This window comes from Amycolatopsis jejuensis (assembly GCF_000717335.1).
Taxonomy (GTDB): domain Bacteria; phylum Actinomycetota; class Actinomycetes; order Mycobacteriales; family Pseudonocardiaceae; genus Amycolatopsis; species Amycolatopsis jejuensis.
The window spans coordinates 113,951-162,488 of the sequence record NZ_JNYZ01000029.1; the positions used below are offsets into that span (position 1 = coordinate 113,951).

43 protein-coding genes, 1 tRNA gene and 2 pseudogenes are annotated in these 48,538 nt (G+C 66.2%); 25 read left to right on the forward strand and 21 right to left on the reverse strand.

The annotated features are described in order from the left end of the window. The first annotated feature begins 31 nt into the window (after nt 1-31). Both OO71_RS53475 and OO71_RS47865 read left to right on the forward strand, forming a co-directional pair. Entirely contained in the window at nt 32-379 is a 348-nt protein-coding gene (locus OO71_RS53475; protein WP_425388728.1) for a recombinase zinc ribbon domain-containing protein, read from the forward strand. After that, nucleotides 280-756 carry a hypothetical protein gene (locus OO71_RS47865; RefSeq protein WP_162186151.1) on the forward strand — a complete coding sequence of 159 codons (477 nt, stop codon included), beginning with the start codon at nt 280-282 and terminating at the stop codon, nt 754-756. The genes OO71_RS53475 and OO71_RS47865 overlap by 100 nt, the downstream gene beginning before the upstream one ends. A gap of 397 nt (nt 757-1,153) precedes the next feature. Here OO71_RS47865 and OO71_RS49505 read toward each other — a convergent pair whose 3' ends face one another. From OO71_RS49505 to OO71_RS34330, 5 genes are all read right to left on the reverse strand, one after another. Next, nucleotides 1,154-2,209, reverse strand: a complete 1,056-nt coding sequence (locus OO71_RS49505) for a pentapeptide repeat-containing protein (protein ID WP_162186153.1) — start codon at nt 2,207-2,209, stop codon at nt 1,154-1,156. Between the two features lie 609 nt (nt 2,210-2,818). Then, a complete protein-coding gene (locus tag OO71_RS50525) occupies nt 2,819-3,748 on the reverse strand; it encodes a hypothetical protein (RefSeq protein WP_156096696.1) in 930 nt (309 codons plus the stop codon). Continuing rightward, on the reverse strand, nt 3,741-4,547 hold the full coding sequence (locus OO71_RS50530) for a hypothetical protein (protein WP_156096697.1): 807 nt from the start codon (nt 4,545-4,547) through the stop codon (nt 3,741-3,743). The genes OO71_RS50525 and OO71_RS50530 overlap by 8 nt, the downstream gene beginning before the upstream one ends. Before the next feature lie 536 nt (nt 4,548-5,083). Next, nucleotides 5,084-5,821, reverse strand: a complete 738-nt coding sequence (locus OO71_RS49510; RefSeq protein WP_084145476.1) for a Scr1 family TA system antitoxin-like transcriptional regulator — start codon at nt 5,819-5,821, stop codon at nt 5,084-5,086. A gap of 39 nt (nt 5,822-5,860) precedes the next feature. Beyond that, nucleotides 5,861-6,133, reverse strand: coding sequence for a hypothetical protein (locus OO71_RS34330; protein WP_051792587.1), 273 nt, complete (start codon nt 6,131-6,133; stop codon nt 5,861-5,863). Nucleotides 6,134-6,522: 389 nt separating this feature from the next. Between OO71_RS34330 and OO71_RS34335 the strand changes: the two genes are divergently transcribed. Then, nucleotides 6,523-7,950: a helix-turn-helix transcriptional regulator gene (locus OO71_RS34335; protein WP_084145488.1), complete on the forward strand. Its 1,428-nt coding sequence runs from the start codon at nt 6,523-6,525 to the stop codon at nt 7,948-7,950. On the opposite strand, the gene OO71_RS34340 is transcribed toward OO71_RS34335, so the two are convergent. The 3 genes from OO71_RS34340 to OO71_RS34350 all read right to left on the reverse strand — a co-directional run bounded on the left by OO71_RS34340 (nt 7,939) and on the right by OO71_RS34350 (nt 10,343). Continuing rightward, nucleotides 7,939-8,289 (reverse strand): hypothetical protein, encoded by a 351-nt coding sequence (locus tag OO71_RS34340; RefSeq protein WP_033294137.1) that lies wholly within the window; start codon nt 8,287-8,289, stop codon nt 7,939-7,941. The genes OO71_RS34335 and OO71_RS34340 overlap by 12 nt on opposite strands. Next, nucleotides 8,286-9,824: a hypothetical protein gene (locus tag OO71_RS34345; protein WP_033294138.1), complete on the reverse strand. Its 1,539-nt coding sequence runs from the start codon at nt 9,822-9,824 to the stop codon at nt 8,286-8,288. Before OO71_RS34345 ends, OO71_RS34340 begins: the two co-directional genes overlap by 4 nt. Nucleotides 9,825-9,962: 138 nt before the next feature. Beyond that, nucleotides 9,963-10,343, reverse strand: a complete 381-nt coding sequence (locus OO71_RS34350) for a helix-turn-helix domain-containing protein (RefSeq protein ID WP_033294139.1) — start codon at nt 10,341-10,343, stop codon at nt 9,963-9,965. Nucleotides 10,344-10,676: 333 nt separating this feature from the next. Between OO71_RS34350 and OO71_RS34355 the strand changes: the two genes are divergently transcribed. From OO71_RS34355 to OO71_RS49515, 5 genes are all read left to right on the forward strand, one after another. Continuing rightward, on the forward strand, nt 10,677-11,000 hold the full coding sequence (locus OO71_RS34355; protein ID WP_033294190.1) for a WhiB family transcriptional regulator: 324 nt from the start codon (nt 10,677-10,679) through the stop codon (nt 10,998-11,000). Next, on the forward strand, nt 10,997-11,326 hold the full coding sequence (locus OO71_RS34360; RefSeq protein ID WP_033294140.1) for a hypothetical protein: 330 nt from the start codon (nt 10,997-10,999) through the stop codon (nt 11,324-11,326). Before OO71_RS34355 ends, OO71_RS34360 begins: the two co-directional genes overlap by 4 nt. Then, nucleotides 11,323-12,009 (forward strand): hypothetical protein, encoded by a 687-nt coding sequence (locus OO71_RS34365; RefSeq protein WP_033294141.1) that lies wholly within the window; start codon nt 11,323-11,325, stop codon nt 12,007-12,009. Before OO71_RS34360 ends, OO71_RS34365 begins: the two co-directional genes overlap by 4 nt. Then, complete coding sequence (locus OO71_RS34370) at nt 12,002-14,044, forward strand: FtsK/SpoIIIE domain-containing protein (protein WP_033294142.1); 2,043 nt, start codon at nt 12,002-12,004, stop codon at nt 14,042-14,044. The genes OO71_RS34365 and OO71_RS34370 overlap by 8 nt, the downstream gene beginning before the upstream one ends. A gap of 147 nt (nt 14,045-14,191) precedes the next feature. Beyond that, entirely contained in the window at nt 14,192-15,943 is a 1,752-nt protein-coding gene (locus OO71_RS49515) for a recombinase family protein (RefSeq protein ID WP_084145477.1), read from the forward strand. Here OO71_RS49515 and OO71_RS34375 read toward each other — a convergent pair. The 4 genes from OO71_RS34375 to OO71_RS34390 all read right to left on the reverse strand — a co-directional run bounded on the left by OO71_RS34375 (nt 15,925) and on the right by OO71_RS34390 (nt 20,582). Further along, nucleotides 15,925-16,008 (reverse strand) — tRNA-Leu (locus tag OO71_RS34375). The genes OO71_RS49515 and OO71_RS34375 overlap by 19 nt on opposite strands. Nucleotides 16,009-16,441: 433 nt before the next feature. Next, the gene (locus OO71_RS34380) at nt 16,442-17,263 is read right to left on the reverse strand and encodes a DUF72 domain-containing protein (protein ID WP_033294143.1); all 822 of its coding nucleotides are present in this window, start codon (nt 17,261-17,263) and stop codon (nt 16,442-16,444) included. Between the two features lie 643 nt (nt 17,264-17,906). Further along, on the reverse strand, nt 17,907-19,079 hold the full coding sequence (locus OO71_RS34385; protein ID WP_051792588.1) for an SGNH/GDSL hydrolase family protein: 1,173 nt from the start codon (nt 19,077-19,079) through the stop codon (nt 17,907-17,909). A 21-nt stretch (nt 19,080-19,100) separates the two neighbouring features. Further along, nucleotides 19,101-20,582, reverse strand: coding sequence for an FAD-dependent monooxygenase (locus OO71_RS34390; protein WP_033294144.1), 1,482 nt, complete (start codon nt 20,580-20,582; stop codon nt 19,101-19,103). A 117-nt stretch (nt 20,583-20,699) separates the two neighbouring features. On the opposite strand from OO71_RS34390, the gene OO71_RS34395 reads away from it, so the two are divergent. Then, the gene (locus OO71_RS34395; protein ID WP_033294192.1) at nt 20,700-23,885 is read left to right on the forward strand and encodes an AfsR/SARP family transcriptional regulator; all 3,186 of its coding nucleotides are present in this window, start codon (nt 20,700-20,702) and stop codon (nt 23,883-23,885) included. Between the two features lie 264 nt (nt 23,886-24,149). On the opposite strand, the gene OO71_RS53480 is transcribed toward OO71_RS34395, so the two are convergent. Genes OO71_RS53480 through OO71_RS34410 form a run of 3 tightly spaced genes read right to left on the reverse strand, consistent with a single transcriptional unit; the run spans nt 24,150 to nt 25,278 of the window. Beyond that, the gene (locus tag OO71_RS53480) at nt 24,150-24,611 is read right to left on the reverse strand and encodes a transposase (protein WP_425388727.1); all 462 of its coding nucleotides are present in this window, start codon (nt 24,609-24,611) and stop codon (nt 24,150-24,152) included. A 40-nt stretch (nt 24,612-24,651) separates the two neighbouring features. Continuing rightward, nucleotides 24,652-25,047 carry a transposase gene (locus OO71_RS53485; RefSeq protein ID WP_033294193.1) on the reverse strand — a complete coding sequence of 132 codons (396 nt, stop codon included), beginning with the start codon at nt 25,045-25,047 and terminating at the stop codon, nt 24,652-24,654. A gap of 36 nt (nt 25,048-25,083) precedes the next feature. Continuing rightward, nucleotides 25,084-25,278: a hypothetical protein gene (locus OO71_RS34410; RefSeq protein WP_033294146.1), complete on the reverse strand. Its 195-nt coding sequence runs from the start codon at nt 25,276-25,278 to the stop codon at nt 25,084-25,086. 194 nt (nt 25,279-25,472) lie between these two features. Between OO71_RS34410 and OO71_RS34415 the strand changes: the two genes are divergently transcribed. The 8 genes and pseudogenes from OO71_RS34415 (at nt 25,473) to OO71_RS50535 (ending at nt 33,942) form a co-directional block, all read left to right on the forward strand. Continuing rightward, a complete protein-coding gene (locus tag OO71_RS34415) occupies nt 25,473-25,709 on the forward strand; it encodes a helix-turn-helix transcriptional regulator (protein ID WP_033294147.1) in 237 nt (78 codons plus the stop codon). Between the two features lie 118 nt (nt 25,710-25,827). After that, nucleotides 25,828-26,113: pseudogene (locus OO71_RS34420) on the forward strand (Scr1 family TA system antitoxin-like transcriptional regulator). Between the two features lie 592 nt (nt 26,114-26,705). Beyond that, nucleotides 26,706-28,469 (forward strand): alkyl/aryl-sulfatase, encoded by a 1,764-nt coding sequence (locus OO71_RS34425; protein WP_245633874.1) that lies wholly within the window; start codon nt 26,706-26,708, stop codon nt 28,467-28,469. A gap of 142 nt (nt 28,470-28,611) precedes the next feature. Continuing rightward, the gene (locus OO71_RS34430; RefSeq protein WP_033294149.1) at nt 28,612-29,712 is read left to right on the forward strand and encodes an NAD(P)-dependent alcohol dehydrogenase; all 1,101 of its coding nucleotides are present in this window, start codon (nt 28,612-28,614) and stop codon (nt 29,710-29,712) included. 53 nt (nt 29,713-29,765) lie between these two features. After that, complete coding sequence (locus OO71_RS34435; RefSeq protein WP_033294150.1) at nt 29,766-31,274, forward strand: aldehyde dehydrogenase family protein; 1,509 nt, start codon at nt 29,766-29,768, stop codon at nt 31,272-31,274. A gap of 44 nt (nt 31,275-31,318) precedes the next feature. Next, complete coding sequence (locus tag OO71_RS34440) at nt 31,319-32,638, forward strand: MFS transporter (RefSeq protein WP_063740151.1); 1,320 nt, start codon at nt 31,319-31,321, stop codon at nt 32,636-32,638. 164 nt (nt 32,639-32,802) lie between these two features. Continuing rightward, nucleotides 32,803-33,774: a helix-turn-helix transcriptional regulator gene (locus OO71_RS34445; protein WP_051792591.1), complete on the forward strand. Its 972-nt coding sequence runs from the start codon at nt 32,803-32,805 to the stop codon at nt 33,772-33,774. 30 nt (nt 33,775-33,804) lie between these two features. Next, complete coding sequence (locus OO71_RS50535; protein WP_156096698.1) at nt 33,805-33,942, forward strand: hypothetical protein; 138 nt, start codon at nt 33,805-33,807, stop codon at nt 33,940-33,942. Between the two features lie 41 nt (nt 33,943-33,983). Here the strand turns inward: OO71_RS50535 and OO71_RS47870 are convergent, their stop codons facing one another. Further along, complete coding sequence (locus OO71_RS47870; RefSeq protein ID WP_084145480.1) at nt 33,984-34,664, reverse strand: TetR/AcrR family transcriptional regulator; 681 nt, start codon at nt 34,662-34,664, stop codon at nt 33,984-33,986. Nucleotides 34,665-34,738: 74 nt separating this feature from the next. On the opposite strand from OO71_RS47870, the gene OO71_RS34455 reads away from it, so the two are divergent. The 5 genes from OO71_RS34455 (at nt 34,739) to OO71_RS53490 (ending at nt 38,703) form a co-directional block, all read left to right on the forward strand. Next, nucleotides 34,739-35,299 carry a carboxymuconolactone decarboxylase family protein gene (locus OO71_RS34455; protein WP_051792601.1) on the forward strand — a complete coding sequence of 187 codons (561 nt, stop codon included), beginning with the start codon at nt 34,739-34,741 and terminating at the stop codon, nt 35,297-35,299. Then, nucleotides 35,292-36,104, forward strand: coding sequence for an SDR family NAD(P)-dependent oxidoreductase (locus OO71_RS34460; RefSeq protein WP_033294152.1), 813 nt, complete (start codon nt 35,292-35,294; stop codon nt 36,102-36,104). The genes OO71_RS34455 and OO71_RS34460 overlap by 8 nt, the downstream gene beginning before the upstream one ends. Nucleotides 36,105-36,120: 16 nt before the next feature. Next, entirely contained in the window at nt 36,121-37,152 is a 1,032-nt protein-coding gene (locus OO71_RS34465; protein ID WP_033294153.1) for an amidohydrolase family protein, read from the forward strand. Continuing rightward, on the forward strand, nt 37,149-37,535 hold the full coding sequence (locus tag OO71_RS47875) for a metal-sulfur cluster assembly factor (RefSeq protein WP_162186154.1): 387 nt from the start codon (nt 37,149-37,151) through the stop codon (nt 37,533-37,535). The genes OO71_RS34465 and OO71_RS47875 overlap by 4 nt, the downstream gene beginning before the upstream one ends. Nucleotides 37,536-38,058: 523 nt before the next feature. Continuing rightward, nucleotides 38,059-38,703, forward strand: coding sequence for a LysR substrate-binding domain-containing protein (locus OO71_RS53490; RefSeq protein ID WP_162186155.1), 645 nt, complete (start codon nt 38,059-38,061; stop codon nt 38,701-38,703). Here the strand turns inward: OO71_RS53490 and yczR are convergent. Continuing rightward, on the reverse strand, nt 38,591-39,976 hold the full coding sequence (yczR, locus tag OO71_RS34480) for a MocR-like transcription factor YczR (protein ID WP_051792594.1): 1,386 nt from the start codon (nt 39,974-39,976) through the stop codon (nt 38,591-38,593). The genes OO71_RS53490 and yczR overlap by 113 nt on opposite strands. 143 nt (nt 39,977-40,119) lie before the next feature. Here yczR and OO71_RS34485 point away from each other — a divergent pair, with 143 nt between their 5' ends. Further along, nucleotides 40,120-41,304 carry a M20 family metallopeptidase gene (locus tag OO71_RS34485; RefSeq protein ID WP_156096700.1) on the forward strand — a complete coding sequence of 395 codons (1,185 nt, stop codon included), beginning with the start codon at nt 40,120-40,122 and terminating at the stop codon, nt 41,302-41,304. 48 nt (nt 41,305-41,352) lie between these two features. Continuing rightward, nucleotides 41,353-42,270, forward strand: a complete 918-nt coding sequence (locus tag OO71_RS34490) for an LLM class flavin-dependent oxidoreductase (RefSeq protein ID WP_033294156.1) — start codon at nt 41,353-41,355, stop codon at nt 42,268-42,270. 690 nt (nt 42,271-42,960) lie between these two features. On the opposite strand, the pseudogene OO71_RS52585 reads toward OO71_RS34490, so the two are convergent. From OO71_RS52585 to OO71_RS34505, 3 genes and pseudogenes are all read right to left on the reverse strand, one after another. Beyond that, nucleotides 42,961-43,436: pseudogene (locus OO71_RS52585) on the reverse strand (transposase); the annotation flags it as partial. Between the two features lie 69 nt (nt 43,437-43,505). After that, on the reverse strand, nt 43,506-44,822 hold the full coding sequence (locus OO71_RS34500; RefSeq protein WP_033294158.1) for an amidohydrolase family protein: 1,317 nt from the start codon (nt 44,820-44,822) through the stop codon (nt 43,506-43,508). Between the two features lie 234 nt (nt 44,823-45,056). Continuing rightward, a complete protein-coding gene (locus OO71_RS34505; protein ID WP_156096701.1) occupies nt 45,057-46,904 on the reverse strand; it encodes an ABC transporter substrate-binding protein in 1,848 nt (615 codons plus the stop codon). A gap of 169 nt (nt 46,905-47,073) precedes the next feature. On the opposite strand from OO71_RS34505, the gene OO71_RS34510 reads away from it, so the two are divergent. Further along, nucleotides 47,074-47,415, forward strand: coding sequence for an aspartate/glutamate racemase family protein (locus OO71_RS34510; RefSeq protein WP_156096702.1), 342 nt, complete (start codon nt 47,074-47,076; stop codon nt 47,413-47,415). A gap of 875 nt (nt 47,416-48,290) precedes the next feature. Here OO71_RS34510 and OO71_RS34515 read toward each other — a convergent pair. After that, the coding region (locus OO71_RS34515) for an IclR family transcriptional regulator domain-containing protein (RefSeq protein WP_033294159.1) at nt 48,291-48,538 on the reverse strand (248 nt) is incomplete at its 5' end.

The window sequence follows — 48,538 nt, forward strand, 5'->3', positions numbered from 1 at the left end:
GTTGCTGCGGCGCTCGCGTGGCGCGGGCGGGATGCGCGGCATTGCGAAGCTGGAGCGGGACCGTCCGGCGGTGAAGAACGTCTACCTGCTGAAAGGGCTGATTCGCTGCGAGATCTGCGGGAGGAAGATGCAGGGTGCGCCGATTCGGAAGACGGTCTACTACCGGTGCATGGCTCGCACATTGGCGCCCGGATCACCTGCGCTGGAGAGTCATCCGAAGACGGTCAACCTGCGTGAGGACGTCGTGACGCCTGCGCTGAACGGCTGGCTGTGTCAGGTGTGTTCGATCCCGCGAATCGGGATGAGACCGTCGCCGCGCTGGTGGCTTCGCAGGGCGGCGCGCACGCGACCGGCCGGGATGCGGTGGAGACGCGGCTAGCCGACGCGGAGTCGCGGTTGCGTCGGCATCAGGCCGCGGTCGAGGCGGGAGTGGACCCGGCTGCCGTGGTCGAGGCGATCAACGCCGTGCAGGCGGAGCGGGCTGCAGCTCGCGCCGAGCTGCAGCATCTGCCGAAGGCGGCGGTCATCGAGGCGGCGGAGGCCTACGCACGGCTGGATTCGATGGACGACGTTGCCCGGGCGTTGAACTCGCGGACACCGGAGCGCATCACGCAGGTCTACCGCGACCTCGGGGTGCAGCTTCACTACGACAACAAAAAAGAGGCGGTCTTGGTGACCGGCTCTCCCCGTGTGTCTAACGTGTGTGTCCGAGGGGCGAGTTGCACACTAACCACACAGTTGAAGCTGCATAGCTGAGACGTCGACGGCACCATGCTCCGCCGCCGCGGTATGGACGTTCGGCCTGCCAGTCGGCCGGATCGTGACGAGATCAAACGTTACTCGAAGTTGGTAGCCAGCAACCAGTGGACCCAGCCCCTGCGCCCACTCGGCTGGCTTGATCCGCGGCGTCGTAACAAGCCGTGCTACTCGCTGAACTCCGCGTGAGCGGCGATAGCTTTCTGTACGATCAGATGCAGCTCGCTAGCCGCCTTTTGAAGTTCCCAATTCTTTGGCCAGTAAAGCTGCACCTCCCCGCCGTGTTCGTGGTAACGGGAGTCTTCGACATTAGGTCTACTTTGTCCGAAATGGACGGAAGAATTGAAATGACATCGCATGAATCTTCCATTCTTGGAATTGCCCACATTCCTGAATGTCACACTGTCATTGAAGCGAGTGAATCGGAATACTGTGGTCTCACCCAGGGTGGCGTGATCGAAAATTGCGCTACCATCGAAGTGGGACTTGGAAAAAAGGCACGAGTAGAAAAATTCACGCCGGAGAAATTCGCACCATGCCCGAAGGTGGAGTTTTCGACCCATGCAATTCTATCGAAGGTGGAATTAGTGAAATTGACACGACCGAGAAAACGAACACCGGCAAACCAGGATCGCGCTCTAAATGTCGCGCCAACAAATATGGCCTTCCGGTGGAACTTGGATTTTGTAAACCATGCCTTTTGTTCGAATTTTGCCCCGATGAAGGATGCGCGGTAGAAATGTGCTCTGTGAAAATTTGCATCACCTCGGAATTTGGCCCCGTTAAAGGACACACTTTTCTCAAATCTTACACCTTCGAATTTCGCGTCGCCGAGGAATTCGACATCAGTGAAGTCGCCACGGTATATGGAGCGGTTGCGAAAGTTGAAATGTGAAAGAACTGCGCCTCGCAAGTCAACGGTAAGTCCGGGCCAGAAGTTTTCATCCTGCGGAAATAGGTGTGCCGTTAATATACGTTGAGCGGCCATGTGAACTTCGAAATCGTCTTCGATTGGAGCAGTTGGCGTTCGGAGATACGCGCATATTACTGCGGTGACGATTTGCCGCTGGCTCGGAATTTCCTGACCGAGGCGCTCTAGTGCATAAAGTCCTCCAAGCTTGATAAGCGGATTCTTACTCCCAAATTGTTCTAGAGCCTTGCCGTACAGGTCTGTCGCATGTCGATCGCGGGCGTCGTCCCTGCTGTCTGTGGCCACTTTCTCCTTGTGCAGTAAATCAAGTTCAGTTGATTTTTGCCGTCGATAATTCAGCCACAGCGCGGCACATCCGCCGCCGCCAACAAGCAGATTTAAGCCAAATTGAATTAGATCTATTTTTGAATTTATACCAGTTTCAGGATTCGTCGAGAAACGAATTAAGAGGAACACGGCCGTCGTAAGCAAAGTGACAAAAAATACTAGCGTGAATATCCGTAATGAAATGCGCGTTTTCAAACTACTTGATCCTCCCCATGCGGGCCGAACTCGCGAGCCGGTTGCGGAAATCATAGCTTGATGTAGACAAGATGCGCTGGAACTATCGGCCCTTGTCGGACCTCAGGGGTGCGGACTGCGCGTCAAACGCGCACGAAGTGCTTGGAAACCGCTCGAAGCTTTGAAGGCGCGCTTGCGGCGGTGGCTAGGTGCGGCGTTCACATGGACCTGCGCGAGGAGCGCTCGACGCCAAGTGAGGCTCGTACCTGTCCCCGGGTTGGTCCGCGTCGGGGACGGCGAACTGGGACAAATCTCGCCGCCGGGTGGAGGGGTCTGTCAAGCGAGCGGTTGCAACTCGGGTTGAAAGGGAACTATTTGCCGTCCGGCGGCCAGGCGACCGCCGAAGGCGATCTCGAACGTTCAGCGCGGGTTTCCAGCCCTCTAGGGATCCATTCGCTCGGCGACGGTCTGCGGGACACTGGCCGACGCGACGACTGCTGGCATGAACCACCCCAGGTACTGCGTGGCCTGGAGATACACTTTGGTCTGCGCCGACGTGTACTTTTGCGCCGCAAGAAGCCCTGCGAAGGATGACATTGCTTCGTGCATCTCCGCGTTGCACCGAAGTCATTAGGTTCGTGGCGAGCTTCGCTTCCACCAAGTCGGAAGTGGTGGACGTTCGGTAGCGGGGGAAATCTCTGAATAGTCGTTCTTCAGCAATGTGTTTATTGGCGGTACGTTCCATGTTACTTTATCGTCGGCAATCCAACGATCATGCCAGTCGCGATTGAATTTTCCGTCCACCCGCCATTCTGCGACTACACCCTTGTTTGCCATCTCGGCGCGAAAGCGTGCGAAGTCCTTCATCGACTTCGGCGACACGACGTTCTCCGCGTCGCCCGAGATTATGCGGATCTCGGTTACGAAACCGGTATCCAACTCTTCCGCGATTTCTTCCAAAGCGCGAGCACCAAAGTGCGGGTCGGCCCACCAGACGATGCCCTTGAGTGCGCGAAGGACCCGCCGCAATCGAACTACGTTCAAATAGGGTGTCTTAGGTGAGACCATTGCCGCGATTGCTTGGACTTCGCCTGCCAATGCTGCGTCTGGTGCTGGCGCAAGGCTGCGAACAGTCTTGAGTTTTGTCGAATAAACAAGGACGCCCACGGCATTAAGCCACCGCAGTGTTGGTCTAATGTCGTCGACACTGACTTCGGCTCCAACGGCTCGGTGTTGGCGTAGCAGATCAAGGACGCCAGCTTCGGGAACTGCGCCAAGGCCATGCAACTCCTGCTCGATGACTTGTATCGGAGTCAACTGCCGTAGGGCACGTCCGAGCGCTTGCTGTGCTTCGTCGGTCTTCCGCAGAACCCAGGCGAGCTTAAACAGCGCCCGTCCGGCCTCGGTCAACTCTCCGCCATATACAAGGCCGCATCGATTCAGTAGGAACTCCGGGCCAGGATCAACCTTTCCGGAGGAGGCTGCTGCACGTATCCCATCAAGCAGGGCTGGTGCAGGAATAGCGAAGATGACGGCGTCATCGACGCTGTCGTCATCCACGAGCACCGAAGCCAAGAGTCGAGAGAATTTTTATTACATCCTCCGTGCGAAAGTTGGACAAGTCAAGCGTTAAGGAAAGAGACATGTTCGGCACGAAGGAAAGATGGCCATTCAACTCCTGTTTTATTTCGCCTTCAGCTTCCTCGTCGAACGCGCGGTCAATTTCCGCCGCCTGCGTCTCGTCGTCCGGATCAGATTCAGCAACATCGCCTGCTGTGCCAACGGAATTTACGGTTTCTTTTGCAGAAGTCGCGACGCCTTCCTTGCGGACGAAATTGTCGTCGTCAAGCATTAGAGCATGCTTGAGGGAGTCCGTAAAAGCCGTCGCTGCACGCCTAGCAAAATCGTCGGTTTTGCCATACTCGAACTGAAGTTTCGTGGCAATTACAGTCGCGTCTGGAAGTTTCGTTCCGTTGAAAGCTTCGACTAATTCACGATACGCCTTCAGGTTCATAAAAGCGGTCTGGCGCGCTTTGGATTGTCCTGCGGGATTGGAAGCGTCGAGCAGTTGTTGCCCTAGCTCCGATAATCCAATCATCTTACCTTCAAAGCGAAGAAGCTTGAAGCCGCGCAACATAGCCATACGGGTATCCCAGGTGCTCCCCGATGCCTTCGTCTTCTCGCCGAACTGACGAGCGAATGCCTCGGGTGAGGCTGTGCCGAGGCGGGCCACCGCCCAGAGCTTGGCTGCCGCGCCCTCGGCGGCGGGAAGGCCCGTAGCAGGTAGTCCCTGCTTGACGCCCCTGTTTGCTGGCGCTGTACCGGTCGTTGCGTTCATGGATGCGCTGGATTCAGCCACGGCAATCATCTCCTTCTCGTAGAACTGTAGAGTGCTCGAATATTGATCGTGAACGGTGGGGTCAGTTTGTCGCCGGTCCTGCAGAGATGTGCTGCCGCAGAGTGTCTGGCAAGCTCGCTGCTCAAGAGATGTTCGGGAAGTAAAAGCGGAGTGTTTGCCAAGTGTCGAGATCGGAAGCAAATGACTAACCGATGACGCCAGCTAGTGCGGAAGGCGGCTAAAGGCTTCGGTTGCGTATGCTGGCGATTGATGCCGACGCAGCGGATAGTGTGCGGTGGATCTTCGTCCGATACACATCGAAGGGGTCGGACCGCACGATCACGAAAATGTGGCTGCTTTTCGGGGTGTCGGCTGGACCAGAATCGGAGGTTCAACGATATCGATCTACGTTGGGATAGCGACTGGTTCAGGTTCGTCGAGCTGATCGCAAATGCCCAAGTCACGAAGCAGCGCGACTGCGATCGACTTGTTCGTGTCAGCCTGCCGGTGACCATCCGGATCGGTGGTCTGACTGCGGCGGACTGTGGTGCGGCGAGCTATAGCCTAAACTCATCTGCGGGCGGTCCAGTCTCGTCCGCGATGTGGCGTAGCTGCTCGACGTCTGCCACGTATGGCGACACGGTGCAGTGTCGCTCCACGGTGAAGATCCCGAAGCTCGGCTGACCACAGTAGACGACTGCACGTCCGTCAGGCATCGAATACAGGTCGAACCCGGCTAGGAGGCCGTAATGCCACGCAAGGCCTGCATGGACTATTCGGATTCTTAGCGATCGGGATGTCGTGTGGACCTGGAGCAGTGGCATCAGCTGGTACCCCAGCGAATCGGCCTGCGCCTCGGCGGCGCGAATGGCTCGGTCAGAGAGGAAAGCTTCAACCGGGGTTGCATGTGGTTCAGGCTGCTGGTCGACGATCTGGAGCAGTTCCGGAATCGCGATCGGATCCCAAGTCACCACACTTCGAGCGGCTCGTTTGTGGGCGTTGAGAGCGATAACGCGGCCTGGTGACGAGGGTGCGCCGTGAACGACCCATGACTCTTCTGCGGTGCCGCGAGCGAGGTGAAGGATGTCGCGCTTCGTCTCGCCGGTTGTGCCGATCGCGCCAAGGATGCCTGCAACGTCGGCGACGCCTGGCGAACGGCGCGCTTGCTCCCAGTTGGAGAGCATGGCGGGTGTAACGCCGATCCGGCGCGCGAGTTCGCGGAGTCCGAAGTTTGCTTCGACGCGTGCGTTGCGCAGGCTAGCGCCGAGGATGCGCGTGCGAGGAGTCGGCGGCATGGCGGTTCTGATACGTTCGTGCTGGTCGTGGGTGAAACGTCACTTGTGGCGCAGCTGCGGCAACGCGGGGTGGTTCGGCGGGATCGGGATGCCGCGGGCGCAGCGGTACCGGTAGTCGCAGTCGGCGCACGAGACCAGGACGCAGTTGGGGTCGCGGCTGTCTCGCGACTTGAAACCGGCCGGGGCGGTGAGGCCGCAGAGCATGGTCACGTCGTCGCCGGGGTCCGGGACCGAGTCGAGGAGAGCGCGGTGCCACACGCCATCCACGACCGGGTGCACGTGGTCGAGGTCGATGAAGATCAGCGCTTCCATGAGGGTCTCCGTGCCGGTGGTAGATGCGTCTCGGAGCTGTCACGGTGTGCCGGGAGGCTGCGGAGCGGCGTGACACGACGAAACTGGCCTTGACCTGGGTGAATCCCGGTTGTGACAGCTGTGACGTGTCCCGCAGCAACAGCGGTTCGGGCGTCCGAGGAGGCCAGTTCTGGCTGTCGGCGACTGGCGCGCGTGGTGTCACGGTGCTCCGCGTCGGTCGGCATCGTCCTTGTCCTTGACGTCGGGTGATCTGTTGAAATCATTCAAGGTGAGCGATCACCCCGAGACCATGGCGCGCGTGTGGCAAGGCTGTGGCACTTGAGCGATCTACGTGCGTCTGCATTTGGTATCGTCCGGCTTGGCTAGCCAGAGGAGGCGGTGTGAGGGCGATGGCAGGGCGGCGAGAAGCGCTGATTTTGGCTCGCGAGGACGCCGGGCATACCCAAGAGACCCTTGCTGCAGTGCTCGGCGTGGATCGGACGACCGTTGCGCGCTGGGAAGCCGGTGGGCATCGTCCGTTGCCTCACCAGTGGCCGGAGCTGGGCCGCGCGCTCGGGCGGCCGGTCGCGGATGTTCGGGCGTTGTTCGGGGGTGGCTTGCCGGAGGTGGGAGGCTCTGCGCTTGCGTCGGCCTTCGCGTGGCTGGACAAGTCGGTGGGCTGGACTGCGGGCACTGCTCGACGCGCTGCGCGAGCAAAGCCGGGTCGCGCGCGTTCGCTTAGTCGCCAAGCGGCCGAGGCCGAGGCACTTCGGCGGTATTACGGCGCGCCCGAGGGCACGTATTGCTACTTCGGCGCGAGGGTCGGCGGCGAAGCCGTCGCCACGAGCGTGGTTACCAGACCGGGTTGGACCAATCTCCGATGTTCGCTCGATGGCCACCGGGACGCGCTCGCGCTTGATGCCCGTGCTGGAGCGGCGCGAAGGACCGTGACTCCGGACGTCGCCGTGGCCCGGCTGGCGGAGGCTGCGACGGCGGCCGTCCGGATTGCTGACCGGCCGCTCTATCGGTTGCTTGACGTTGACGTACACGCCGACCGTGTCGGCGGGACGGTCGGCACAACATCGTTTGTCGAGTACGCGTTAGGGCCGGATCTGCTCGAACGGGAGTTGGCGACTGGTGAGACCCAATTGCGGAGCGAGCTCTTGCCGGATTTCTCCAGCGTGTTCGACGTGCGTAACAGGCTTTGCGCTGGTGGGGTGCTGGCGCTGACGGCGATTGCGCGGCCGGAGGGCTCGGCGCGCGGCGAGGCTGACTATCTCCTGCTCGTGCAGGAACGGTCGGATCACGTGGTCAACGGGTCGCAGCGACTCGCCGTGATCCCGAAGGGGTTTCATGGGCCGCTGGCGGACAAGCGTGGTGACGCGCGGATCGGCGCGACCCTCCGGCGTGAGCTGGAAGAGGAACTGTTCGGCCGGGATGACGTCGACACCACGGCGGAGGCGCAGCGTGCGGCGGACCCGATGCACCCGGCGCGGTTGTCGGAGCCGATGCGGTGGCTCATGGCGGAGCCGGGCCGGATGCGGATGGAGTGCACCGGGTTCGGGTTCAACCTGGTCAGCGGTAACTACGAGTTCGCCGCGCTCGTCGTGATCGAGGGTGAGGAGTTTTGGCCGCGGTTCGGTGGAGTGGTCGAAGCGAACTGGGAGGTCTCCGGTCTCAGGCAGTACTCGTCGCTTGATCGGGAGCTGGTTGGTGAGCTGATCGCAGACGAGAAATGGACGAACGAAGGCTTGTTCGCGTTTCTGCTCGGGCTGCGGAGATTGTCGGAAATCGGTGGTGATCGGGTATCGTTGCCGCCGATTGAATTACGTTGCTGACGGCCACCGGACGGTCAGCACGACGGAATCGGCGATGGCTTCCCAGGAATGGTCGATTCCTGGTCCCCACATGACGTAGTCGCCTTGGCGTGTCATGGTTTTCGTGCCGGTGGTGAGGTGAATCCGGAACTCGCCGGAAATGAGCATCAGGAGCGTGGTGCGCTGGTCGTCGGCTGTCCACTCAGGACGCCTGTCTCCGGCAGGATGGTTCGCCCACTTGACTTCTACGTCGGTCGTGGCTCGAACGCCGTGTGACGGGTCGAGGAAATGGCCGATCAGCCAGCCGCGGTTGTCGGCGGCGTCTTCGTTGGCGTTGCCGCTCGTCCAGCCGTCTGTCACTCGCTGATCTCCCATTCGATCACCGGAAGTCGCACCCGTTCTCCGCCGATTCCTGCAAGGCGCCGTAGTCCTTGCGTCATGGCGAACAATCCTTCGTTGCTCCACGCTACATCACTCAGTAGCTCGGTGACGAGTTCGGCGTCTGTGGTCGAATATTGGCGGAGAGTGGTTGATTCCCAATTTGCGGCCACTACGCCGCCGTACTGGCGCCAGAATTCTTCGTCTTCGATGACGATGAGGCTGGCGAACTCGAAGTTACCGCTTACCAAGTTCAAGCCGAACCCGGTCGTCTCCATGCGAAGGCGGCCGGGTTCTTGCATGAGCCAGCGCATGGGTTCCGACATGAGTGTCGGGTGCATGGGGTCCGCCGTCAGTGAGTCGGCGACGGTGTTGTCGATGTCCGGGCGGCCGAACAACTCCTCTTCCATCTCGCGGCGGAGGGTGGCGCCGATCTGCGCGTCGTGGCGGACGTCGGTGAGCGGCTGGTGGAAGCCCTTCGGGATGACCGCGAGGCGGCGGTTCGCGTTCAGGACGTTGCCGGAGCGTTCTTGGACCAGCAGGACGTAGTCAGCCGGGCCGCGGAACGGATCGGCCGGCCGGGCGATTGCGGTGAGGGCGAGAGCGCCACCGGCGCAGAGTCGGTCGCCGACACTCAGGGCGGAAGCGAGGTCGGGCAGGTAATGGTCCCGCAACGGAAGCTTGAGTGGTCCGCCTGCGGTGATGGCGTCGACCAGCTCACCCTCTAGCAGGTCCATGGTCAGCGCGTAGTGGACGAAGTGCGTGATGCCGAAAGAGCCGGACAGCTGGTGCTCGGCGATGTCCAGCGTTAGGGCGCGGAACAGCGGGCTGTTCACAAGGCGGGTGTTCATGGCCAGTGACTCGGCGAGCCGGTGAACGGCGGCAGTGGTGGTGCATTCGTCAATGGCGACATCCGTCCCCGGCTGGGCGGTGGCGACTCTGAACCGGTCTGATGCCGGGCGTAGGTCGCAGTCGAGGTCGAGCCAGTCCGCGCAGGTCAGGATGCTGGTGGTCACGAGTTCGTCGCCGAACCGTGCGGTGTACAGGCCGTGTTCGCCGGTTCGGGTGCCGTAGTAGTTGGTGAGTGCGTCGGCCGTGTCGCTTTGGGTGACCCAGCTGCGGCGGGTGCTGCGGTCTCGCAGTGCTTGGGTGTCCAACTGCGCGGTTTTGGCTGCGACGGCGCGGCGGGCGGTTCCGGGTGGCCAGTGTGCGTGCTGGTCGATCCATTCGAGCGCGGATGTGATGTTCGGATCGTCCATGCGGGGATCGGTGGGAGCCGCGGTTGGAGCGCCGGTCAGCTCGGCGAAACGGGCCCGCTCAGCGTGACCGATCCGTTCGTAAGCGCGGTCGAGTAGCTGTTGCATCTCCGACCGCTGGCGCAAGTCTGGCTTTTCGTGCCAGGACGCGACCGTGCGGACGCCGATGCCGAGGTGTGCGGCGAAACCCTCATTGCTCATTCGGAGTGCGGCTTGTAGCGCTGATGCTGTTCGGCCTGTCCATTTGTCGGCCGGATTCATCAGTGTGCGCCTCCCGAATTCGAAGCTGCATTGATCGTGCACTGGTCCTGCATTGGCGATGCATGGGAACTGTCGCCGCTTCGGCCTTGAATTCCGGGTATGGAAATCACCTGGTTCATCAGCCCGAAGCGGCGGCCGTCAGCGTTTCTTCTGCACGTGGTCCACGACGGTCGCCAGACTGGTCTGGACCTTGTCCAGCCGGTCGGTGATGTCGGCGAGGCGCTGTTCGAGCGCGTCGAGGCGGGACCACAGTTCGCCGCCGTCGTCGGCCGGTTCGTCGGGGTGTGGCGGCGTGCGGTTCTGCAGCACGGCCTGCAGATGCTGCGGGTGCCAGCCGAGCGTGGTCGACAGTGCTTCGAGCGTGCGCGCGCTCCGTCGGCGCTCGACCGTGTGGTGCTGCAGCTCGCGCACGATCGCCTGCGACACGTGCGATCGCTCGGCCAGCTCGCGCTGCCGCCAGCCGAGCTCCTGCACGCGCATGTCGATCGCCTTCGCGACCGCCGCCCAATCCTCCGACACCTATTCCTCCGCGCTCCGCCTCAGCGCCGAGATTAGCGGTTCATTGCGCTTTTCTCGCGCCGCATAGCGGATGTGCCGCGGCGCGTCGGATATCCCTGTCTATTGGACAGCTGAAATCAACAACATAGTCTTGAAATCATCAGATTGGCCATTTCTCATGAACTCAAATCTCACTTTTCACACGCCGGATGAAGCGGCTTGGCTGCTCGGCATCTCGCGGGGCGCGGTCGGTCGGGCCATCCGGACTCGCAAGCTGCGAGTGGTCCGGCGCCGGGAAGGGCTCCGCATCCCGTCGACCGAACTGACGCGCGTCCTCGGCGGAGGTGCGGCGTGATGGACGAACTCACTTTGATCGGGATTGCTTGGCGGCTCGATGCGCTGCGTTGGGTGCCGTCCGACGTGCTCTACGACGTCGTGACCAGGGACGGAGTCTGCATGTGGCTCCATGATGGGGACCCGCCTCCGGCTGCGTCGGACAGGGAACTTGCCGCGCGGCTTTGTGCTGGGTGCCCGGTGCAGGACATGTGCTTGGAGCTGGAGTTGCGGACCGGAGGGGCTGCCACAGTCGGAGTCTGGGGCGGGATGACGGACGACGACCGGCAAGCGTTGCACCCGCACTGGCTGCGCCGTGGCGAGCGGGCCGGAGGTGCGCGATGAACGGGCTGACCGTCACGCCGACGCAGCTCATGGCCGGAGTCGGTGTGTTGCTGGTGCTGTTCTGGGTGTGGCGCGCGGGTGCGCGCCGGGCGAAGTTGGCTGCAGAGAAGGCGCGGTCCGGGGCGCGGCTGATATCGCTTGCCGGGCGGGTCTTGTTCAATGCGGCGCTGATTGTGGCTGTTCAGTGGGTCGTGATCGCGCACCAGGGCGGGCCGTGCTTGCTGTTGGCGGTGCTGGGGTTGCCTGCGCTGTTCGCGTCGTATGCGCTGACTCGGGCGCTGACTGTGACGACGGTCGAGACCTCGAAGCGGGGTGGTCGGCGATGAGTGGGGCGCAGAAGCTCGCGCGGGACGCTGCCGAGGCGGCGGAGGTTCGGGCGTATCAGACCGACCCGGATGTGGTCGCGTTGCGGATTGAGCGCGTGCGGCGGCAGGTCGACTGGATGGCGTGGTCCGGGATCGTGCTCGGTCTGGGGTTCACGATGACGAACGTGCAGACGTTCGCGTCGGTCGGTACGGCGGTCTGGTCGTTGCCGTGGCTGGCGGCGTGGGTGTTGGACCCGACAGTTTCGTTGGTATTGCTCGCGATTCTCCGTGCGGAGCAGGTGACGGCGCGGTACCAGGTGCGGACGGGGCCGTGGGTGCGGCGGGCGAAGTGGTTCACGCTTGCGGCGACGTATGTCATGAACACGTGGACGTCGTTCATGGGCGGTTCGGCGGCGGAGATCGTGTTGCATTCGGTGCCTCCGTTGGTGGTGTTCGTGGCGGTGGAGGCGGTCACGGATCTTCGGGACAAGCTGACGGATGCTGTGCTGGTTGCAGCCGGTGCTGGTCGGCCTGGGGAGCCTGGGCGGCGGAAGCTGTTCGCGGACTACCTCGCGGAGGCGCGGGCGGCTTGGGCGCCGGAGGTTGAGATAACGCCGGCGTGGGTTCGGCAAGTGACGGCGTGTTCGCGCGGGTTGTCGCCGCGGTTGGCTCGGGCGCTGCGTGCGGAGGTGGCTGATGGCTGACGACGCGTTGGTCAGGGCTGATCCGGTGCTTGACGGTGAGTTGGTGGATGACACGTTGCCGCAGGCCCGGCCGCGGAGGCGGTTCGCGCGACGGTGGGTGCCGTCGTGGTTGAACGATCGTCAGGCGGCGAAGGATTTCGCGGTGGCCGTGCTGCGATCGCCGTTCCGGTGTGTCGGCGCCGTCGCTCGTGGGCTGGTCGCGGTTGCGCGGTGGTGGCGGGCATGGGTAACCGTCCGGGACTTCCGCGAAGCTGCTGAGCAAGCCGAGAAGCTGGCGGACAAGTTCGCCGATATCCGGGCGTTGACCTTGTTCCGGTGGAAGGTGACCGGGGCGGTCGTGGTCGGAGCGGCGGTGGTCACGGTCGTGGCTCACCTGGGCTACGGCGCCCTTGCTCTGTGGATCATTGGCGGCAGTCTGGCGGTCGCGCTTGCGGTGCTTGGGCGGCGTCGGGAAGGGAGTCCGGGCAGGAAAGCAGTGCTCGCCGGGCCGCGGACGTTGCGCTGGACCATGGACCCGCAAGTGCTGGTCGACGCCTTCCGGGACGCGAAGCTGGTCGGCAAGGATGAGACGTTGCGGCTGGTCGAGCGCGCGAACCGGATGGGAGACGGCTGGGCGATCACCGTGGATCTTCCGGCGACGCGGAAAGCCGCGGACGTCATCAAGAACCGTGAGGCGTTGGCGTCGGCGCTTGCCGTCGATGAAGTGCAGCTGATCGTCGAGCGGGTGCGCGGTAATGGCGGGCACGCTGGCCGGGTCGCGATGTGGGTTGCGGATCAGGATCCGTACGCGTCGCCTCCGCGGAGGACGCCGTTGCTCGACGCTGCCCAGTGGGACGCGTGGCGGCCGGTCCCGTTTGGCCGGGATGCGCGAGATCGGCGGGTGGACCTTCCGTTGGTGTGGACGTCGTTGCTGGTCGGGGCGATTCCTCGGCAGGGCAAGACATTCGCGGCGAGACTGGCGGCGGCGGGGCTGGTACTTGACCCGTTCACGCGGCTCTATGTAGCGGACTTCAAGGCAGGCAAGGACTGGGACGCGGCTGCTCGCGTGGCGCATCGGTTCATGTCCGGTGACGAGCCCGAGCACGTGTTGGCGCTGGTCGGCTGGCTGGTGGAGCTGGTCGGTGAGGTGCAGGGACGGTTCCGCCGGATGCGGGAGTTGGACGACGAGACGTGTCCGGAGTCGAAGGTGACGCCTGCGATGTCGCGGGATCGGTCGCTGAACATGCCGATCACTGCGATTTTCGTGGATGAGGTGCAGGTTCCGCTGGAGGATCGGACGCCGGTCAAGGTTGAGGGCAAGACGTTGACTGCTGGTGAGTATGTCGGCGAGCTGCTGACCTGGCTGGCGAAGAAGGGTCCGGCGGCTGGGATCGTGCTGGTGTTGGCGACGCAGCGGCCGGATTCGAAGACGATCCCGTCGGGGTTGCGGGCGGTGCTCGGGTCGCGGTTTGCGTTGCGCGTCATGGATTGGCGGGACAGCAACATCGTCCTTGGCGAGCAGATGAACACGCGGGGGTATGACAGCAGTCGGCTGCTGGCGTCGCACAAGGGCGTCGGGATTCTCCGGCCGGACGGGGATGCACAGGCCGGTGGTGACGTACTGGCGTTGACCGTGCGGACGTATTACATGCCGAACGAGGATTGGCAGACGATCTGCCGCCGTGGTCGGGAGTTGCGTGAGGCGGAAGGGACCCTGACCGGGCATGCGGCAGGGTCGGATTTGGCGCTGGAGAACACGGTGAAGGTGCTTGGACCAGCGGAGGCATCCGAGCTGCCCGAGCCGCTGGCCTCGCTTGCGACGCATCTGGAGGGTGACGAGCGGGAGTTCATCCCGACGGCTGACCTGGTCGAGGCACTTTCGATCGATGCGAAGGAGTTTGCGCAGCTGATGGCGGACCTCGGGTGCAACCGCACCCGTGGGCGGCTGCCCGCCGAGGACGGGCGCGTCCGACAAGTTCGCGGGTACCAGACAGCTGAAATCAGGACAGCCATCGAACGGGAGCGCGGCCGGTCGGGTCAAGGCGGTGCGTCATGACTCGTCGCGGTGACCAATCTGGCGAAGTTCGCGTTATCCTGCCTGCAGTGACACCAACACTGACAGTGCCTGCGGCGCGGACGCTGTTGGCGATTCTGAGCGAACTGACTGCGGTTTCGATCCCGGAGCCGGTCGAGGGGGTGCAACGTGACGGCTGATTTCATCAGTGATCCGTGGGCGACGCTGGATGAGATTCTCGGTCTTCAAGCGGTAGAGCCGGTTGACGAAGGCATCGGGCCAGTGGCGTTCTACGGACGTTGCTCGACGGAGGACAACCAGGACCCGGAGACGTCACGCGGCTGGCAACTCGGGAACGCGCAGAAGTTCGTGGAGCCGTTCGGTGCGCGCGTGACCACTGAGTACTTCGATGTCGGTCAGTCGCGGTCAGTGCCATGGGAGCGACGGCAGGAGGCGTCTCGGCTGCTGGCAGCGCTCAAAGACCCTCGGCGTGGCTGGAACGCGATCGTGGTCGGCGAGGGTACACGGTGCTGGTTCGGTAACCAGTTCTCGCTGATCGCACCGCGGTTCGCGGCCTACGGAGTGGATCTGTGGGTGCCGGAGCTGGGTGGGAGGTTTGATCCGCGAAACCCGTCGCACAAGATGCTGATGAGCGTGCTCGGCGGGATGAGCGAGTCGGAGCGGCAGCATGTTCAGGCGCGTGTCCGTGCGGCGATGGATGCGCAGGTCATCAACGAGGGACGGCACCAGGGTGGCCGCGCGCCGTATGGGTACGTCGTGGTGGATGGCGGGCCGCATCCGAACCCGCGAAAGGCGGCCGAGGGATTCCGGTTGCGGGTACTTGCCGTTGACGAGGAACCGGCGGACATTGTGCGCCGAATTTTCGCGGAGTACTTGTCCGGCAACGGAGATCGGGCGATTGCCACTGGGCTCAACCGCTCCGGGATCCCGTGTCCGTCGGCGCGGCGGCCGGAGCAGAATCGGCACCGCCTCGCTGATGGGTGGCAAGGCAGCACGGTGCGGGCGATTTTGGAGAACCCGCGCTATACCGGCTATGCGTTCTTCGGGCGCTGGGCTCGGCAGGAGATGTTGCTTGACCCGGAGGACGTCGCGGCGGGGAACGTCGTGCGGTTTCGGCGTGCGGCGGCGGATCGCGTTGTGCGTTCCCGGACGCCCGCGCACCCGGAGGTCATCTCCGTGGAGGACTTCACGCAGGCGCAGCTACTGCGCCGTGCCAAGGCAGCCGGTGGCTTACGGACTGCTCGAAAGGCAGAGCGAGCTGGCCGTGCGGTCAAGCACCCGTACCTGTTCCGGGGCTTGATTCGCTGTGCGACGTGCGGACGGAAGATGGAGGGCAGTCCGCGCAAGCATGGCATGTACTACCGGTGCCCGGCGCGGACCCTGGCTCCCGGTTCACCGGCACTGGCGACGCATCCGCCGACGATCTATCTCCGTGAGGAACCGCTGCGGGATGCGGTGAACTGCTGGATTGGCGAACTGTTCGACCCGAAGAACGTCGATCGGACCGTCGAACAGCTGGTGGAGGCGCAACCCGTCGGGAAACCGGGGAGTGACGGGGCCGCTCGCCGACGGCTGGACGAGGCCGAGGCCAAGCTGCGACGGTTCCAGGACGCGATCGGTGCCGGGATCGACCCGGCAGCACTGGTGGAGAGCATCAACGAGGCGCAAGCCGACAGAGCGGTAGCGCAGGCCGAACTGGCAAGCACGGGACAACCGGCAGGGCTGACAGACGCCGAGGTCTACGCCATGATCGATTCACTCGGTGACATCGGAACTGCGCTGAACGATGGAGAACCGGGGAAGCTCGCCCAGCTGTACCGGGACTTGGCCCTTGACCTGCGGTTCGACCACGAAAAAGAGGCCGTCGATGTGACGGCCTCTCCGCGGGTGAATAATGCGTGTGTCCGAGGGGGGACTTGAACCCCCACGCCCGTTAAGGGCACTAGCACCTCAAGCTAGCGCGTCTGCCATTCCGCCACTCGGACTTGCTGATGAAGAGAGTATACGACGGTCAGGGCCATCATTTCAGGGGGGCCCGCAACGATGCCTCACACTGACATGAGATCATCATATGTTTTCAACATTCCGATGAGAATCAGGGAATTAGCTGGTCAACGGCCTGTTCAAAGACATCGTGGGCTGGCCTGACGGTCACATCGATCTTCACGTTCGTTGGGTGCTTCCAGTCACGATCAAGGGGAGCGTCGACCACTTTGGTGCCGCCACCCGCGACCTGCAACCCTGCCAGGTCCTCGGGCCGCAAAGCAGTGATCGGCGGGCACACCGCTGGTCACCGCGGCGTGTTCAAGTCAATCGGCGACGGACCCGCGCGCCACGTCGTGGACCTGCTCAGGGACCTCCTGGCCACCTCCATCTGGCACCCAAGCGAGCGAGTATCGCCGTCGAAGTGCAGCGGCGTCAGAACAGGGTCGCGGGTTCGACCGGCTCCGGTTCGGGCAGTGGGGCGAGATCAGGCACCAGCGCGCGCACCTCGGAGTGGAAGCTGCGGGTCAGCGCGGGTGCGTCGACGTTGTCGGGCGTGTGGACAAAGACCGTCGGTGACCGGCCCTCTCGTAGCCAGGCGGCGACCACCTCCGTCCATGGCCGCCAGCCCTTGACTGTCTCGCTGATCGAGTCCCGGCCCAGGTAGCGGACGATCGGGCGGTCGGTCAGTGCGCGGGTTCGCCGCGGGAGGCGTGGTTTCTTGGCCCAGGCGTCCTCCTCGGCCTCGCTGGTTGGGGGGCGCTGGAAGAAGACGGTGGTATCGAAGGGCACCCATTCGGCGGATGCGTCGGCGAGTGCCCGCTCCAGCGACGTCGAGCCGGTGTCGGTGAAGAAGCCGGGGTGTCGCACCTCCACTGCGCGACGGCGGTCGGTGGGGAGGCGGCGCAGGAAGCGGCGAAGGGCGTCGACGTCCGAAGGGGCGAATGACGCGGGCAGTTGCGTCCACAGGACGGCCCGGTCGCCGAGGGGGTCGATCGCGTCCAGGAACGTCCGCATTTCGGTCTCGACTCCGGCGAACCGGCGTTCGTGCGTGACGACCTTGGGCAGCTTGACGACGAACCGGAAGTCCGGGTCGGTCTGCTGTGCCCAGGTCTCGACGGTGTCCCGGGTGGGCGTTGCGTAGAAGGTGGTGTTGCCTTCGACCGCGTTGCACCAGCCAGCGTAGGCCCGCAGTCGCTCCTTGACCGGCAGTGGCTGCGGGAGGAACCGCCCCGGCCACGCCTTGTGGGTCCACATCGCGCAGCCGACATGAAGACGTGCCAACCCGGTCAGCTCCCCTCGCTCGCGAGTGAAGTTACTCCGAGGCCAGCGGCTCGTGCCTGGATGGTCAGCGAGACGAGGTGACCGGGTGCGGACGAGCTGGTCTTGACCCTGACGCCCGTGATCGCCACCGTCAGCGGCGCGGTGCTCACGGCCGTTACCGCTGCATCGCCCCCAAGCAACTGACGCTGCGGCCTGCTGAGATCGGGTTCGCCAGGGACGATGGTGGTCGGCGGTTGGTCGGGCTTCGCGCCGCAGGCGTTCTGTAGCTGCTGTCGGGCAGCGTCGAAGCCGGTTTGAAACTCGTGATCGAGTCGGGTCGTCGCGCCGTTGGCTGGAGCGGCGCGGTCGTCCAGGTGATTACTGCCTGATAGACGTGAGAGGGCGGTGGTGGCATCCCTCTGCGCATTGGCGAGTCGCCAGGCGCGGGCGCGGAGGTGGTTGCCAGTCTGTGGTGGGCCGAGCGGGTCAGCTACATCCACGATGGAGCAGACAGCCATCCCAGGGCTTCCGGTGATCAAGTCGGTGGTACATCTCGATCACCAGAAGCCCCGCCCCACACCCTCACACCCCGCCACACCATCCGCCAAGGGGCTCTCAGGGGCCCCTCACGGACCGGTCAAGCGTGCCGGAACAGCTCCAGGTCGAAGGCCTCGGCGATCGCCGCGTGGCCGGAGTCGTTCGGGTGGACGCCGTCGTCGGAGATCAGCTCACTGCGAGTCTTCGTCGGCTCGGCCGGATCGCGCAGTGCCGCGTCCAGGTCGGTGACCGCGTCGAACTCGCCGCTGTCGCGGATCCAGCGGTTCACCTGCTGGCGGGCGTCCTCGAACTCCGGGGTGAAGACCGGGGATCCGCCGATCGGCGGCAGCGTGCAGCCGATGACGCGCAGGCCGTGCAGATGCGCCCGCGTGAGCAGCAGGCGATAACCGTCGATGAGGTCGGCCGCGGTGGCCTGTTCGCTTTCCGGCATTCCCGGCAGGGAGCCGAAAATCAGGTCGTTCCCGCCCTCGAACAGAACGATCCAGCTGGCACCGGGGCGGGCCAGCACGTCACGGTCGAAGCGGGCCAGCGCGCTGGCTCCCATGCCGTCGGTCTCGCGCAGGACGCGGTTGCCGGAGATGCCCATGTTGACCACCGCGCGGGGCGGGAGATCGCGGCAGGCGGCGAACCGGCGGGCGAGCACCGAAGGCCAGGGTGCGTCGGCGCCGGGGGTGGTCTCCATACCGTCCACAAGGGAGTCGCCGAAGGCGATGACGGTGGCGGCGCCGCGCGGTGCCAGCACGTCGATGCCGGTGAGCCACAAGTACGACTGGAACTCGGTGGCGTCCCGCAGATTCGGTTCGGCGGTCTGGTCGCCCGGAGCGAGCCAAGCCGTGCGGAGTCCGACCTCGTGGACCGTCGGGGCGACCTTCTCGTCGGGGAGATACAGCGAGACGGTCAGGTCGGTCTGCGGGGACACGGTGTAGTCGATCGGGTCGCTGTAGAGCAGCGCGCCAGTCGGCAGCACTACTTCGGCATGGTCGCTGAAGGTCAGCTGTGTGCCGTCGAGGAAGGCGGAGCCGATGCGGACCGGCGCGTGGCCGAAGGAGTTCGAAAGGGCGACGCGCACGGCCGTCCCGCCGACCGTGGAACGCGCCACCATGCGGACGGTTTGCGCGCTCACCGTTTCCGGGGTGGTGTCGAGGTCTGCTTCCGGCGGTGCTTCGTCCGGCATTTCCGGCCCGCCGCCTGCCTCGGCCGCCATCGCCAGCTGCTGCGCGGTGCCCCAAGCAGCGATCCAGTGGTTTTCCATGATGTCTACCTCCGTCAAGGGTCAGAACCAACGGGTGAGGGCGTTCTCGAACGAGCCGGGGTCCGGGTCGCGGTCGCCGGCCCAGGCGACGATGCCGTCCGGCCGGACGAGCACGGCGCCGAAGCCGAGGTCGTCGCGCGCCGGTACGGCCTTGTACTGGACCGGGTAGCGCTCCGCCACGTCGCGCAGCCGTCCGTCGGCGCTGAAGTCCAGGGCGACGCCTTGGCCGTCCCTCAGGAGTTCGCCGACGCGGCTGCCGTCGGCGAGGCGGAAGTCCGGCGCGTTGTGGCCGGCCAGCGGATGCTCGTCGCCGAGGTCGTAGCGGAGCGACAGGCCCGAGGTGCGCTCGAAGACGTAGGTGGTACCGGCTCGGGTTGCCATCAGGTCGCGCGTCACAGCCTGGATCGCCCGGGAGTGCGGGTCCGGGCGCATGACCGCCACCTGGGCTCGCGACCAGTCGAGCACCCGCGCGCCGATCGGATGGCGTTCGGCGGCGTAGGTGTCGAGCAGGCCGTCCGGCGCGTCCCCGCGCACCGTCGCCGCGAGCTTCCAGCCCAGGTTCATGGCGTCGCCGATGCCGAGGTTGAGTCCCTGCCCGCCCAGCGGCGAATGGATGTGCGCGGCGTCGCCGGCGAGCAGGACGCGGCCGCGCCGGTATTCGGTCGTCTGCAGTGCCCGGTCGGTGAAGCTGGAGGCGAGGTGCACTTCGTCGAGCGTCACATCGGTGCCGGAAACGCGGCGCAGCACCGTTTGGAGGTGCTCGCGGGTCAGCGGCTGCGAACGATCGTAGGTGCCGCCGTCGAAGTCCATCACGCCGAAGTGGCCGGGCGTGGGCATCGTGAGGTACATGCCCGCCGGGGTCAGATTGAACCCAGGCGTCAGCTTGCCGGGATCGGCGAACGCCGCCAGCGCGACGTACCCGGTGAGCTGCGGCTCCGTGCCGACGAAGGCGAAGCCCGCGAGCCGGCGCACCGTGCTGCGTCCGCCGTCGCAGCCGACGAGCCAGCGAGCTGGGTACTCGTGCTCGCCGTCCTGGACGACCACGCCCTCGTCGTCCTGGACGAGACCGGAGACCTGGACGCCGTGCCGGATCTCGGCACCGTGCTTGACTGCCCGTTCGGCCAGCACCGTCTCGACCGCTTCGAGGCTGGTCATGATGCCGTCCAGGGCGGGGCTGGGCAGCCGGTAGGGCAGGGCGGAGAGGTCTACGTCGGCCGGGTCGAGAGAAGTGCCGGCGAAATGGCCGACCCAGCTCGGGCGCACCTGCTCTTCCTCGGCGGGGGCCGCGCCGGACTCGGCCAGCAGCGAACGCAGCATTCCGCGGCGGTAGAACGCCTCGGCCGACCCGCCCGACAGCCCCCGCATCCCGAGCGGCATCTTCCGCCACGGGGAATGCGGGTCCGCCTCCTTTTCCAGCACCAGCACCGAACAGCCGGCGAGAGCCAGTTCACCGGCGAGGAACAGGCCGACCGGCCCGGCCCCCGCGATCACTACGTCGTGCATGACAACCCCCTTCTTCCGTGGTGAGCCCGAGACTGCCCGCCACCACTCACACGAGGCGCACACGGCGCGCACATCCCGGTGCTGGCGGCCATCGGGCAGGCACGCGAAGATCGAAGGGTGGCTGTTGTCCCGCTTCGTGTGACGTTGCTCGGCACCGTGCAGGTGTCTCGCGGCGATGCTGTCCTGTCCGTCCCGGGCGCGCGATTGCAGGCCTTGACCACGCGGCTGGCGCTCGCCGGCGGGCGCACGGTCGAGCCAGCCGTCCTGGTCGACGCGATCTGGGCCGAGGACCCGCCCGCCGATCCCGCGCATGCCCTGCAGGCTCTCGTCTCGCGGCTGCGCCGGATGCTCGGTTCGGCGGACGTCGTCGTACCGGCCGCTGGCGGCTACCGGCTGGACGTGGCTCCGGCGGACGTGGACGCGCTGCGGTTCGAACACCTGATCGTCGCTGGCCGGGACCACCTGCGGTCCGGCGAGCTGTCCGCAGCCGCGGAGGTGCTCGGCGAGGCCGTGGCGGTGTGGGGCGACCAGCCCCACACCGAGCCGGCAGCAGTCGCCGCGGTGTCGGTGGCCGCCGCGACCCGGCTCGCGCAGGTCTCCGTCGATGCCGTAGCCGATCTCGCCGACGCCGAACTGTCGCTTGGCCGCGTCGAGGCGGCTGCCGCCCGGCTGTCCCGCTTGCTCGCTGAGCACCCGGTCCACGAGCGGGCAGCAGCGCTGCTCATGGACGCGCTGGCGGCACAGGGCCGCCAGGCCGACGCGCTCGCTCGCTACGAACAGATCCGCGAGGCGTTGGCCGAGACACTCGGCACCGACCCGGGCACCGCACTGCGCGAGCGGCATCTGCGCCTGCTGCGCAACCCGGTCGCGCCGCTTCCCGCCCAAAGCCCGGGCAACCTCCCCGCGGCACTGACCAGTTTTGTCGGACGGGACGACGACCTCGCCCGGATCGGCGAACTGCTCGCCGCCGGCAGGCTGATCACCGTGCTCGGCCCCGGCGGAGCCGGCAAGACCCGGCTCGCGCTGGAAGCCGCCCGCCGCCACGAATACCCGGGCGGTGCTTGGCTGATCGACCTCGCTTCGGTCTCCGAACCTGCCGAGGTCGGCGCGGCCGTGCTGGCCGGGATCAGGATGCGCGGCAGCGGGCTTTTCGAGGGGCGGACGCGGGTCGAGGGTGCCGAGCTGGATGTGCTCGCGGACCAGCTCGGCGGCCGGGAACGGTTGCTGCTGATGGACAATTGCGAGCACCTCGTCGACGCCGTGGCCCATCTGGTGGAGGCGCTGCTGGCCCGGTGCGCCGGGCTTCGGGTGCTGGCCACCAGCCGTGAACCGCTGGCCGTCGACGGCGAAGCGCTGGTGCCGCTCGGCCCGCTCGCCCTGCCCGAGCCGGACGCGGAGGTCGAACCGGCCCGGCGGACCGCGGCGGTGCGCCTGTTCGCCGAGCGGGCTGCGGCCGTGCGTCCCGGTTTCGCGGTGGATGAAGCGAATCTCGCCGACGTCACGATGGTGGTCCGCGGCCTGGACGGCTTGCCGCTGGCGCTGGAACTGGCCGCAGCCCGCCTGCGCACGCTCGCCCTGCCTGACCTGGCGGCCGGTCTGTCCGACCGGTTCCGGCTGCTCGCCACCGGCAGCCGCACCGCCTTCCCCCGGCACCGCACGCTGCGCGCGGTCATCGCGTGGAGCTGGGAGCTGCTCAGCCCGGACGAGCGCACGGTCGCGGAACGGATCTCGGTCTTGCCCGGCGGAGTCACCCGCGACTCGGCCGCCGCGGTCTGCGCGGGCGCCGCGGTGCCGTCCGGCGAGATCCCGTACCTGCTCGCCGACCTGGTCGACCGGTCGCTGCTGCGGCTCGTCCCGGACACCAGCCGGTACCGGATGTTGGAGACGATCCGCGAGTACGGGCTGGAAAGCCTTGCCGCACAAGAACTCCGGACCAGCGTGCGGGATCTCGCTGCCGAGTACTTCGCCGGTCTGGTCGCCGAAAACGACCCGCTGCTGCGCGGCCCTCGGCAGCTGGACGCGCTGCGGGTGCTCCGCGCCGAGTACGACAACGTGCTCGCCGCCCTGCGCCACCGCTGCGACACCGGCGACGCCGACGGCGCGATCGGACTCGCGGTGAACCTGACCTGGTACTGGCAGATGCTCGGCCGCCACACCGACGCGGCTCATTGGCTCGGCGAAGCGGTTTCGACGCCGGGCGCGCGGCCGAGCGTGCCGCGCGCCGTCGCCGAGCAGGTGCTGCTGATCAACCGGTTCGCCGCCTATGCCCCGCCCGCCGACTGGCGTGAGCAACTGTGGGCGCTCGCCGGCCAGCCGGAGCTGCCGTCCTTCGGCGGCGCGCTGGTCGCGCTCCGGCTGGCCACCATCCCGGAGACGAACGCGGCGCCGGAGACCGTCCAGCGGTTCATCGACGGACCGGACGAATGGCTGTCCGGGCTGGCGCACCTGTTCCGGGCCCAGTTCGCCGAGAACGCGGGTCACTTCGACCAGGTCCGCGGCGACGTCGCCGCCGCGCTGGAGATCTTCGGCCGGGCCGGCGACCGCTGGGGGCTGGCCACCGCACTGCCGCTGCGCGCGCTGCTGCGGCAGTACGACGGCGATCTCGGCGGCGGGCTGGCCGATCTGGCCAAGGCCAGTACGCTGGCCCGCGAGTTCGGCTCGCTCAGCCTCAGCGACGAGATCTTCCTCAACCTGCGCTCGATCGACCTGCACGTCCGGCGCGGCGAGACCGCGCGGGCGGCCGGGATGATCGCCGCCAACCGGGAGCGCGTGTCGTCTCCCGAGCTGGCGATCCTGACCGACGCGCTGGAAGCCGGCCTGTGGGTGCGGATCGGCGATCCGGACCGGGCCCGCGAGCTGATCGAGTCGGCCGAGGCCGGACTGTCAGAACACCCCCAGTTCGACGGCAGCGGCCACAATCGGGCCCTGATCTCCGTGGCGCGCGGTGCGCTCTGCCTCGAGACCGGCGACGGACCAGGTGCCGAAGCGGCGCTGAGCCGGGCATACCTCGCCGCGGTGGACAGCTCGGACATGCCGATCCTGGCGATGGTGGCTGTGGCGGTAGCCGGTGTCGCCGCGCTGTACGGGCGCCCCCGGGACGCGGCCGCCCTGCTCGGCGCGGCGGCCAGGCTGCGCGGTGTGCACGACCGGACCGATCTGCAGATCCGCGCGCTGAGCGCCCGCGGCCGCACCGCGCTGGGCGACGAAGGTTTCGCTGCCGCGTACGAGCGCGGCTGGCAGCTGACCGCCCCGTCAGCCCTGCTCTCAGCCGACCCAGCGCTGCTGCGGGGCACCGGTCCGTGAGGGGAGTCCTGTGAGCCTGTGGGCGATGGGTGTGGCGGGGGTGTGAGGGTGGCTTCTGGTGATCGAGATGTACCACCGGCTTGATGACCGGAAGCCCTGGGATGGCTGTCTGCTCGATCGTGGCTGGGGAGGCCGGTTGCGGGGTGGGTGGTTGGGTGACCCACTCGAGCAACTGCGGACTCGGCACACCGAGCGTGTGTGCTCGAGTTGTCATACGAGCCAGGTAGTGGGGGACGACAACGGGGAAAGAGCGATCGTCTTCGCCTAGGGCGTGTCTGACAATGCTTTGGTCCAGGTGAGCACCGCGTGCAGGATCACTGCTGATCGGTAGACGATGGCCAACTTGTCGTAGCGAGTGGCCAGCCCGCGCCATTGCTTGAGTAGATTGAATCGTCGTTCGACGACGTTGCGGCCGCGGTAGTCCACCGCGTCGAAGGCGGGTGGCCGACCGCCGCGGGAACCGCGGCGCTTGCGGTGCCCGGCCTGATCGGCAGGTTCGGGGATCACGGCGGTGATGCCGCGGGCGCGCAGGTGTCTGCGGATCGCTCTCGAGGAGTAGGCCTTGTCGCCACGGACGCGGTCCGGCCGGCTCCGGGCTCGTCCGCGTCCTGTCCGGCGGATGCGCAGGTGCCGCATCAGGTGCGGGAACATCGGCGCATCCCCGGCCTGGCCGGGCCCGACCAGAGCCACCAGCGGCCGGCCATTGCCGTCGACGAGGTGGTGCACCTCGGTGCTCCAGCCGCCGCGGGAGCGGCCAACCGCGTGATCAGGCGGCTCGCTTCGTAGATCCGTGTAGTTCGACCCAGCCCCCTGTGGGACGGGTGATGGTGGTGGCGTGCTGATGAGCCCGGGCGATCGTCGAATCCACCGACACCGACCACTCGATCACGCCTGCGGCGTCGGCGTGGGTGAGCAGGCGTTGCAGGACGGTGTCCCAGGTACCGTCGCCGGCCATCCGGCGGTGCCAGGTCCAGATCGTCTGCCATGGACCGAACACCGACGGCACGTCCCGCCACGCGATGCCACACCGGTAGCGGTAGATGATCCCTTCGACCATCGCCCGGGCATCGGAAAACGGCCGACCTTGCCTACCGGTGCGGACCGGGAGCAAGTCCTCGATCAACGCCCACTGCTCGTCTGAGACCAACTGAAACCGCGACACGACGACCAGCATCCCAGCCAGCAACCGCAACCTTTGTCAGACACGCCCTAGTTCGGTGGTGAGCCGAGCGATGTCATGGCTCATCCAGCCAGCATTGTGCTGACGGGCGGCGCGCCGGACCTTTGCCGCGACCATCTTGGTCCGCGTCTCGACGTTGTCGGAATTGAGTCCCTTCTCCAGCAAAAGGCAGTAGTAATAGCGGTCGTGGTCGAGGGGGCTGCCGTTGAGCACGACGTTGCTGACACGATCGACGATCGGGAGCGCGGGGTCGGCTTCTCTGCGCGCCGCGTGCGGTCGTAAGACGTTCGAACGGGTCCGGCTGCTGACCGATCCGGCTACCGTCGCTTCCCATCAGCAGTGGCGCGATACTGTCTGGCCGTCGTCGCGCCCCACGACAAGCTGCTCGCACCGACGACGAGGAGCTCGTGATCGAAGACCCGAACGCGCGGCTGCTGGAGTTCGCCGACGGCCTGCGGCAGCGACGGATTGCCCACGTCCCGGCGATGACGCAGAAAGCTCTTGCCGAGTTGCTCGGTTGGCCGGAGACGACAGTGTCGCTCATCGAACGTGGGACACAGGCGGTCACCGAGCCCGAGCTGACCGAATGGGCTCGGGTTCTGGCGTGCCCGGCAAGGAACTCGACGCACTGCAGCAGGAACTGAAAGCGATCAGGCTCGGTGGAAGACTCGGCTCCGCACAAGCGGCCATGGGGGTGCGCAGAAGTCGTTCGCCGAACTGGAGCAGACGGACCGCAAGATCGTCGATGTGGAGACCGCGATCGTGCCTGGCCCGGTTCAGATACCTGCGTACACACGCGCAAATTCTCGACGACGAGACGAAAGCCATCGAGCTGCTGGTGTTCGAAGCTGTGTTGCACAGTCGGTTCGTGCGGCCGGAGACGACGGCTGGCCAGATCGACCGCCTTATCGCCGTCACACACTCGCGGAACGTGCGAGTGGGGATCGTTCCGCTCGATGCCGGGCTGGAACTCCCGCCACTGCACGGGTTCTGGCTGTTCGACGACGAGCTGCTCAGTGTCGAGGCGATCCACAGCCGCCGAAGGTGACGATGCGCTCGTGGACTGACTCCCGGAACAGACGCGCGTGATCCACGCCGAGAGATCGACCGGGGACGGGCGCCGATCGCTTCGGCGAAGTTGCGACCGGAATCGTGCCTGGGGTGTCGGACCTGTCAAGTCCGCTGATCTTGTGGTTGACGTCGGTGAGGTTGCGGCCTAGCGTTCGACATCCGGACATGCGCCCGGTGGCACTGAGCCATGGCTTGTGTGGAGCCAGGGACGGTCACCGCCCGCGCAGGCGCTGTCGGGCGTCGTCGCCGGTTCCCAGTACCTTGCGCGCATTCGGTGCGCACGAGGGTCGCTGCACGCCGAACTGTTCCCGGCTCCACCTTGGTGCGCATTCCGGTTCACGCGATACCGACGAAGTCCCTTCAGGAAAGAAGAATGAGGAGTCAGGATCATGTCGCAATCGGTGCACTCTCCCGGTGTGGAACCGCGCGGGGCCAGCTCTGCCACGGTGGCCCGGCAGGCCGCGGCGAGGGATTCGCTTCCGTGGCATGATCGGCGGGCATTCGAGGATGTGCGGCGGGGTCGGGTCGCTGCCATCGAGCCGCCGGTCGTTCGTGACGCGGCGGGGAGGGTGGTCTGGGACCTCACGAGCTACTCGTTCGTGGAAGGCGATGCACCGGCGACTGTGCACCCGAGTCTCTGGCGGCTTGCGGAGCTCAACCGGCATCACGGCTTGTTCCAGGTTACGGAGCGGGTGTATCAGGTCCGCGGCTATGACGCGGCGAACATGACCATCGTGGTGGGCGACCGGGGTTTCGTGGTGATCGATCCGCTGACGTGTGTGGAAACGGCGGCGGCCGGACTGGAACTCGTCCGGTCGAGCTTGGGTGATCTCCCGGTGACCGCTGTGGTGCACACCCATTGTCATATCGATCACTTCGGCGGGGTGAAGGGGGTGGTCGACGAGGTCGACGTGCTCGCTGGGCGGGTTCCGGTGGTGGCTCCGGCCGGCTTCTACGAGGAAGCGGTGAAGGAGAACGTGTCTGCAGGTACGGCGATGGGCAGGCGGGCGGGCTTCATGTTCGGTGGCCGGTTGCCCAGGAATGCCTGTGGGCATGTGATGATCGGGATCGCGCCGGGTGTTGCGACCGGGACCAGTACGTTGATCCGGCCTACGCACGAGGTGACCGAAACCGGCGAGGAGCTGGTTCTCGACGGTGTCCGCTTCGTGTTCCAGTCCGTGCCGGGTACCGAGGCGCCGGCGGAGGTGAACTTTCATCTGCCGGAGTTCCGCGCCCTGTGCATGGCCGAGACGGTCTCGCAGCAGATGCACAATCTCTACACGCTGCGTGGCGCCCCGGTGCGCGACGCGCTCCGGTGGAGCGGCGCAATCGACGAGGCTTTGCGCTTGTTCGGCGGCCAGAGCGACGTGATGTTCATCAGTCACCAGTGGCCGACCTGGGGCCGGGACCGGATCGCCGAACTGCTCGGCATGCAGCGGGATGTGTACCGTTACCTGCACGATGAGGTCCTCCGGCTGGCCAACCACGGCTACACTCCTGCCGAGATCGGTGAGCTGATCGCCCTTCCTGCACCGCTGGATGCGTTCTGGGCGAACCATGGCTGTTACGGCTCGGTGAACCACAACGCGAAGGCCGTGTACCAGCACTATCTCGGCTGGTTCGACGGGAACCCCGCCAACCTCCATCCGCTTGCCCCGGCCGACGCCGGACGGCGGTATGTCGGCTTGATGGGCGGGGTCGACCAGGTGGTCGCGCATGCGCAGCGCGCGCACGACGAGGGGGAGGACCGGTGGGCCGCCGAGCTGCTGAAGCACGTCCTCGCGGCCGAACCGCAGCATGAACCGGCGCGAGCACTTCAGGCTGCTGTGTTCGAACAGCTCGGCTACCAGTCCGAGAGCGGAGCGTGGCGGAACTTCTACCTGGTCGGGGCGCATGAGCTGCGGCACGGTTTCCCCGGTGGACGGTCGTTCAGCAACGCGAGCCCGGATTTGCTCGCCGGGATGACGACCTCGATGCTGCTCGACTATCTGGCGATCAGGTTGAACGGCCCGAGGGCGGCGGCGAGGGAGCTCCGCGTCGGGCTCGACGTTGCGGATGCGGATTCGGGTTCGGTGGAAGAACGGCTGCTGCTGGTCGTGCAGAACGGGATCCTCCGCTCGGTGGTGGCGAGTGCAGCAGAGGAGCCTGCCGGGACCTTGCGGATCAGCCGGGCCGCGCTTGCCGCGCTGGCTTACGGCGCAACCTCGCTGGCGGAACTGCTCGCGGACGGAGGGGCCGAAGTGGACGGTGACGACGCGGATCTGGCCGATCTGCTCGGGCTGCTCGACACGTTCACCGGGGACTTCGACGTCATCACCCCGAATCTGCGGTAAGGGCGCCACCCGGCGAGGTGCGTTTTCCGTACGACCGTGACGTTTTGCGGGTAGCCGGATCGGGGCCGGCGGATGACCATACGCGAACAGAGTGCGTGGCACCGGGTGCGCACCGCGGACGGGTGTGGAGGCCGGAAACGCGATGAAGATCCAGGCGGCGGTGACCCGCGAAAAGGGCCGGGAGTTTTCGATCGAGGAGGTGGATCTCGCCACTCCGCGGGACGACGAGGTGATCGTCCGGGTGGTTGCGTCGGGAGTGTGTCACACCGATCTGATCGTCCGCGACCAGTACTATCCCGTCCCGTTGCCGATCGTGCTCGGCCACGAAGGTTCCGGCGTCGTCGAACGGGTCGGTGCACAGGTTCGCCATGTTTCCCCGGGTGACCACGTGGTTTTGAGCTATTACTTCTGCGGGGAGTGCCGGAACTGCATCGTGGGTGCCCGAAGCTACTGTCTTCGGCTCTTCGCCTGCAATTTCGGCGGCTCGCGGCTGGACGGATCCACGACTCTCAGCCGTGGCCCCGAAAAACTGCACAGCAACTTCTTCTCCCAGTCTTCCTGGGCGACCCGCGCGCTCGTGAACGCGCGAAACGTCGTCAAGGTACGCAAGGACGTCCCTCTCGAACTTTTCGGCCCGCTGGGCTGTGGCGTTCAGACCGGCGCGGGCGCGGTGCTCAACAGTCTCGAAGCCCGGCCGGGCTCGGCGATTGCCGTGTTCGGTACCGGTGGAGTCGGCCTGTCCGCGGTCATGGCGGCCGGTATTGCCGGCTGTCTCACGATCATTGCCGTCGACGTCAACGAAAGCCGGCTGGCGCTCGCCCGGGATCTCGGTGCCACACACACCCTGAACCCGGTGACCGATGACGTCGTCGCCGGAATTCAGGAGATCACCGGAGGTGGTGCGCACTACTCGATCGAAACGACCGCCCGTCCCGAAGTGTTCCGCCAGGCCGTCGACTCGCTTGGCCTGAGGGGCGTGTGCGGGCTGATCGGCGCGGCGCCGATGGGAACCGAAGCGACCTTCGACATGAACAACATCCTTTTCGGACGGACGGTGCGCGGAATCGTCTCGGGCGACTCGATCGCCGAAACCTTCATCCCCCAATTGATCGAGTTCTACCTCCAGGGCCGTTTCCCGCTCGACAAACTGGTTCGCTACTACAACTTCGACGAGGTCAACGAAGCTGCGCGCGCTTCCGAGCGCGGCGAGGTCGTCAAGGCAATCCTGCGGATGCCCTCGTGAGAACCGCCGAAGAACCGATCCCGGCAACCTCGTACTCGTAAGGAAGAAGTCACATGAACAACCGGAATCTCGCCGGCGCCGTGCCCGACGTCGCCCTGAAACCCCGCTATCTTCCGTTTGTCGACGGGAAGTTCACTGCCTCGTCGGACGAGGTCTTCCCGGCGGTCAACCCGGCGACCGGGGAACACCTCGCGGACCTGACTCGCGGGAACAGCCGGGACATCGATGCGGCGGTCGCCGCGGCCACTGCGGCTTTCCCCTCCTGGGCGGCGACTCGCGTGGAGGAGCGGTGCGCCATGCTGCTGAAGCTGGCCGACGCGCTCGAGGGCGACGCCGAGCGCCTTGCCCTGATCGACTCACTGGACATCGGCCGGAGGGTCTTCGAGACCACGATCGACCACACCATCGCGGTCGGCCAGTTCCGGTTCTTCGCCGCGGCCGCGGTGACCCACTCGGGATGGAACCGCTCGATCCCGGGCGGATGGGCGCTCGCCAAACGGGAACCCTACGGCGTGTGCGGCCAGATCATTCCCTGGAACGTGCCTGCGATCATGACCGCTTTCAAGATCGCTCCCGCGCTCGCCGCCGGCAACACGGTCGTCCTCAAGCCCGATGAGAACGCCTCCTTGTCCACCATGGAACTGTGCGCGCACGTCGCGGAGATCTTCCCGCCCGGGGTGGTCAACGTCGTGCCCGGCTTCGGCGAAGAAGCCGGCGCCGCGCTGACCGCGCACCCCGGGGTGGCCAAGCTGGCTTTCACCGGGAGCTCCGAGGTCGGGCGGCTGGTGTCGCACGCCGGGGCCGAACGGCTCGTACCGGTCACTCTCGAGCTCGGTGGCAAGAGCCCGAACATCGTTTTCCCCGATGTGCAGGACCTCGATGCCCTCGTCGACAACGTGGCGTTCGCGGCCACCTACTGCAACGGCCAATCGTGTCTCGCCGGCACCCGCCTGTTCGTGCATGACGACGTGTACGACCGGTTCCTGGGCAAGCTGGTGGAAGCGTTCCGCCGGATGAAGGTCGGGTCGCCGCTGGATCCGGCGACCACGATCAGCTGCCTCGTGTCCGGCGAGCAAGGGGAGAAGGTACTCGGCTACGTCGATATCGGACGGAATGAAGGCGCCGAGCTTCTCGTCGGCGGCAACCGGGTCGCCGTCCCCGGTAACGAACACGGCTGGTTCGTCGAGCCCACGCTGTTCGCGGTCGACAACCAGATGCGGATCGCCCAGGAGGAGATTTTCGGCCCCGTGCTGTCGGTGCTGAGGTGGAACGACTTCGACACGATGATCGCCGAAGCGAATGACGTCCGCTACGGCCTGGCCGCCGGGCTGTACACCAACGACCTCGCGAACGCGATGCGTGCCGCCGACGCGCTGCAAGCCGGTTCCGTCTGGGTCAACCAGTACTTCAACATGGTCGACGGCTCGCCGTTCGGCGGGCACAAGGAAAGCGGCATCGGGAGCGAGCTCTGTGCCGAGACGCTCAACATGTACACGCACCTGAAGTCGGTCACGCTGGCCGCCCAGCTGCCGCAACCCTTCTACCTCCCGCCCGCGGCCTAGCCCGCGGGCTGCTGCTCCCCGCTCTCCGACCCCCAGAGGCGACGATGAATCAGCCGACTGTGCCACCCGGTGGTATCCGCTCGTGGCTCATCACCGGAATGCTCTTCGTATTCTTGATCATCAACTTCGCGGACAAAGCGGTGCTCGGCCTGACGGCGGTGCCGCTGATGAACGAACTCGGGATTTCACCGGCCGCGTACGGCCTGTTGTCGTCAGGATTCTTCTTCCTGTTCAGCGTTGCTGCCCTGCTGGTCGGTTTGGTGTCCAACCGGCTGTCCACCAAGTGGGTCATCTTCGGGATGGCCGTCCTCTGGTCGGTGTCCCAGATGACGATTCTCGCGGCGGCGAGCGGTTTCGTGACCCTGCTCGTCACCCGCATCGTGCTCGGTGCCGCCGAGGGGCCGGCCACGCCGATCGCCAACCACGCCGCCCACAAATGGTTCGCGGATCGCGACCGCAGCCTGGTGAGCGGGCTGATCGGGCTCGGCGTACCGGTGGGGGTCATCATCGCGTCGCCGATACTGAGCTGGGTCATTGCCGACCACGGGTGGCGGGCTGCCTTCGGCGTGACCGGCGCGGTCGGGCTGGTGTGGGCGGTGGGGTGGCTGTTCATCGGAAAAGAAGGGCCGATCAAGGACAGCATGGTCACGCCCGGAGGCCGCTCCGATCCGCAGAAGACGGTCTCCACCTGGCGGATTCTCCGTACCGGCACCTGGCTGGCGAGCGTCGCCGGCAGCTTCGCCGCCTTCTGGTCGGTTGCCGTCCTCGTCGCGTGGCTGCCGCCGTACCTTGCCAAGGTGCTGGGGTACCCCACCCGGGAGACGGGGTATGTGGTCGTGGTTCCGTGGGCGGTGATGGGGGCGGCCATTTTCCTGCACGGGGTGGTCGCCCGCCGGGTGATGCGCCGCGGGGTGTCGAGCCGCCGAGCCAGGGGAGTGGTCCCGGGAGTGTGCGTCGTGGTGGCGGGAGTGACGTTGCTCGCCGCGATCGCGGTGGGGGACGGCTGGCTGAAGATCCTGCTGCTGGGCGTCGGTTTCGGCCTCGGCTCGGTGATCATCCCGGTCGGGCAGACGACGTCGGCCGAGATCTGCCCGGTCGAGCGGCGGGGCGGCGTCCTGGGCGCATACGCGGCGGTCTACTCGGTCGCCGGGATCATCGCCCCGGCCCTCACCGGATCGTTGGTGGGTGCGTACGTGCTGCCGGCCACCGGGTACGCGGTGGCGTTCGCCGTCACCGGTGCGCTTCTCGTGGTGTGCGGAGTTCTGGCTGCCTGCTTCGTCCGGCCGGAGCGTGATCGGGAACGCATTGCGATGGCGACGCGGGAACCCGACGGAGACCTGATCCGCCCGGCGGTCATGCCGTGAAGGTTCGCCCGGCCTGACTCGGGGATGGTCCGCCCGGAGACCACGGCAGGTATGTCGCATTCTTGGCGACCGTCACGTCTCGACGTAAGCTGTTCGCCCGGCCCTGATGACCGGGGCCGGGCAAATCTGCCGCCGCAGTGTCGCAGCGGGCTGAGGAGGGCACGATGACGTCGAGTCCACGGCTGCAAGTGTCCACGCAGGACCCGGACGAGGCGCATCTTCGCCTCACGGAGATCTACTGCGCGCACACGCAGGAGGTGCGCAGCGGGTTCGCCGGGTTCCAGGCCAGCCAGAAGTCCAGCGGGTTTCCCGGGCTGGACCTCGACGAGCTCGGATACGGCCGGGGCGAGGTCGTGGTCAAGCCGGTACCGTTCGAGGACTTCGTCCTGATCAGCCTGCCGGTCGGCGGGACGTTCGCGGTTCGTTCCGACACCGGCGAGGCGGTGCGGGTGGAGCACCGCTCCGTCGTCATGGACGGATATGGCAAGCACGAAATGCGGTGGGGCCTCGGCTGCCGGCTGCTGAACGTCCGGCTGAGCCGCCTGCGGCTGGAACAGGCGGCCGCGGACCTGCGCGGACTGGATGCGCCACTGCGGGTGCGGTTCGGTCTCGGTGAGCCGGTCGCTGCACAGGCCAAGGTGTGGGACAGTGTCGTGCGGAGCCTTTGGCAGCACATCGTGCCCAGCGGCGTCGCCGAGACCAGCCCGCTCGTGCGCACCCAAGTGCTGCGGCTGACTGTCGCGGCGGCGCTGGAAGCATTCCCGAACTCGGCCGAAGCCGTCGACCCGGTCGACCCCGATTTCGTGGCACCGTCGGCGGTGCGCCGGGCAGTGTCGTACATCGAGAATTCCGCAGCGGAGGACATCAGCCTGCGTGACATCGCAGCGTCGGCACGAGTGAGCCCACGGGCCCTGCAAGTCGCGTTCCGACGCCACCGGGACACGACACCCCTTCGCTATCTGCGCGACGTGCGGCTGCGGCGTGCGCACCAGGAACTCCGTGAAGCAGACCCGGAAGGAGGGACAACCGTCAGCGAGATCGCATTTCGCTGGGGCTTCGGCAACTTGGGCCGATTCGCCGAGGAACACCGGAAGGCATTCGGGACAACGCCGAGCCAAGCGCTGCGAGACGGTTGATCATGGTGTTCTGAAGGACAACCCAAGATCATGTCCGATGACGAGGAGTTCGTGAGGAACGCGGGCAACGCCGTGAGCAAGTGGGACAACAAGGGCGAGCTCGCCGGCTCTCCGGTACGGACTTGCAAGGCCGAGGACGGCGAGATCGTCAGCAACGTCCCGGTCTGAGCAAGATGCCACAGGCTGAGTGCGAATGTCGGCGCCGGGTGTCACTCTCGGGTGGGCCATTCTCGTAGCACGGCCAGGTATAGCCGGACTGCGGTGTCCTCGAGTTCGGGTAGGTGGGCGACCCGGTTTTCGCGTACGTAGGCGACGACGAGTTCGTGCATGGCGCCGACCAAGGCGCGGTAGATCTCCTTCGGGACGGGTGGCCAGTCTGGTTGCGCGCGGCGCGCGGACTGGTGCCAGCGGCCGATCCCCGCGGCGAACCGGGCGCGGGCGAGGTGCAGCTGTTCCCGTGCGGCCGGGCCGCACGGGAACAGTTCGATGAGGAAGCAGCGCGCGAACTCCGGCTCGCCGGCGAGGAATCCGAGGTATGCGCGCAGGGCGGAGCGGAGGCGGTCCATCGGGTCCGTGCCGTGGGTACCGGCGGAGATGCAGGTGAACAGCTGCTTTCCGCCTTCGTCCAAAGCCGTCAGGAACGCGGTTTCCTTGTCGGTGAAGTGTTCGTAGAAAACGTTGCGTGACACCCGTGCGCGCCGCACGACGTCGGCGACCGTCATGCCGTGGCAGCCGAGTTCTGCCGCGGATGCGATGACCGCCCGCACGAGTCGCTCCCGGTGTGCTGCGTTGCGTCGATCCGCGGGCAGCGGGGTTCGGCCGCGGGGGAGGCCTGGGTCGGCGCCGTGCGCACGGGCCAGGCTGCCGCCATCGGGCGGGGATTTCGCCATCACAATGATTATGCTAGCGTATTTTTGTGAATGATCTTCGACCAGGGTCCGAAAGTGCTGGTCGGCACGGCGTGGTGAGGACTCCGCGCCTGCTGCCCTTGCCCGCGGCAGAGTGGGACGATTCGGTACGTGAACTGGTTGCCGCGCGAGCCGATGATTGCGGCGCCGTTCCGAACATCTTCACCACCTTCGCTCGCCACCCGCAGCTTTTCCGGCGTTGGCTGCCCTTCGGCGGCGAGCTGTTGACCAAAGGATTGCTTCCGCCGCGCGATCGTGAGCTGATGATCCTGCGCAGCGCTTGGCAATGCCGGTCGGACTACGAATGGGGGCAGCACGAGCCGATCGCCCGCGCGGCCGGACTGGAGAACAGTGAGATCGAGCGCGTGCCGGCGGGCCCGGGCGCCGACGGGTGGCGGGAGTTCGACCGAGTGCTGCTCAGCGCCGTCGACGAACTTCACGCGGATGCGCGGATCGCCGATCGGACCTGGACGCGGCTGGCGCAGCGCTACGACGAACGCCAGCTGATCGAGCTGGTGATGCTGATCGGCCACTACCACCTCGTCGCGTTCGCGCTGAACTCGTTCGGCGTCCAGCGCGAAACGGGGATTGCCGACCTGCCCACCGGTCATGAGTAGCGCCGAGTCGGCGGGCGTGGCACCGGGCCGGGCTCGGCTGACCGGGATGCGGCTGCTGGTCGTGGGAGCCGGGACCCGCTCGGACCCGGATTTCCCGGCACCGCCGGGGAATGGGCGGGCGATCGCGGTGCTCGCCGCGCGGGAAGGGGCTGCCGTCGCCTGTGCGGACATGGACACCGCCGCGGCGAACGCCACGGTCGGCCTGATCGAGCAGGAGCGTGGCCGCGCGTTCGCGATGACCGCAGATGTCGCGGATCCGGCACAGTGCACGAATATGGTTGCCGAAGCGCACCGATCTCTGGGCGGGCTCGACGGTCTCGTGCTCAACGTCGGGATCGGACTCGGCCTGCGGCTCGACGGCACGAGTGCGACGGATTGGGACCAGGTTTTCGCGGTCAATCTCCGTGCGCACTTTCTCGCTTGCCGGGCGGCGTTGCCGTTGCTGGCCGACGATGGCGCAATCGTCTTCGTCGGTTCGGTCGCCGGACTGCGCCCGGGGAGTGACTCTCCTGCCTACGACGCTTCGAAAGCGGCCCTGTTCGGCCTCTGCCGGCAGGTGTCGAGGGAAGGTGCGCCAAGGAACGTGCGCGCGAATCTGGTGGTGCCGGGTCTGATCGACACCCCGATGGGGCGTGGGGCGTCGGCTCGTCGCCCTCGCCGTGAAGAGACCTCCCGGCGGGTGCCGCTGCGCAGACAGGGCACCGCATGGGAAGTCGCGTATGCGACCGTGTTCCTGCTGTCCGGTGAGTCCAGCTACATCACCGCCCAACCGCTCGTCGTCGACGGTGGGCTGACGACTTTGTGAGGAGCAGCGAAATCCGATGATCGAAGGCACCCTTGTCGTTGACGCCGTGGTGCACGGCTACCACTCACCACCCGAGACCTACCGCCACCCGGCCGCCGGTCAGGTGGTGGAGGCGTTGTACAGCGGCTACCACCGGGTTTTCTCGCCACGTGGCGATCGGCGCTGGCAGCTGGACCGGGAGCGGTTCGAACGCGTCGACGCCGACGTTCTCGGGCACGCGTTGTTCGCCGAGAGCCAGGTCGACTATGCGATCTACCACGACATCCCGTTGTACGGGATGTACGAGGGAGGGGCCTCGCCGTTGTGGGTCGGCCGGGATCTGCGTGCGCGCTACCCGGGCCGGGTGGCGCTGTTCGGCGGTATCTGGCCGCATACCCCGGATCCGATCGGTGAGGTCGACCGGCTCGTGGACGAGCACGGCTGTGTCGGCCTGAAGTTCTACCCGTACGACATCTACGACGGGGTCGGCCAGTCAGTGCGGATGGACGATCGCGAAGCCGTGTACCCGATCCTGGAACACGCGCAGAAGCGCGGTATCCGCAGTGTCGCGGTGCACAAGGCGGTCGCGATGAGCGGTTGCCCGGTCTCGCCGTTCGGCGTCGCCGATGTCGAGGACGCGCTGGTCGCGTTCCCCGGTCTGAACTTCCAGATCGTGCACGGCGGATTTGCTTTCCTGGAGGAGACGGCCCTGCAGCTGTCGTACTTCCCGAACGCGTCCGTCGTGCTGGAGAGTGCGACCGCGTTCCTGGTCAATGCACCGCTGCGGTTCGCCGAAATCCTCGCCCGGCTCCTGATGACGGGCGCGCACGACCGGATCATCTGGGCCACCGGATGCACCGCGTTGCACCCTCGGCCGCTCATCGAGGCGTTCCACGAGTTTCAGCTGCCCCAGGAGATGATCGACGGGTACGGCCTGCAGCCGCTGACGCCGAAGCTGAAGGCCGCCATCCTCGGCGGCAACATCGCCCGCATCCTCGACCTGAAGGTCACTCCCTTCGAACGCGGTGAACTGGCCGAGCCGTGGACCGCGAAGGCGGTCACGGCGTGACCCCCGAACAGATCCGCGCGCACCTCGACACAATCGTCGATCCGTGCAGCGTGGTCGCCGGAGCACCCGCAGGCTTGGCGGAGATGGGCTTGGTGCGCGAGGTATCGGTGAGCCAGGGACCCGGCGGGGCGGCGGTACGGGTACGTGTCGGGCTCACCGAGCCGGGCTGCATGATGGGCGCCACGTTCGTCATCCGCGCCCGCGAAATACTCGACGCGCTGCCCGGTGTCGCCCACGTTGACGTCGAACTGGAGCACGACTGCGACTGGACACCAGCCGACCTCGATTCCCGCTACGCGCTCCGGCTGGAAGCCGTCCGCGACGAAAGGCGGCAGGCGATGGCGGAGCGCCGAGTGTCTGGGCAGCAGGGGATTGCGGGGTGAGGATCCGCCCGCCGCCCAGAATTGGTGGGCGGTGCTCATCTTCTTCGCGACCGGCGAGAGTCGCCACGAGCGTGGAGCGACGATGACGGCGAACAGCGCGTACCCGCTCATCGGTCCGGGTCCTCGAGCCGGGCCTGCACGGCGGTGACCGTGAGGACGAACAACGGGATCCACCGCCACCCGAGGCTCATCGGCCCGAACACCTGCGCCGCGGTGAGGATGAAGCCGCCGGCCAGACGGCGGAGGTGACCATCGGTGCCACCCGGACCGGATGCACGGCGCGAGGGTCCCCGACCAGTAATGCGCGCTATGGCCTCAGCCTGGCCGTGGAAGGCCTCGTCATGGATGCTCCCGCTGCACCCTCCGGCAGCATCAGTGCGGCAGGCAAGGAGTTGCATTTGCTCCGCCTCGGTGGTGTCGGCCTGGTGACCGAGCTGGAGCGGGCATTGCGCGCGGTTGCGTGCGCCAGAAGTCGCGGGGCGTCGTGCTGACCGTACCGGGGCACCTGATGAGGGGCCTCGCCATGCAGCTGCCGGCCGTGCCATTCCTGCCGTCGCTGCTCGAAGCGTTCGCGACCGCTCATCCTTGGGTGCAGATCGAGTTGTCCGAAGGCACTCAGGACGACCTCATGTCCGGAACGCTGTCCGGCGACATCGACGTGTCGATGCGCTGCGAGGAACCCGCGCACCCCGGGCTGGCGATGGTCCAGGTCAAGGAGACCAGGGTTGCGCCGAACGTCCGATGGCAGACCCATGACATCGAACTCGTGCGAGGTCTCGGCGGGCATCCTCGCCGTGGCGACGATCGTCAGCGGCCGCACAGTTCACGAGTGCGCACGCGATGCGCCGGAAGGGGTCCCTCGGGTGCCGGTCGTCGGCAATCGGCTCGGGATTCCCGGACGGTCGTGAGTGATCAGGTCCCGTCCGGCCTGGACGGATCAGCCGCCGATCGGCCTGGACGGGGTCGGAGCCGCCGCACGATTCCGAGCCGGGAAGGTCCGCGCACAGGGGAGAGCGGGAGCGGGATCGCTGCTGGGCTTTGCGGTACGAAGAGGCTCAAGCAGTCCATCGCGGGACGCGCAGTGCGCGAGTCGTTGGCAGCGCCGATCGCTCCCATGCCTGTTCGAGCAGGCCGGCGACGATGCCGGCTTGACCGGTGGTCAGGGTGAACGGCAGCCGGAGCCACCGGTCGGCTGTGCCGTCGACGGTGAAGCGCGGTCCTGGGATGATCCGGAGGCCCAGGTCGAGCGCTGACGCGGCCAGGCGGGTTGCGCTCGGGCGGGGCAGTTCGACCCACAGGGCCATGCCGGCTTTCGGAGGGAACCACTGCCAATCCGGGAGACGGGCGCGCAGGGCTTGTTCGAGGGCGGCTCGGGAGCGGCGCAGATGGTCGCGTCGGCTGGCCAGTACGGTGGCTGCGTCGTCGAGGAGGTGCACGGCGACCAGCTGGTCCAGAACCGGGCTGCCGAGATCGATGGACGCACGTTCGCGTGCCAGCCGGGCCAGGAGTTCCGGATTTGCGCGTATCCAGCCGATCCGCAAGCCCGCCCAGAATGCCTTGTTGAGTGATCCGAGTGTGACGACGTCGTGCCGCAGGGCTGCGGCGGGTGGTGGCGTGGGCCCGTCCAGGATCAGGTCGGCGAACGTTTCGTCAACGGCGACGACCGGGCACTGCAGGCCGGCGAGAAGCCGGCGGCGGGCGGTTTCGTCGGCGACCAGCCCGGTGGGGTTGTGCCCGTCCGGGGTCAGGTGGGCCATGGTCATGCCTGCCGGGGGCGGGTCCCAGCCGGCGGCCGTGACCGGTAGCGGGACCGGGCGGAGGTGGTGGGCGCGGAGGGCGTCGAGCACGGCAGGGTAGGTGGGCTGTTCCACCAAGACCGGACGGCCGGGCCGGCCGACTGCACGGAGCAGAAGGTTCCAGCCCTGCAGGGCACCGCTGGTCACGAGTATCTGTTCGGCGTCGGTGGCGATGCCGCGGCCGGTGAGGTGCTTCGCGACCGCGGTTCGCAGTGCGGGCAGGCCGAAGGGGTGCAAGCCGTGGCCGGCCAGCAGCGACGGGAGCTCCGCCGCGGCTGCCACCGCCGCCTCGACCAGTCTGCTGGGAGCGGGTAAAGCGGCCACTGTCAGGTCCAGGATCTCCTCAGGTTCCCCGAGGCGGGTGTCTGGCCGTTGGACACTTGCTGCGGGAAGGGTGATCAGGCTTCCCGCTCCGTGTGCGCTACGCATATAGCCCTCAGCGCGTAGCAGGTTGTAGGCGGCGCTGACGGTCGTTCGGCTCACTCCCAGGGTCGCGGCGAAAGCGCGTTCGGACGGGAGTCGAGTTCCGTTCGGCAGCCGGCCGTCCAGCACGAGGCTGCGGATTCCCATGGACACCGCGGCGTAGCCGGCAAGGCTGTCCGACAGCCACGGTTCGAGCAGGTTCGCAAGGTGGTCCGGGCCCATGATGCCAACACCTTCAACTTGGCTGTGTTCCGATCAGGCCAAGTTTGCCAGGATGCGTTACGGCCGCGTCGCACCCGCGTGCTGTCGCAACCGCGGGGCGGTGCTGCCAGGGATCCCCAGCACAGGAGACGGAGCACAAGATCGTGAGCGATGCCCAATCAGTGCCGACGCCCCGCCCCGGCCGCCGCGAGGTTCTGGAGCTCACGCGTGAGCTCCTGCGGATCGATACGGTGAACCCGCCGGGAAACGAGCGCGAGGCCGCGGAAGTCGCTTTGGCATACGCCAAGCGCTTCGGGCTGACCGGCAGTCTGCAGCCGATCGGTGAAGGCCGCGCGAACCTGCATCTGGTCCTTCGGGGCAAGGGCGAGCAAGCGCCGATGATGTACTGCGGGCACCTTGACACTGTCCCGCTGGGCACCGCTGAGTGGACGCGCCCGCCTCATGCTGCCGAGGTCGACGAAGACGGCGTGCTGTGGGGACGCGGGTCCGTCGACATGAAGGGCGGCCTCGCCGCCATGCTGGTCGGGATGACCACCCTTGCGCGTGCCGACGTACCGCGACCGGCAGACGTGCATTTCCTCGCCACCGCCGGCGAGGAGGTCGATTGCGCCGGCGCCCGCGCGGCCCGCGACAGCGGCGCGCTGGAGGGCATCGCGAGCCTGGTGATCGCGGAACCGACCGACCTGGACCTCGTGGTCGCCCACAAAGGCGCCCTGTTCCTGGAATTCGTCACTTACGGCCGGGCAGCGCACGGCGCCATGCCCGACCAGGGAGTCAATGCGATCACCCACATGATGTCCCTGCTCGAGCGGCTCGGCGCGCTGGATCTCGGGCTCGCTGCCCACCCCGTGCTGGGAGGTCCGACCTTGAGCGTCGGGACCATCCAGGGCGGTTCGGTCGTCAACATCGTCCCGGATCGGTGCAGTGCGCAGGTCGATCTCCGCAGAGTGCCCGGGATCGAGCACGCGGCCCTGGTGGTCCGCATCGAAGAATTGCTCGAGGATCTCCGGTCCACCCTTCCCGATTTCGAGGCCCAGATGACGGTGACCGGCGACTACGCAGCCGTCGGGACGGATCCCGGCGAGCCTCTCGTGCGAGCTGCCGGACGCGTCCTGGAGGGCGTCCTTGGCTGGCCACCGGAAGTGTCCGGTGTCAGCTACTTTTCCGACGGTTCCATCCTCCACCCCGGCGCCAACCTGCAGACGCTGCTCTTCGGCCCGGGAGATCCCCATCTGGCGCACCAGACCGACGAGCGGGTGCCCGTCGCCGCTCTCGAGCGCGCCGCAGAGTTCTTCACCCTGCTTCCCTTGGCACCGGCCACTTCATGAGCCGGCGGGTGGGCCGCCGCCGCAGCGAAGTCGATCTAGGAGTGAGCAATGAGGTATGCGATCGCGATCCCGCAGTTCTATCCTGATGGCACCTTCGACCCAGCTGCGTTCCGCGCGTATCTCCAGCGCGCCGAGCAGCTGGGTTTCCACAGTGCATGGGCGCAGGAACAGGTGTACAGCCACTCGCCGCAGCTCAGCCCGACCGAGGCGATGACCTTCGCGGCCTCGTGCACGTACACGCTGCGCATCGGGTGCACCGTGTATGTGTCCACTGTGCACAGCGCACCGCATCTGGCCAAAAGCCTGGCCAGCCTCGACCAGCTCAGCCGTGGCCGGCTGGAAGTCGGCGTCGGCACCGGTGGCAAGAACCGGCCGTACGCCGCGTTCGGCATGACCGGCGAGCGCTACCTCACGCGGTTCACCGAGGGCGTCGAGCTGATGAAAGCGCTGTGGACCGAGCAGCGCGTCACGTTCGACGGCGAGTTCTGGCAGGTCGACGAGCTGGCCATGGAGCCGAAGCCGTTCCAGAAGCCGCATCCGCCGCTGTGGTTCGGCGGTTCGGGCGGTGCCGCGATCCGTCGGGCGATCCGCCTGGGCACCGGTTTCTTCGGCGCGGGCTCCTCGCCGACCGTCACGTTCGCCGACCAGGTCAAGGTCGTACGCGAGACACTGGCCGAGGCCGGCCGCACCGAGTCGGACTTCCCCATCGCCAAGCGGATCTACCTCGCAGTCGACGATGACGGTGCGCGAGCCCGGGAGCGGATGAACGCCGGACTGGCCAACGTCTACGGTCAAGTGCCCGCCGACATCGCATCTGCCGCGGTTGCCGGCACGGTCGGCGAGTGCGTGCGAGGCGTGCGCGAGGTGATCGACGCGGGCGCCGGCCTGATCCTGTTCACCGCCCTCCACGACCAGGCCGAGCAAATGGAGCGGATCGCTTCTGAGATCATCCCCCGGCTCGGCTGAGGAGCCGAACGATGAAGGCTGCGGCCGGTACGCCAGGCAGCGCCGGTGCGGCAGACCGACGTGCGCGGCAACAAGTCGGCGGCCGCCCTGCTCGGTCCGGTGCGGACAGGGGAGCCGGGTCGGCCTGATGGTGAGCAACGCCGGTATGTCAGGTCCTGGTGGAACGGTTGCGCTGCCCTCACTCGTATTCTGCAGTCCCGTTCACTGATTGGTACGCGAGGATGGCTCGTTGCCGGGCAGGCGAAATCGTATGCCGTTACCGGTGACGCTCGAGCATCTTGATCTGGTTCACGTGCCCCGGTCGCACACCGGATCAATACGGTAACCGGGGTCGGAAGTCCTGGGTCGCTCATGAACGTCGTGACTCGTCAGGAGCAGGCGGGGGAGACCAAGCGGCGGTGGCGGTAATCCAGCGGGACATGTCAATCTCGGCACTCGCTCGCGCGAATGGTCGCACCCCGGCTCGGCTGGCCCGCTGGCTGCGATTACGACGACGACCTGCTGTTCGCTGCCTTCGCCCTGCACGGCATCGGGGGTGGCCGCCGATGGCGTGCACAGCCGGCGGTTCGAGGTCGAGGGAGCCGACCTGCGCCGAATTCCTCACCGGGAAAGGGATCCTAGCCGCCGACGTCGACCAGGTGTGGCAGGCCATCGCGCTACATCCTTCGCCCGGATCGCCGGACGCCGCGGGTTCTCCAGGTCGACGAGGACGCTCATCCAGAACATCGCGCCCTCCCCGCCGACCCCATCCAGAGGCCCAGCACGTCCTTTTTCCCGTCCACCGTCACGCCGATGGCTGCGTGGGCAGGCCGGTTGGCGACCGGGCCGTCCCGGACCTCGACATGGATAGCATCGATGAACACGGCCGCATAGATCGCGTCGAGCGGCCGGCTGGCCCATTCCTGCCTCGCGGCGATCCCCGAGATCGTCTCCTTACTCACGGGCACACCGGCTCCGCCTGATTCTTCTCATGACCGAGGTGCTCGGTCATTTCCTCGTTCAGCGCCGTTTCCAGCACATTCTTGGTGAACAGTTTCAGCTGACCATCCGGGCCAGTCAACGCCAACCCTCGCGCGGCCATCACCCCCCCCCGCGGCGGCCTGCTCCGGCGACAGCTGCGCCGGCTTCTGGTCAGGCTTGCGTGGACTCACAAGGTTCGATGTCATCTCTCACAGTGCCCATCGCGCCGGACCTCAACCCGGCGTGTCGAGCCAGAGCCGATCTTGGAACAGTCCCTATCGCGAGGCTGGACTCAGTGGGCTCGATGGGAGTGCGTCACGGTCGATGAAGATGCCGTCCTTCATGACCGCCGTGATCTGCCGGTAGTTTTGGGGTTTGTCGAGCGGATCCGCGTCGAGTACCACGAGGTCTGCCCGCTTGCCTGGCTCCAATGTGCCGAGCTCGTCAGCTTTGCCGTACGCCAGGGCAACGTTGCGGGTGGCGGCCAGCAGTGCGTCCATGGGGCGCATTCCTCGCTCGTGCACGGCCATGAGCCACCGGAAGTGGCCCTCGCCGAGTTCGCCGAGCATGTCGGGGGCGCCATTGATACGAGGTCCGAGCCTCGGGTCGTGCCGGTACCGCGACTGCACCAGATACGAGTCGGTGGTCAGCAGCAATCGTGCGCCGGCCTCGATCAGGCGACGATTGTTCTTGTCGGCAGTCGTGTCCGCGCCGTTCGAGTCGTCCTTCGACGCTTTCCACGCCAGCATCGCGTCGGTCTGCACCAGCGCGGCGCATCCGACCTGCTGCTCGACCAGGAGATCGAGTGTGTCTTCGGGGATGGGATGCGGACCTGTGACATCTGGGTGCTGGATAAGGTCTACTCCGGCGTCGACCGCCATCCACAAGCTCTCCGGGGACGTTGTGTGAGCCTGCACGGTCAGGGCGCGAGCGTGTGTTTCTTCGACGATCGCGTGCTGAGCGCGTTCGGAGAACAGGAGGTGATCCTCCTGGACATGTCCGCTGGATCCGTACTTGACGAAGTTCACCAATCCGCGATCAAGGTAGGATCGGATCCGCTTTCGCAGATCGTTCATGCTCAGGTACAGCAGGTCGGAGCCGACGCCGGCATCCCAGATGCGGTTGATTCGTTCGAGCGTCTCTTTGTTGACTACCTTGCTTCCGTCGGCGAAGAAGTCCGGCGACAGCGGGCCCGCGAAACCGATGATGTTGCCTGCGGCAAAGATCCGGCTGCCCACGGCGTCACCCGAGTCGATTGCATCCCGGGCCTGGACTAGTGGCTCCAACGGGCCGTAGGTGTCGAACACCGTGGTCACGCCGCCTCTGAGCGTGACTTTGGCTGCCTCCAGCGCCATCTCGTGATAGCACTCAACGTTCTTCACCATCTCCTCGAACGGTGCGAGCGCAAGATGCACGTTGGCGTCGAGCAGGCCCGGAATGACGAACTTGCCGGTCACGTCGACCATCTCGGCATTCTGTGGCGCCGGCTCGGTCCCGGCCGACACGACGCGACCGCCACGGATGGTGACGACGGCATCGTGCACCGGGGCACCGCCGGTGCCGTCCATGACCGTGGCACCGACGAGTGCCATGCACGGCGCGTCACCAGCCTGCTCGGATGAGGCGGCCGGCCTCATGCCAATGGTCCATTCAATGCGGCTTCTGTTCTTGTACTCGCATGTGCTCGTCGTTCCGGAAGATTGTTTCGACCCTGCAAATCGATATTGCTTGACACCGGTGCTCGCCTTTCTGTGGGGCGTTCGCCGTAAGTGGTGCGTCGGTCTGTCGTTGCATCGACGAAGGTGGTCCACTGCCGCTGTCGTGCGCTACTTTGATACGAAGTACCAGTCTTCCGGGAAGATTCTTCCCGCGACGTTTTGCGGTGCCACGCCGCGCAGGTTCGTCGCGACAGCGGTTAGCTGGGCGACCTGGTTGGGTTGCCACACCACCGGGAGCTGGTCTGCCAGATAATCCTGATACTGATGCAATGTGGACAGGTCCGAGCTTTGGATCGTGCGGGCGATGTTCGCGTCGTTGACCTGGTCGGAATATCGGTTCTTGTTACCACCCGCGCCGGTGGCAAAGATCTGATCGCCGGTCGGGTAGCCCGTGACGGAGTATCCTGTTCCCCAGTTCAGGAACTGCCACTTGCAGACGTTCTCGTCGGGCTTGCACGGAATCAGTGATCCGATGACGTCGTTGAAGGTACCCCCGGAAAGGTTCAGTACTATTCCCGCCTTCGACTCGTCCGACTTCAGCGCCTCCATCGCCTGAGCCACTACCGACGATCCGCTGACATACACGAGATTGAACTCGAGTCGTTGGCCGGCACTGATTCCGGCACCACACTGGCCGGGCCCGGTGCCTGGCCTTGTGCACGTGCCGGGTCCGGACGTGTTGATCGTCCAGCCATGCTGTTCGAGCAGTGCCTTCGCCTTGTCGATCGAGTACGGGTACGGAACGGCCTGGCCGCGGCTGGAAACGTAGCTGCTCTTGGGCAGCAACGGCACCGGACCGGTGGTCGGATAACCATATCCCTTCATCGGTCCCTTGATGATGGCATCCTGGTTCACCAGATGCTGGAAGGCCTGTCGGAAGTAGAGCTGGCGAAAGATCGGGCCAACGGTGGGATTGTTGAAGTTCCACTCGAAAAAATTGATCCGGTACTGAATCCACGGGACCATGTAGTAGTTGGCGGCCAGCGGATTCGGTCCGGCCACGGTCGGATCGTTCGTCGGCGCGGTGATGTCTTGCGCCGGAATGTAGCCAACGTGGATACTGCTGCCGCCTGCGCGGAGCACGTTGTACTCCGCTGAATCTGTGGTGAAGGGCGCCATCTGGAATTTTTCCAGGCGCGGCTTGTCGGGTCCGGAGTAGAGCTTGTTCGGTACCATCGCAACGTGCCCGTCGGCGTCGAAGCTCGACAGTTTCCACGGGCCGTCGACCACCGACCAAAGCTCGCTGCTGGCGTAGGACTTGAGATCTTTGGCCTGGCTGTAGAGGTATGCATAGACTGCCGGGCAGTCGGACACGTTCCCGGCGCAGTTGCTGGGCCCGTTTGCCGTCCGATCCCACGCTCGCGGCATTGGCGTGATGGTCGTGAGCTGGTTGGTGGTGTACCACTGCTGCGAGTATGGCCGATCGAGGTTCAGCGTGATCGTCGTCGGGCCGTCAATGGTCGCTGACGTGATGTTGGCCGGAATCCGACCTGGTGAGTACCAGGCCCATTTGTCTTTTTGCGACCTGGCCATATTGAGCCAGAACATGACGTCGGTGGAGGTGACGGACGTGCCGTCGGACCACTTGTAGGGCTTCAGCGTGATGGTCACGGTCCTGCCGCCGTTGGAGTACCGCGGTGGATTCGCCAGGCTCTTGTTGTTGTTGATCGTGGTGGCCTGACCATCACCGAAGACGTACAGCGGCCGATACATCAGCGGCTGAAACTGCAGGACATTGGCGCCGGTTGAGTGTCCGGGGTCAATGAAGGGCCAGATCCAGTTGGGTGTAGTCGAAGGTTGCAGCGCGAAGACGGCCGTTCCACCGGCGACCGGTGTCCCTCCGGTCGGTACTCCGTTGTTGTCGCCGGTGCCGCCGTTGGCAGCGCCACTGCACCCCGCCGCGATCAGCGTCGCAACTGAAGCCGCGACGAGTAGCGCACCTCGTCTCGTTCTCACGCTTCGCCTCCAGGTCTTGTTTTGGGTCCCTAGGGGTCATCACGCCGCAGATAGGCGTGTGGCGAGACTGTACGGCGTTCGTCTAGACTAAACAAGAGCACGCACCGGCTCTGAGGAGGACACAGATCTGCGGTCTGCCTTCGAGCCGGCAGTGCTGACGGTGCACCGGATGGCTCGCCAGCACGGCATCCCACAACGTTGCCGATCGGTCCGCCCGGTCGACGTCCCGATACTCAGCCTGAACGACGACGAGCTCCTGCTCGGAAGGCTGGCCAAGGAATCCGATGCTCTTGTCACCGCCGGGGAGGCCGACGTCATCGTGCTCGGCTGCACGGGCATGCTCGGCGTCGCGGACGCACTCCAGGCCCGGCTGGAACGCGACGGCAGCGCGGTACCAGTCATCGACCCGACGAGGGCAGCCCTGGCCTGGCTGGAAAATCTGGTCCGGCTCGGCGTCGGGCCCAGTCGCACGACGTACTTCCCGCCGCCCGCCAAGGAAATTCTGCCCTGAGTGGAGAGCGGACGGCTGCGGCTATCTCCGGTGGATCCCCATACCACGGTTCGTTCGCCGATGAGGGGAGACTTTCGGCATTCGACGATCACGGTCTACCACGGGCGAGCCAGGTTCCGCCGGGTGAAGAATCGCTGTTCTCAGTCGGCCGGGAGCACCCGGCCGCGGTCGGTCTGGTGATGCGCGCGGCGGCGGTTCCGGCCGAATTGCGCTTGGCCACCACGATGTGCGGATGGGTGATTGGGCTTTCCGCCGCTGTGATGCAGCTGCGGCGGCGCAGGCGCGGCGAAGGTCACGATCTGGTTGATACCGGCGGCGCTCGGTGTGTCCGATGCGGAAAGGCAAGCAGCTCAACGTGCTTGCCGAAGCTATCCACAGCGAGTGTCGGCTTTTGGCTGCGCGACGCCGTCGTGCGGGCACGGCCGTCGTCCCGAGAATCATGTTTTCCGTGCCCGGAGAAGATTGCTGTGGCTCTTGCCGAAAATGGGCACCGGCCACCTCGTGGGCGGCCGCTGCTTCGCTTCCAGGTTGCGAGAAATCCTTCCGAGTGAACATCGCGACCCGGTCGGTGACCACGAAGTCGGTGAATGTCCTACCGGCACCACTCTTGATCGATCCGACCGCTTTGAGGGGCGCGGGAACGGAGTGCCGGGTGACAGCCCGTGCTCGCACCGCAGCCTGCCGATGGCGTTGCTCCTTGCACCGCCGGGCGGCTGGCGGACGAGCGGGAAGCTCGTCAAGACCGCTGGAGTCGGCGGACCGGCACGACGCTTTCCTGGCCGGCGATGCCCCGCAGGCGGCCAAGCTCGCGGTATTCGGGCGGCGTCACTGCCGTCGGGACCGAGTTGACGGTCGCAGCCTGCGTTTTCGCACCTTCACCGCGGCCGGGCTCCGCTTGGTCCGTCGGCCATGATGGAACTCAAGCGGCGGGCGGCGACCTTCACGGTGGCCGAGAGGGTCTCGACCCGGTCGGCGAGCCGGAACTTCGGGCCGGCGACATTCACCGACGCGATGATGCAGTTCGTGGAATCGCGGACGGGTGCAGCGATCGACATGTGACCTGCTTCGAGCTCGTCGATCGCAATGCAGCACGCCGTTTGCCGCTCGCGGTGGAGCGTGTCGA

Bases quoted from the DNA above. Each gene is read 5' to 3' on its own strand.
- OO71_RS34500 (WP_033294158.1), bottom strand. From the start codon at position 44,822: ATGGCACTCGTCGGTGCCACGGTCATGGACGGCACCGGCGGTGCCCCG.
- OO71_RS34330 (WP_051792587.1), bottom strand. From the start codon at position 6,133: ATGGAAGCGCTGATCTTCATCGACCTCGACCACGTGCACCCGGTCGTG.
- OO71_RS49510 (WP_084145476.1), bottom strand. From the start codon at position 5,821: ATGCCGCCGACTCCTCGCACGCGCATCCTCGGCGCTAGCCTGCGCAAC.
- yczR (WP_051792594.1), bottom strand. From the start codon at position 39,976: ATGGGCCCGGACCACCTTGCGAACCTGCTCGAACCGTGGCTGTCGGAC.
- OO71_RS50535 (WP_156096698.1), top strand. From the start codon at position 33,805: ATGTCCGATGACGAGGAGTTCGTGAGGAACGCGGGCAACGCCGTGAGC.
- OO71_RS34440 (WP_063740151.1), top strand. From the start codon at position 31,319: ATGAATCAGCCGACTGTGCCACCCGGTGGTATCCGCTCGTGGCTCATC.
- OO71_RS34385 (WP_051792588.1), bottom strand. From the start codon at position 19,079: ATGGAAAACCACTGGATCGCTGCTTGGGGCACCGCGCAGCAGCTGGCG.
- OO71_RS34355 (WP_033294190.1), top strand. From the start codon at position 10,677: ATGGACGAACTCACTTTGATCGGGATTGCTTGGCGGCTCGATGCGCTG.
- OO71_RS34335 (WP_084145488.1), top strand. From the start codon at position 6,523: ATGGCAGGGCGGCGAGAAGCGCTGATTTTGGCTCGCGAGGACGCCGGG.
- OO71_RS34490 (WP_033294156.1), top strand. From the start codon at position 41,353: ATGAGGTATGCGATCGCGATCCCGCAGTTCTATCCTGATGGCACCTTC.
- OO71_RS53475 (WP_425388728.1), top strand. From the start codon at position 32: ATGCGCGGCATTGCGAAGCTGGAGCGGGACCGTCCGGCGGTGAAGAAC.
- OO71_RS34445 (WP_051792591.1), top strand. From the start codon at position 32,803: ATGACGTCGAGTCCACGGCTGCAAGTGTCCACGCAGGACCCGGACGAG.
- OO71_RS34465 (WP_033294153.1), top strand. From the start codon at position 36,121: ATGATCGAAGGCACCCTTGTCGTTGACGCCGTGGTGCACGGCTACCAC.
- OO71_RS34380 (WP_033294143.1), bottom strand. From the start codon at position 17,263: ATGTGGACCCACAAGGCGTGGCCGGGGCGGTTCCTCCCGCAGCCACTG.
- OO71_RS34360 (WP_033294140.1), top strand. From the start codon at position 10,997: ATGAACGGGCTGACCGTCACGCCGACGCAGCTCATGGCCGGAGTCGGT.
- OO71_RS34430 (WP_033294149.1), top strand. From the start codon at position 28,612: ATGAAGATCCAGGCGGCGGTGACCCGCGAAAAGGGCCGGGAGTTTTCG.
- OO71_RS34460 (WP_033294152.1), top strand. From the start codon at position 35,292: ATGAGTAGCGCCGAGTCGGCGGGCGTGGCACCGGGCCGGGCTCGGCTG.
- OO71_RS34435 (WP_033294150.1), top strand. From the start codon at position 29,766: ATGAACAACCGGAATCTCGCCGGCGCCGTGCCCGACGTCGCCCTGAAA.
- OO71_RS47870 (WP_084145480.1), bottom strand. From the start codon at position 34,664: ATGGCGAAATCCCCGCCCGATGGCGGCAGCCTGGCCCGTGCGCACGGC.
- OO71_RS34370 (WP_033294142.1), top strand. From the start codon at position 12,002: ATGGCTGACGACGCGTTGGTCAGGGCTGATCCGGTGCTTGACGGTGAG.
- OO71_RS34510 (WP_156096702.1), top strand. From the start codon at position 47,074: ATGGCTCGCCAGCACGGCATCCCACAACGTTGCCGATCGGTCCGCCCG.
- OO71_RS34390 (WP_033294144.1), bottom strand. From the start codon at position 20,582: ATGCACGACGTAGTGATCGCGGGGGCCGGGCCGGTCGGCCTGTTCCTC.
- OO71_RS34345 (WP_033294138.1), bottom strand. From the start codon at position 9,824: ATGAATCCGGCCGACAAATGGACAGGCCGAACAGCATCAGCGCTACAA.
- OO71_RS53490 (WP_162186155.1), top strand. From the start codon at position 38,059: ATGCAGCTGCCGGCCGTGCCATTCCTGCCGTCGCTGCTCGAAGCGTTC.
- OO71_RS34365 (WP_033294141.1), top strand. From the start codon at position 11,323: ATGAGTGGGGCGCAGAAGCTCGCGCGGGACGCTGCCGAGGCGGCGGAG.